This window comes from Puniceibacterium sp. IMCC21224 (genome assembly GCF_001038505.1).
GTDB lineage: Bacteria > Pseudomonadota > Alphaproteobacteria > Rhodobacterales > Rhodobacteraceae > Puniceibacterium.
The window spans coordinates 3279200-3334329 of sequence record NZ_LDPY01000001.1; the positions used below are offsets into that span (position 1 = coordinate 3279200).

The following is a 55130-nucleotide window of genomic DNA, read 5'->3' on the forward strand; positions in this document are numbered from 1 at the left end:
CTTGACCGTCTTGGAAACCCGGTTGATTGCGACCAGGCGGTCGGCAAATTCCGGCGTTTGTTCTTCGCGACGTCCGCGACCTCGGTGTTCACGTTCTGCCATTGTGAGGCATCCTTGTCTTAACTGGCGCCGGAGCGCCGAATTGTCCAATCCAGGTGGGTAGCGACCCCCGGATCATCGAAGCGGCATGCCGCCTGCGAATTGCGTGGATGGGGTCACCCCCAACCGTCTGAAAGAAAGGGAGGGTGAGGTTGCCCCCACCCTGCCCGATCAGATCTTGAGACCAGCTTCACGAGCGGCGTCGGCCAGAGCCTTGACCTTGCCGTGAAACAGGAATCCGCCGCGATCAAAATACGCAGCCTCAACCCCGGCCTTCTTGGCGCGCTCGGCAATCGCGGTGCCCACCTTGGCGGCGGCCTCCACGTTGTTCTTGCCCACGATGCCCAGATCCTTCTCAAGCGAGGAGGCCGAGGCGAGCGTGACGCCGTTTACATCGTCGATCAGCTGAACGCTGATGTTCTTGTTCGAGCGGTGAACCGACAGGCGCACGCGCCCTGCATTCACTGCCCGCAGCTTGTTCCGGACGCGCAGACGGCGCTTGAGGAACAGATCTCTTTTACTGTTTGCCATAGCTTCCGTCCTTACTTCTTCTTGCCTTCCTTCTGGAACACATATTCGCCTTTGTACCGGATACCTTTGCCCTTGTAGGGCTCGGGCCGGCGCCAGTCACGAATATTGGCGGCCACTTGACCGACGAGCTGCAAATCGTGACCTTCCACGATGATCTCGGTCGGCTTGGGTGCGGTGACCGTCACTCCAGCAGGGATTTCAAAGTTGACATCGTGGCTGAGGCCAAGGTTCAGTTTCAGGACATTGCCCTGAAGCTGAGCCCGGTAACCCACGCCGCGGATCTCAAGCTCTTTCTTGAAGACGTCGGACACGCCATGCACGGTGTTTGCGACAACAGTGCGGGTCATGCCCCACTGCTGGCGCGCGCGCTTGGATTTGCCGCGCGGTGTAACGGTGATCTCACCCTCACCCACGACCAGCGTCACGTCGTCTGTTGCGGTAAAGCTCTTGGTCCCTTTGGGACCTTTTACTTCAACGGTCTGGCCGGACACCGAGGCTGTGACACCTGCGGGCAGCGGAACCGGTTTTTTGCCAATACGAGACATTGCCAGGGCTCCTTAGAAGACCGTGCAGAGCACTTCGCCGCCAACGTTGGCGCTTCGTGCTGATGCATCCGACATCACACCCTTGGATGTGCTGACAATCGACACGCCCAGGCCCTGACGGACCGTAGGAATGTCACTGACGGCCATGTAGACGCGACGCCCGGGCTTGGAAACCCGTTTGATTTCGCGAATGACAGGGGTGCCGTCAAAGTACTTGAGGCTGATCTCAATGGCCGGGTGGCCATCTTTACCAGTGGTTGCCTCGTAGCCGCGGATGTAACCTTCGTCCGCGAGCACGTCGAGGACCCAGGCGCGCAGCTTGGATGCAGGCGTCATCACCGTGGATTTGCCGCGCATCTGAGAGTTGCGGATCCGGGTGAGCATATCGCCGATAGGATCGTTCATATCATATGCTCCTTACCAGCTTGACTTGACCATGCCGGGCAACTGGCCTTTGGAGCCAAGATCGCGCAGCATGATACGGCTGATTTTCAGCTTGCGGTAATAGGCGTGCGGACGCCCCGTCAGCTGGCAGCGGTTGTGAAGGCGCGTTGCCGAGCTGTTGCGCGGCAGTGCGGCCAGTTTGAGACGCGCCTTGAAGCGGTCCTCAAACGGGATGGATTCGTCGACGGCGAGTGCTTTCAGCGCGGCGCGCTTGGCGGCGTACTTGTCCACCAGCTTCTGGCGCTTCTTCTCGCGTTCGATCATGGATTTCTTTGCCATGTCTCTGGTCCCCTCAGCTGTTGAACGGCATGTTGAAATGCTTCAACAGCGCTTTGGCTTCTGCATCGGTCTCGGAGGTCGTGCAGATCACGATGTCCATACCCCAGTTTTCGTCAACTTTATCAAAGTTGATTTCCGGGAAGACGATGTGTTCCTTGAGGCCGGTGGCATAGTTGCCGCGACCATCAAACGACTTGCCCGACACGCCGCGGAAGTCGCGGATACGGGGCATTGCCACGGTGATCAGACGGTCGAGGAATTCGTACATCCGGTCGCCACGCAGGGTCACTTTGGTCCCCAGCGGCATTTCTTCACGGACACGGAAACCAGCGATCGACTTTTTCGCCTTGGTCACAACAGCCTTCTGTCCGGCGATGGCGGACAGATCGTCCTGCGCCGACTTGGCTTTCTTGGAATCGCGAACGGCCTCGGCACCACAGCCAATGTTCAGGACAATCTTGTCCAGACGCGGGATCTGCATGTCGTTCTTGTAGCCGAACTCTTCCTTCATCTTGGCCTTGATCTCGGACCGGAAGAGCGCCTTGAGACGCGGTGTGTAATTTTCTGCATCAAGCATCGATCACGTCCCCCGTGGTCTTGGCAAAACGCACCTTCTTGTCGCCTTCGATCTTGAAGCCGACGCGGGTTGCTTTGCCGTTAGCATCAACAAGAGACAGGTTCGACAGCTGGATCGGCATCGGCTTGGAGATGCGGCCACCTTGCGAGGTCTGGCTCTGACGGGTGTGACGGATCGCCACGTTCACGCCTTCGACGACAGCCTTGCCCGATTTGGGGTCGACGGTCAGGATGGTGCCCTGAAGGCCCTTGTCCTTGCCGGCAAGGCAGATGACCTTGTCACCTTTGCGGAGTTTAGCAGCCATTACAGCACCTCCGGCGCGAGCGAGATGATCTTCATGAAGTTCTTGGCACGCAACTCGCGAACAACCGGCCCGAAGATACGGGTACCGACCGGCTCACCTGCGTTGTTCAGGATCACGGCGGCGTTGCGGTCGAAACGGATCGCGGTGCCGTCATCACGACGGACTTCTTTGGCGGTGCGTACGACGACGGCCTTACGGACGTCACCTTTCTTTACGCGGCCGCGCGGGATGGCTTCCTTGACCGAGACGACAATGATGTCGCCTACGGATGCGTACTTACGCTTGGAACCACCCAGGACCTTGATGCACTGCACCCGGCGTGCGCCGGAGTTGTCAGCTACATCCAGATTGGTCTGCATCTGGATCATGTGGTTTCTCCTGACCTTTGGGGGGCTTGGCTAGCCTTCTCCCCATGGTTTCGATCAAACCGGAAAGTTGTTCCGGAAATAGAAGATCAGCCCGCCCGCCCCGCAGATCCCGTTTCAGGGACGCCGCAAGACCGGAGGGCTGCGCAACTTATTCTGTCACAACTTCCCAGCGCTTTGTTTTGGATCGTGGCGCGCATTCGATGATGCGAACCATGTCCCCAACCTGAAACTTCTCAGCTTCGTCGTGAGCCCGGTATTTCTTGGACTTACGAATGGTTTTCTGCAGAACCGGGTGCTTAAAGCGCCGCTCGACCGAAACCGTGACGGTCTGGGCGTTGGCAGTGCTGGTCACGGTGCCGGAAAGGATACGTTTGGGCATCTGTCAGGCTCCCTTATTCTGCAGCCGCAGATGCGGCTTTCTGGTTGAGCACGGTTTTGACACGTGCTGCATCGCGACGCACTGCTTTCATGCGCGCGGTATTTTCCATCTGGCCAGTTGCCTGCTGAAACCGCAGGTTAAAGGCCTCTTTCTTGAGTGAGACGAGATCGTCGCGGAGCTGGTCCGGCGTCTTGTCATTCAGTTCCTTGGCGTTCATTTCGCCGTTCCTTTCAACATCACTGGCAGGCCCTGTGCCGATTTGCACGGGTCACCCTGATTCCAGTGGAGTCCATGATGAAGGGGCCATATAGGAGGCGCGGTTCAAGTTGGCAAGCAATTTAACCGCCCCCCGGCCCTTCGGTTCGCTTTGCGCTGAAAAATCGGTGAACTGGGTTCATCTCGAGCCAGCTATGCCGGTCTACATCGTAACGCAGCGCAACTGGATGCTGTGCCTGTGGCCCCTATTCGCCGCTGATTCGCGAGATACGCGGCCTGCGTCAGCCGAACGCGCTTTTGGCGCCACCGGACGCCTGGGTCTTGAAGATCGATGTAATGTCGGCGGCGGGTGGCAGCGGCATCCGCACGGGAACATTTTCCAGACGCGGTGTCAGACAGGGTTTGCCGGTGATGGTACGATCCTGAAGGTCGTCCCAGAACGCCCGCTGGCCCAGAGCATGGATATATGAGCTGGCCCCAAGGATCGGCCAGGCATCGGCACGGGCGACCTCAAAGAACAGGATCTTGCGGGCGCGGTCCGACACATTCGGGGCCGACCCGTGCAGCGTGCGCACGTGATGCACCGACAGTGACCCCGCCTTGCCGGTCAGCGTTACCGCCCTGTCCCGTTCGAACAGCGGATCGTCGGGGTTAATCGCACCACAGAACACGCCCCCCGCCTCATGGCTCAGGATCGGCCCCTTGTGAGTGCCCGGTATGACCAACAACGGACCGTTATCAGGCTCAACATCCTCAAGCAGCAGACCCACGGCCAGCAGATCGTCGTTGGTATGCGGGTAAAAGGCCCAGTCCTGATGCCACTCCACCGCAGCCCCGCCGCCCGGCGCCTTGGTGTTCAGCTTGGATGTAATCAGGTTGATGTCCGGCCCCAAAAGGTCGTTCAGCACCTGCGTCACGCCGGATCGGGTCAGCACCTCGTGGAATACCGGGTCACGTTTGTGCGGCAGCTTGATCCGGGTCAGGCGCGGGCTGTCGGGGCCGTGGCCCCGGTCCAGATCATAGACGTCATCGCTCTGGCTCACGCTGCGCGAGGCGTCGATCAGTGCCGCCGTGACATCCTGCATCCGCTGCAACTGATCCGGGGTCACGGCATCCTTGACCATGACATAGCCGTTTTCGGCGTAGAACGCCTTTTGGACAGACGTCAGCATCAGTCACGTCCCTTTGCTGCCTCGGCCTCCATGTCCAGACCGTTCAGGCGACCGACATGATCGGTGATCATCGGGACATAATCCCCACCATGGCCGCTGGCCTCGACCTGCGCGAAATACTGTTTGGCTGCCGCCGCCATCACCGTCATCAACCCGGCATTGTCCGCCATGGCGTTGACATAGCGCAGATCCTTGGCGGCATTTGCGATGGTGAATTTGTGAATCTCGCGGTCGCGGTCAACCGCGTAGGTCATGAAGGTGTCAAAAAAACCGTTCGTCAGGCGGCTCGACCCGATCACCTGACGGACCTTGGCGGGTGGAATGCCCACGGCGGCACCCAGCACAGTTACCTCGGCATATAGCGACGCATAGCCCATCGAGATAAAGTTCATCAGCAGCTTCATCTTGTGGCCGCTGCCTGTCGGGCCAACATGGGTGATGTTGCCCGCCCAGCAATCCAGCACCGGTTTGATCGCGGCAAAAGTTGCATCGTCGCAGCCGACCATGGCGTCCAGCGTCCCGGCCTCGGCCTCTTTGGGCGTGCGGCCCAGCGGAGCATCGACAAAGGTGCCGCCCTTGGCCGCAAGTTCCTGCGCCAGAACGGCGGTCGAGGTTGGGTCGGCTGTGGTCGTGTCAATCACGATCAACCCTTTGCGCGCCCCCGCCAGAATGCCGTCAGGCCCGCGAAAGGCGCTTTCGACCTGTGGTGAGTTGGACAGGCAAAGATGGATAATATCGCAGGTTTCGGCCATTTCACGCGAGCTGGCCACTTCGGTCGCGCCCAGACGAACCAGATTGTCCACCGGCGTGCGGTTGCGGTTGCCCTTGATCCAAAGGGGATAGCCCTTTTCCATCAAATTTTTAGCCATCCCGTGACCCATAAAGCCCACGCCGATAAAGCCTATTTTCGTCTCGCTCATGTTGCTTCCCCTCAGAGGCTTGCTGTGATGCCGCCATCCACAAAAATGGTCTGGCCGTTGACAAAATTCGACGCGGGCGCCGACAGGAAAACGCAGGCCCCCACCAGTTCTTCGACTTTTCCCCAGCGCCCGGCGGGCGTGCGTTTTTCCAGCCATGCGGAAAACTCGGGGTCCGCGACCAGCGCAGCATTGAGCGGTGTGTCGAAATAACCCGGTGCAATCGCGTTACAGTTCAGCCCGTGCCGCGCCCAGTCCGTGGCCATGCCTTTGGTCAGGTTGGCAATCGCGCCCTTGGACGCGGTGTACGGCGCGATCCCTGGCCGCGCCAGCGCGGTCTGCACCGAAGCGATGTTGATGATCCGGCCCGCGCCGCGATTGATCATGTGCCGCCCGACAGCCTGTCCGACATAGAACGCCGAATTCACATTGGTCCGCATCAGCCGGTCAAAGGCGTCCACGTCAAAATCCTCAAGCGGGCCGCGATGCTGCATCCCGGCGTTGTTCACCAGAATGTCGATGGGCCGCTGCGATTCGTAGCCATCGATCGCGGCGCGCACGGCTGCCGCATCGGTCACATCAAACACCAGCGTGTCGACGGTGGCACCTTCGCTGCGCAGCATCTCGGCGGCCTGTGTCAGCCGGTCACCATCACGCGCATTCAGAATGATGCGCGCGCCAGCCCGCGCCAGCCCGCGTGCCAACGCAAAACCGATCCCCATCGAGGAACCGGTGACAAGGGCCGTACGGCCAGTCAGATCGAACAGGTTCAAAAAACTCTCTCCCTCTTTGCAATCCCCCGCGCGGCATTGACAAAGCCCGCCGGAACCGCCTTGATAAAATGGTATACCATTCTCGTGGTGATGCAAGGACCCCCGAAAGGACCACCATGACCAAAGCGTTATTCGTTCATGCTGCCCGCGATCTGCGACTGGGTGATGTGGCCCCTGACACCCCCGGCCCCGGCCAGGTTGCCATCGCAATGCAGCGTGGCGGCATCTGTGGGTCGGATCTGCATTATTTCAACCACGGCGGTTTCGGCGCGATCCGCCTGCGCGAACCGATGATCCTGGGGCACGAAGTGTCCGGCGTTGTGTCCGGGCTGGGACAGGGGGTTGAGGGGCTGGCTCTTGGCGATCTGGTCGCTGTATCGCCCTCGCGCCCCTGTCGCAGTTGCACCGAATGCCTGCGAGGCCTGCCAAACCATTGCCTGAACATGCGGTTCTACGGCTCTGCCATGCCGTTCCCCCATATCCAGGGCGCCTTTCGCGAAGACCTGATCGCCGATGCCAGTCAGTGCAGCGTCGCCAATGGCCTGACCGCCGCACAGGCCGCCACGGCCGAACCACTGTCAGTCGCGCTGCACGCTGTCAGCCGCGCCGGGGACATGTTGGGCAAGCGGGTGCTTGTCACGGGCTGCGGCCCCATCGGGATCCTCGTGATCCTTGCCGCGCGGCGGGCTGGTGCTGCCGAGATCATCGCCACTGACATTGCGCCGAACGTGCTGGACATCGCCCGGATCGCTGGGGCCGACGTCGTGCTGGACACCGCCGCCGACCCGGATGGGTTGGCGCCCTACAGCACCGGCAAGGGCACACTGGATGTCCTCTTTGAATGCTCCGGTGCACAGGTCGCTCTGGTCGGCGGCATCGCCACGCTGCGGCCGCGTGGCCGGGTGATCCAGTTGGGCCTGTCGGGCGACATGTCGCTGCCGATGATGCAGATCACGGCGCGGGAACTGGCGATCAAGGGATCGTTTCGCTTTCACCAGGCGTTTCCGCTCGCGGTGAGAATGATGCAGCAGGGCCTGATCGACGTCGCCCCGCTGCTGACTCACAGCTTTCCGCTGGCTGACTTTGCCGAGGCCTTTGCCACCGCCAATGACCGCAGTCGCGCGATGAAAGTCCAGTTGGTGTTTGGCGCGTGATCACCTTTGCCTTTGCCGTCCTGTTTCTGATAATCACCCCCGGCCCCGGTGTGCTGTCCACGGCGGGCGTTGGCGCGGGGTATGGGTTTCGCGCCGGGTTTCGCTATCTGACCGGGCTGTTTATCGGCACCAATATCGTCGCCTTTGGCGTGATCACCGGGCTGGCCGCCGTGGTTCTGTCGGTGCCGGTGATCCGCTGGGTGCTGATGGGGGCATCGCTGCTCTATCTTCTGTACCTTGCCGCGCGGATCGCCTTTGCCGGGGCGCGTGTCGCCTTTATTGCCGCCGGTTCCGCGCCCGGCATCGGTGCGGGGCTGTTGCTGCAAGCCATCAACCCCAAGGCCTATGCCGTGAACACCACACTCTTTGCCGGCTTTCCCTATGCGCCCGACAACCTGCTGTTCGAGACCGCGACCAAGCTGCTGATCGCCAACGCCATCTGGATTCCAATCCACCTTGGCTGGCTCTGGGCGGGGGCAAGCCTGCATCGTCTGAACCTGTCGGACAGAGCCCAGCGCCGGATCAACTATGCCATGGCCGCGTCGATGCTGGCGGTGGTCATTCTGGCCCTGATCGCGGGATTGCGCCAATGATGACCCCAGCCGCACAAGAGGCACTGACTGCGCTGCTTGGCACCCGCCTTGTCACCTCGGATGCCGACCGCGCTCAGCATGGCCGCAACGAAACCCACTTCCCCGAGACACCGCCCGACGCAGTGGCCTATCCGCAGACCACCGCCGAGGTCGCGCAGATCATCTCCATTTGCGCCCGGCATGGTTGCCCCGTGACCGCCGTTGGCGCGGCCACGGGGCTTGAGGGGCAGCATCTGCCGGTTCAGGGCGGCATCAGCCTTGATATGGGACAGATGAACCGCGTCCTTGCGGTCAATGCCGAGGATCTGAATGTCGTGGTCCAGCCGGGTCTGACGCGAATTGCACTGAACACGGCGCTGCGCGACACTGGCCTGTTCTTTCCGGTCGATCCGGGCGCCGATGCCTCGCTCGGTGGGATGGCCGCGACGCGCGCCAGTGGCACCACCGCCGTGCGCTATGGCACAATGCGCGACAATGTTCTGGCGCTTGAGGCTGTCATGGCCGACGGCAGCATCATACGCACCGGCACCCGCGCCCGCAAAAGTGCGACCGGCTACGACCTGACCCATCTGCTGGTCGGATCCGAAGGCACGCTGGGCATCATCACCGAACTGACGCTGCGCCTGCAGGGCATCCCCGAAAGCACGGTTGCCGCGACCTGCCGCTTTGCGAGCGTTGAGGATGCGGTGAACTGCGTGATCCTCACCATCCAGTCCGGTCTGCCGATGGCGCGGATCGAACTGCTGGACCATATGATGGTGCGCGGCTTCAACCTCTATTCCAACGCAGGGCTGCCAGAGCAACCGCATCTTTTCCTCGAATTTCACGGCACGCCTGCCAGCACCGCCGAACAGGCCCAAAGCTTTTGTGATATCGCGGATGAATTCGGCGCGACCGGCTGGGCGCAGGCCAGCACAACCGAAGAGCGTACCGCGCTGTGGTCCATGCGGCACAAGGCGCATTACGCCAGCGCCGCGCTGGGTCAGGGCAAACGCATCTGGGCCACCGATGTCTGCGTGCCGATCTCGCAATTGGCGCAGGCGGTTGTGCAGGCGCAAGAGGATGCTGTGCGATTGGGCCTGACCAGCACCATCGTCGGCCATGTGGGCGACGGAAATTTTCACGCCGGTATCAGCGTTGATCCCGATGATCCCGACGAACTGGGCCGGGTACACCAATTCACACACGCGTTGGCCGACACCGCGTTGCGACTGGGCGGCACGGTCAGCGGCGAACATGGCATCGGCCTGGGCAAACAGGACTACATGCAGGCCGAACACGGCCCAGCCCTGCGCTATATGCGGATGATCAAGGCGGCGTTTGACCCGCTGAACATCCTCAACCCCGGCAAGCTGTTGCCGCCAGACGACACGACAGTCACGCACGACGAAAAGGGAGAGACATGAACATTCTGATCATCGGGGGCGGCGGCGTCGTCGGCCAGAAGCTGGCCCATGCGCTGGCTGCCAAAGGCACTCTACGTGGGCAACCCATCGACCGGCTGACACTGGCCGACATCAACGACCCAACACCCGTCACCGCGCCGTTTGAGGTTACGACCGCGCGCTGCGACATCGCCAGCGCCGCCTCGGTCGCCGAAGTTATCACGCAAGATACAGATGTGATCTATTTGCTGGCCGCCATTGTGTCTGCTCACGCAGAAGAGGATTTCGACGCCGGCATGTCGATCAACCTGTTCGGCACATATAACGTGTTCGAGCGCTGCCGCACGCTGGAAACCAATCCTGTCGTGGTCTTTTCCTCGTCCATCGCCATCTATGGCGGAGAGGTGCCGGACCCGCTGGGCGATCACTCCTACCCCAATCCGCAAACCTCATATGGTGGACAAAAGGCCATCGGGGAAATCCTGCTGAACGATTATTCCCGCAAGGGCTATATTGACGGGCGCGGCTTTCGCCTGCCGACCATTTCTGTCCGGCCGGGCAAACCGAACCGCGCCGCGTCCAGCTTTATGTCGTCAATCCTGCGCGAACCGTTGAACGGACAAGAGGCCGTCTGCCCGGTCGATCCGGAATTCCTGCACTATTACCTCAGTCCGCGCAAATGCGTCGAGAACCTGATCAAGGGCGCCGAACTCGACGCTGCTGATCTGGGGCAGAACCGGGTGATGCAGATGCCGGGGCGCACATGGTCCATCGCGCAACTGATCAAGGCGATGACCGCCATGACAGGCCCCGAAGCAGCCAAGCTGATCCGCTGGGATCCGCAACCCGAGATCCGGCGCATCGTATCCGGCTGGAAATGGGACATCCACGCGGACAAGGCCGAACGGCTGGGCCTGAGTGCCGACTCCAGCTTTGAGGATAACATCCGTTACTATCTGGAAGACGACAAACCGTCGGCCTGATGGCCAGAACTCCGGCCCCGGGCATTCGCGGACTGCGTACCGGGTCCGGGGTCAATCACCGGTGGAATAGTAAACCCGCAGACATGGTCGCCCCGGAACAACCGGGGCGACCGGGGTTTAGTTAACCGGCGTCAGCAACGCCGTGCCAGCCAGATGCGCCGCGATATTGTCACGCTGTAGTTTCGCCATCGCGGCGCGAGTTTCGACCGTGCCGGACCCCTGATGCGGTTGCAGTGCCACGTTGTCGAGCTTGAGGAACCTGGGATCGACCTTGGGTTCGCCAACAAAGACGTCCAGCCCCGCCCCCGCAATCGCGCCGCTTTCCAGAGCGTCCAGCAGCGCGCCTTCGTCGATGCAACTGCCGCGTGAGATGTTGATCACCACGCCGCGCGGACCCAGCGCCGCGATCACCTCTTTCGAGACGTAGTTTTCGGTCTCCGGTCCACCGACCAGCGCAACAAACAGGAAATCCACCGCCTGTGCCAGGTCCACCGGATCGGCGTGATAGGTCCAACCGGGTGTCTGCTTTTCGCTGCGGGCGTGGTAATGAATATCCATCTTGAACGCGGCCAGACGGTCGGCAATGTCGCGCCCGATCCGGCCCAGCCCCATGATGCCTGCTGTGCCACCGCTGAGCTTGCGGTTCAGCGGCACGCTGCCGACGCTCTCCCATTTGCCGTCGCGCAGCCACGTCTCGGCCTGCCGCATTTCTCGCCCCTGTTGGAGCCACATGGCAATGGCCAGATCAGCCACATCATCGTTCAGCACGTCCGGTGTGTTGGTGACACGGATACCACGTGCACTGGCGGCGGCGACGTCAATCGCGTCATACCCAACGCCGTAATTGGCGATCAGACCGATGTTCGGCAGCAGATCCATCTCAGCCGCACCAAAGGGGTGATGCCCCTTGTAGGCCACGGCGCGGAAGGCGTCGCGCAAACCTGCGTCGATCCCGGCAATATCGGCCGGTCCGGCGATCAATTGCGCGTCAAAGCTGTCCTTGAGCGGCGGGCGCTCGGCCTCGTTATAGGGACCAATGGCGAGCGTGGCAGTCATGGCGCAACTCCTGTGCAAAAATGGTATACCAGAGTTTTCGCGGCAACGCTGGCCAGAGTCAACCGCGCGTCACCGCCCCTTTGAACGCAGTCAGCGCCGCCGCCAGTTCCGGTCGATCCGCCGCGTGGTCGCTCAGGTCGCGGCCCAATACATGCGCTTCGGCGGCCTGACGAAAGCTGGTGATCCCGGCCGCCGGGCCCTGCGGGTGGCTCATGATGCCGCCGCCAGCGCATATCAGGAAATCGTCATTGCCCAGCGCGTCCGCAGACGGGCCAACCTGCCAGGCGGTCTGCCCCGACGAAAACACCGGCAATGCAGTATGCGGCACGCCATCACTGACCGGGGCCTGCACGGCCCGCGCCGACCCGGCCACAACCGAATCCGGTTCGGTGAACTTGCTTGCCAGACCGTTGACGTGCAGGTGGTCCGCCCCGGCCATGCGCCACAGTTTTTGCAGCGCAGGATAGGCAATGCCAATATCCGGCGAGCGCGACATCAATCCCCAGCCGTTGCGATGGGCATGGATCGGCAAAGGGCTTCGGTCGCGCACCGCCCGCAACCCGGCCAGTCCGACCGAATTCAGCGACACCATCGCGCAGCTTGCTCCTAGCCGTTCGAGCATCTCAAGATGCCGCCACATATCAGTCACCTCATCGGTGATGTTGAACGCATACATTGCTTTGCGCCCGGTGGTTTGTGCCGCACGGTCCAGCGCTCGCATCACCGCCTCTGCGCGATCCGCCAGCGGGCAGCCCGGACCGTTGCCCTGCAATTCATCATCTTTGATAAAGTCGATCCCGGCCAGCGCCAGATCCCCGGCCAGAGTCGCGGTTTCCTCGGCGCTCAGCCCGATGCTGGGTTTAACGATGGTGCCAATCATCGGCCCTTTGGGCACCCCCATCAGGCGACGGGTGCCAGTGATACCGAATTGCGGACCGGGATTGGCGCGCGCTACGCTGTCGGGGATATCAAGCGACACCAACCGGATGCCCGACACCTCGGCCAGCTCAAACAGGTTGCCCGCAACGGTCGCCAGAATGTTGGTCAGCGACGGACCGAAATTCGACACAGGCCAGGACAATGTCACCCGCCCACGTTCGTATTCGGTGCCAGTCAACCGGCAGGGCAAGGACGGGTGATCCGAAACGCCCGTAACCTCTACCAGCTCGACCCGTGCCGAGGACCGATCACGCAGCGCGTCCGTTTCGGTTGCCAGCCGTACAAAGGTGCCGGTCGATTGTTCCCCTGCGATGACCGCAGCCGCATGGGCCACACCCAGCGGGCTTTCAATATCATACGTCGCCTGCAAGCGTGTCATCGCGCGCCACCTCCGTCCAGTACCCAGCCAAAATAATCTATGCTGCCCATCTGCCCGCCCTTGAGCGCCAGCGCCAGTCCGTCCATCGACCCCCTGGCATGGGCACGACAGATCGCGGCGCCCGGAATTGTCGGCGCCAGCGCGGTCAGCGCGTCAATCCCCAGCACCTGGCACACATGGCCAGAAGTATCGCCGCCTGATACCACAGCGCGATCCAGCCCGCCGCGCTCGATCAGTGCCCCTAGGATGCGGCCCAGTGCCCGCCCGATGCGTTCGTTCACGGCAGTCAGCCGATCGCCCGCCGCGGCGCGCAGCCGCGCCACCGCCGGATCGTCCGGTCCCGCTGCGGTATAGATCAGGGGCACTTGCCCCCTATCCAACGCGTCCAGCCCGGCGGCGATGGTCGCACCTTCAGCCGCCAAGAGCCCGTCGCCGCAGGCCGCTGTGGCGTCCAGTGTGATTCCTTCAAATCCATTGGCGCAGGCCCAGGCGATCTGATCCGCTGCAACCGGAGACACCGACCCCGACACCACGGCCATGCCACGTGCGCGTCCGATCCCCGGCACGGGACTCTCGGGCGGCAACAGACCCTGCGCGCGGAAATACGCCACCAGCGCATAGGCCGTGCCCTGCGATCCCACGACAAAGCGGTTGGTCTCGCGATGCTCCCATAGCAGCCGCCCGGCGGCGACCTGATCTGCTGCGCTCATCTGATCTATCGTCACGCCCTGCCCCGGCACCAGCGCGGCTGCGGCCAATTTCGCATCGGCGAGTCTCTCAAGATCCAAACAGGTCAGAGCCATACCGGTCTGCGCCGCCAAATGGCGGGCGACATCCGCTTCGCCCATCGGCGTCACGGGATGACGCGCCATAACCGGGTGACGGTCCAGACGGAACACACCTGCATCGGTTCCGGCGAACAACTGCCCGAACGCCTGATACCGCCGCATCTGTGGCGCAGCGACCAGCACGGGAACCGCTCCGCCGAATCGGGCGGCACCAATCTCCATCGCCCGCCCGATTGATCCGATATGAGGCGCGGAATCGAGGGTCGAGCAGACCTTGTACTGCACCAACCCGGCACCCGTCGCCGCCAGCGTGTCAAAAAGTGGCGGCAGATGCTGATCCATCCACGCCGGCGAATAGGTCCGCGCCAGTGATGCGATGCCGATCCCGCGCACCCCCGGAAACGCCGCCAGCCTTTCGGCATCCGGCGGGCTCAGGAACAACACCGATGGCAACCCGGCAAAGGCCAGCGCCTCCATCACCGCCGCCGCGCCGGTGAAATCATCCCCAAGCCAGGCCAGGATCGGCGATTCCCCCGGCGCGCCCTGCCCAAATATTTCTGTCTGCACTTGACCCATTCCGCGTTATCTCATCATACCAGTTGGGACCATCCAGATCCCGAGACCCCGATGCCCAACCATGACAGCCCCGATCCCATACCCCGGCGCAAGCTGTCGGACGCCGTGTTTGACCGACTGCACGCGATGATCCGCAGCGGCGAACTGCTGCCCGAAGATCCGCTGCCGTCTGAACGCGCCCTGATGGACCGCTATGGCGTGGGCCGACCGGCGGTCCGCGAGGCGCTCCAGGCGCTGCATACCATGGGGCTGATCACTGTCAGCCACGGCGAACGCAGCCGGGTTAAACGACTCACCCCCCAAAGCGCGGTGCATCAGCTTGACGGCATCGCGCAAACGCTGCTGTCGGTCGCGCCAGAAAACCTTGACCACCTCAAGGACGCGCGCAAGATGTTCGAAACCGGCCTTGTCCGCGTCGCCACCGCGCGGTGTACTGCGGCGGATATTGACGCCTTGCGGCAGATGATCACAGATCAAAGCGCCGCGCGCGATAACCCCACCGCGTTCATCGCGGCCGATATCGCGTTTCATGCGCGGATCATCGCCATTGCAGGCAATCCCGTCGTCTCGGCAGTGGCGGATGCCATGCTCAAATGGATTTTTCAGCATCACAGCGCCCTCTTACGCTGGTCCGGGCACGAAGATGTCACCCTGACAGAACATGGACAGATCGTCGATGCCATGGCCGCAGGCAACGGCGGCGACGCCGCCCGCCTGATGGGCGTGCATTTGGACCGCTCGGCCCATATGACCGAAGTGCCCGCGAACCCCAACGATGTCCAGTAGGTCCTGCGGCTAAGTGATGCGCTGAATGCTGGCGGCAATCTCGTCCGGTTCAAAGACCCGTTTCCAATCGTCGCGCATCAGGGCCGGTTTGCCAAAGGTGATTGCCTTGTTGCAGGCATCCGAGAACACGCCGTCAATTTCCTTGAAAATCACCGCGCCAAGAATGTTCATATGCCCCAGCAGGAAATCCCGCGCTGCCTCTTGCGGCACACCGCGGGCGACCACCTCGTCCATCGCCTCTCGCATCACATCCAGCAACGAGGCGCAGACAGTCTCGGACAGGCCCGGTTCCAGCAGCGCCATCTGTTCCACGGTGACACGATGGCTGCGCGCGACCGGCGCATAGATCGCGCGACCGACCTTTTCACCGATGGCGTAGTGTTCGTCTGGGCCTTGCATCAATGCGTTCACGATGCCCTGTTGTGCCGCGATACCGCCAAAATAATCCTTGCGCCCGGCCTCGGTCATCTCATTGTTGTAGATCGGCGGATGGCAGGGATGGCTGACAAAATAAGTCACATCGGCGCGCTCTGGCAGATGACCGGCAAACGGCCCCGCCGCGTCGAGGCAAATCACCATCGCGCCGCTGGGCACCTTGTCGATGATTGCCGCCGCCACGGCGCGGATTGCCGTATCCGGTACCGCCAACAGCACGACATCGGCGCCGTTCAGGGCGTCGTCGACCGGCACGCAATCCACACCGACTGCCGCTTTCAGCCGCGCGCGCCCGGCTTCTGATATTTCGACATGCGCCACCTCAAAATCGCTCTCCAGCAGGTTGGTTGCGCTGCGCACGCCCATTTTACCCCCAGCCCCCATGAGTGCCAGTTTCATCCCCGTCTCCTCCCGATTCCGCTATCAATTCAACTGGTATGATGACATGATATCTGTGCCACGAAGTCAAGCCCACCCGGCGCGGCGGTCCAGACGCGGGTTGGCTTGGACAAACCCGAACGGCTGCTTAGGATGCGGCGGTACGCTCCAAAACTGAGGTCACAACCATGCCACCCTATGAGATCATCGAACCGGTGTTTCAGGACTACATTCTGGGCAATGCCCAACTGAAACAACTGGCCACCGGCTTTGACTGGGTCGAGGGGCCGGTCTGGTTCGGCGACGCAGGCTGTCTGCTGTTTTCCGATATTCCAAACGACACAATCCATCGGTGGACGCCGAATGCCGGTCTGTCGACGTATCGCGCGCCGTCACATTTTGCCAACGGCCATACCCGCGACCGGGCCGGTCGGCTGGTCAGCTGCGAGCATGGCACACGGCGGGTAACGCGAACCGAATATGACGGCACGATCACCGTTCTGGCTGACAGATATCAAGGTAAGCGGTTGAATTCACCCAATGATGTTGTGGTCAAATCCGATGGCAGCGTCTGGTTCACCGACCCGCATTACGGCATCGTTTCGAATTACGAAGGGCATCAGGCCGAAGAAGAGCTGCCCTGCAACGTCTACCGTATCGACCCGATCACCGCGACGATTGAGGCGGTCCTGACTGATTTCGACTGCCCCAACGGGCTGGCGTTTTCACCTGACGAAACCGTACTGTATGTGGCGGACACCGGGCGTAAATTCGACCGCCCGCGCACGCAGCATATCCGCGCCTTTGCGGTTGCGCCCGACGGGACACTGTCCGGCGGCGCGGTATTTCACAAGATCGCGCCCGGCGCGGCAGACGGCTTTCGGGTGGACACGGACGGCAACCTCTGGTCCTCAGCGGCGGATGGCGTGCATTGCCTGTCGCCCGCCGGCGTGCCGCTGGGCAAGATTCTGGTGCCCGAGCTGGTGTCAAACCTGTGCTTTGGCGGGCGTGGCAAACATGTGATGTTCATCACGGCCACCACCAGCGTTTATTCCATCGCGCTGATCCGGGCGGGCGTATAAACGCCCGGCCCCTTGTAAATCAGAACATCGGATCGGGGCGGAACCAACCATCAGGAAACCTCTGAGCAGGCCGTGACGTTCTGATCCGACAGCCAGTGCGTCACAAGATCCGCGATCTCGTCAGAATTGGCGTCCATCATCGGCATGTGCGAATTGCCCCGAATGCCCATCTTTGGCAGGTCGAAATGTTCCGCCACCCCGCCCAGCGCCCTCAGCCGGTCTGACTGCGCGATGGCGCCCGCCTTGTAGGTTTGCCACGCTGGATGATCTTCGCAATTGTCACCCCAGACATACAGATGCGGGACGCGGGACGCTGCGGCACACCCAGCGGCGTCCAGCGTTGGGGCCCCCGCGGGCTCTAGCAGCACAATCGCCGCGATTCGGTGCGGCATCTGCGCCGCGACGCGCTGCGCGAACCATCCACCCTGCGAATGCGCAACGATCACCACGCGATCAAACCGTTCGACAAGCGCCGCGTAGGCCACGACGGAACTGGCGGCGTTGGTTGTCCAGCGCGGCACAAACTGGGCGCAGAGCTGATCAAACTGGTCCAAAGGAAACTGTTGCCCGGCAAAGGCGCGCCGGGCCGCAGGATCCGCCGAGAACCCATCGGATGGACCCATACGGAACAGATACCAGGCATCCTCGGCCGTGCGGAACAATGGCGCGCTGTCGTAGATCTGCGGATAGGGCGACCACGAGGATCGTCCCCGTTCAACGGCATCCGACACCACCACGTCATAGCCGCGACGCAGAAAGATCGACGACCAGCCGGGCCTGTCGTCCGGCGTCGTCTCCCATGTCACTCCGGTCATCGCGCCGCCGTGCCAGAACAGCACCGGCACGTCTGATTGCGGCTGCTCCAGCATGAATTGCTGCGCATAAAGCTGACCACTGACGTAATGTCCGTTCAGATCCACCATACGCGGCGGCGAATCCGGCGACACGCGGAACTCTTGCCGGGGCTGGCCGGTCAGTTCGACACTTTTTCCTCCGACGTGAAACGATCGGATCCCACGCAACGAAATCGGCTGAACCGTCATTTCAGCACCTCCGGGCTGTCCACAGCGGCGATATCCTCGGGGGCGAGCGCGATCAGACGCACCCGGACCGTACCGCCGGTTGCCTGTTGCAGCGCGTCGTGTAGCTGTTGCGCGGCGGCCTGTCGGATATACCCGTTTCGCGCAATCGAGGCGCGGTGCTGTACTTCACACAGCACATCGCACCCCTGGGGCGTCGCCAGAGCAGCCGACAGAACCACCTGGATCAGCTCGACTCTGGCATCCAGCGCCTGTTTCAGGATCGCGGTGACGGTTTCGGTGATGTCGCCTGCCTGCGCAGTGACCTGCGCAACCAGTTCCGGGGCAACGGTGATATGGGCAATAGGCATAGCGTTCCCCTAGTTTTTGCCAAAGACAAGGTCCGGCAGCCAGGTCGAGACTGCGGGCACAAAGGTGATAAAGACGAGCAGGCACAGCATCAGCAGGATGTAGGGGGTCACGCCCCGGATCACCTTGTCGATGCCGGTATTGGCCACCGACTTCAGCACAAAGAGGTTAAGGCCGACCGGCGGCGTCAGCAGCGCGATCTCCATGTTGACCACAAGGATGACGCCAAAGTGGATCGGGTTGATCCCCAGTTGCAGCAGCGCAGGCACCACCAGCGGCACGAAAATCAGAATGACCGAGATCACTTCGAGGAACATGCCCAGCACGAACATGATGACATTCGCTGCAATCAGGAATTCCCATGGGCTAAGGTCCATGGTGTCGATGAAATTCACCAGCGCCCGCGTCACACCTGCCCCGGTCAGCCAGTGGGCAAAAGTCAGCGCCGCCAGCACGATAAAGATGATCACTCCGGTTTGACGCACACCATCGGCCAAAATCGACAACACGTCGCGCAGCCGGATTTCACGATAAAAGGTCAGCGACACGATCAGCGCAACGATGGCTGACAGGCCCGCCGCCTCGGAAATCGTGACAAGGCCGGAATAGATGCCACCAAGGATAATGATCGGCACCAGCAGCGCAGGCAGCGCGTTCAGGTTGGCGTGGATGAACTGATCGCGGTCCATCGCCTCTTCCACCGGAAGATCATAGCGCACCGCGTAGTAGCGAACGTAGACCATCAAAAGCGCGGCCTGCAACAGCCCCGGAACCACACCAGCCAGAAACAGCCGCGGGACAGATTCATCAACGATGATACCGTAGATCAGCATGGCAAGAGAGGGCGGGATCAGGATACCGAGCGTGCCCCCGGCGCCGATTGTACCGGTGGCAAAGGTGATCGGGTACCCGCGCTCTTTCATCGCCGGAATCAGCACCGCCCCGATCGCCAGCGCCGTCGCGACCGAAGAGCCCGAGATTGCCGCAAAAACAGCGGTCGCCAGAATGCAGACAATGCCCAGCGCGCCACGTGTCCGACCAACCCAGGCCGAGGCCATGTCGATCAGCGCCTTGGCCACACCGCCGCGCTGCATAAAGGTCGCCGCGATGACAAACAGCGGCACAGCGACCAGCGTATAGGAATTCAGGTGGTTGGCATATTGTTGCCCAAGTGACACCAGCGGTGCGCCTTCGACCACCCAGGTCAGTACGGCAAGGCCCGACAGAACCAGATAGATCGGCACCCCGATCAGCAACAGCAGAAAGAACAGGATCAGCACAATCGTCAACAGCATCGGATCAGCCCTCCTGTCCGGTAATCAGCAGTACAAGCTGCCAGAGATATGTTGCGGAACACAGCGCAAACCCCACCGGAATTGCGGCGTAATACCCCCACATTGGAAAGCGGATCGAACTGTCAGATCGCTCGCCCAGCATCAGCGCGAAATCCACCATCAGCCATCCCGCATAGGCGATGAATCCGGCGATCACGACACCAAAGAGGCAGGTAAACACCCGCAGCACCCAGCGGGTCCGCGGTGGCAGCGCCTCGACCAGCATGTCAACGCTGACATGCATCTGATCGCGGATCAGCCGACTTGCCCCCAGCATCACCGCCCAACCAACCAGGTAGACGGTGACCTCGGCCCCCCAGTCGGGCAGCAGAGTCGGTGCCAAATAGCGCAGGATGGATTCGCTGACTGTCAACAATGCAGCGGCAAGAGCAAGGAGACCGGTCGCCCCGGTCTCCAACCCGATGAGGATCTGTTTCATCGTCAATCCGCTGGATCAGCCGTCGATGGCCGACGACAGCATGTCAATGAACCCGCCGTCGATGCCAAGTTCATCGATCAGCGCGGGTTGTGCGGCCAGCAGCTGCTGGCGCATCGCATCCAGATCTTCGGCACTGGGATCTGAGGTAACGATGCCGTGCTCGGCGTTGACGTCGCGCGCCTTGGCCTGCCGGTCCGCAGCAAAGTCGCGCTGACCATCGACCATCGCATCCCATGTGTCGATCAGCAGCGCCTGAAGATCCTCGGGCAGCGCGTCCAGACTGCGCTGATTGATCAGCGGCACATATTGCACGATGGCCTGACGGTCCTCCATTGCATAGGCGACACCTGCGTCCCACAGCTTGGCCGAGGCCACGGATTCCTGCGTGGCCCAAAGCGACGAGATCGTGCCGGTCTGCAACGCCTGCGGCACGTCGGGCCACGAAATCTGCACCGGGACCGACCCCATGGTTTCATAGCGCTGCACCGTCGCCGGACCACCCGGCACCCGCACCTTCAACCCCGCCAGATCGCCCGGCGTTTTCAGCGCCACTTCGGTCGAAAAGACTGTGCCAAAGCCCAGATCAATCGGACGGCCCAGCACCTTGACACCCAGCTTGTCCTCGATCCGTTTGTGCAGATCGTCGCCGACCGGGCCATCGACCACAGCATAAATCTGATCACGTCCAAGGCCATAGAACATCGGCAATTGCTCAAAATCGCTTTCGGGGACAAAGCGTGAAATCAGCTGGTATTGCGGGATGGCGATGTCGATGGCGCCCTGCGCCACGGCGGCGGCTGCCTCGCTGTCCTTGTACTTGGCGGCAGCTTCAAAGATCTCAAGCTCAAGCCGACCGTCGGACGTCTCGTCAATCGCCTTGGCAAAATCCTTGAGCCAGACGTTGCGCACGTGCTGCGGGCTGGTGTCCAGCGTCACCGACAAGGTGTAATCTGCGGCAAACCCTGCGCTGGCGGTCAGTGCCGCCGCAATTGCGGTTGCGACGATAAATCCGGTTCTGATCATGGTGTCCTCCCTAAATATTGTCGGACCCTGATAACGGCCTCTGGCACAAAAATCTTATATGGATTAACTATTCCGACATAATTAAATTCATATGGCAAAATGGCGCAGCTCGTTCATCAGTTTGACCTTGGTCGATTACAGGCCTTTATGACCGTCGCCGAAGAGGGGTCGATCACCGCTGCCGCCGTTAGGCTGGGAGTAGCGCAGCCAGCGTTGTCAGCGTCGGTCCGACGACTCGAGGCGGACCTTAGACTCGACCTCTTTGAACGGCTGCCGCGCGGTGTTGCGCTGACCGCCGCAGGGCGACGCCTCCTGCCACAGGTCTACGAGGTGTTTGGCATCCTGAGGGCGCTGCACAACGAGCTGACGGACCTGGTCAGCGAACCCTCTGGCGAGGTCTCGATCGGCCTGCCGCCGTCGGCAGCGGTCGTGCTGGCCCAGCCATTGCTGCGCGGATTGTCGTCCCGGTTCCCTAGGGTGTCACTGCGGCTGGTCGAGGCGATGTCAGGCTATCTCTATGACTGGGTCGAGGCGGGCGAGTTGGATATCGCGCTGACCTTTAACGGCGTCGACACCGACACCATAATTTCACGCCCGCTGCTGCGCGAAGAGATGATGCTGATCGGCGAAGCCGGTCAGATGCGCACCATCCCTGATCCTTTTCCGATTGCCCGCATCGCCGAACTGCCGCTGATCGTCACATCGGCCCGCCACACCCTGCGCAGTCTGCTGGAACGGCAGGTTGACGCGCTGGGGCTAAAACTGAACATCCGGTTCGAGATCGACGCCGGCCAGCAATTGGTCCGCATGGTCAGCGCAGGCGAAGGATTTGGCGTCTTTGCCCAAAGCGCCTTTGCGCCGGAACTGGTCGCCGGACAGGTACGCGCGGTACCGCTCGACCCGCGCTACCAACGCACGGTCTGCATGAGCTATCACCGCCGCAACAAGGCGGATACCGTCCATAGCCAGGTCCGCGACGAACTCGAACGCTTGACGCTTGATCTGCATGGATCTGGGGAATGGCCCGTCGGTTGAAACACGGCGCGGTAGGTTAGCCAGCCTCACGACAGTTGCATAAAACACAACTATCGCTGCAAACCTAACAGTTTACGCATCTGTTTTCTGTACCTATCGTCCGACGTACACTTTTGGGAGGAGTAGATATGACATACCTTGTGACGCGGGCGATCGTTCCGGCATTTATGGCCGCCTCGCTGGTCGGTGCGCCGGTGCAGGCGGGCAAGGCCGACGACACGCTGCGCGTGGCCATGGCCGAAGAAATTCTGAACCTCGACTATAATTACACGACCAAGCGCGAATACATCATCCTTGCGCAAATGACGGACACGACGCTGTTCGATCTGGACCCGGTGACGCAGGAATTCCACCCCGCCGTCGCGACAGGGCATGAGTTCGTGGACGAAACCACGCTCGACATCACATTGCGCGATGATGTGCAGTTTCACGACGGCAGCCTGCTGACGGCTGAGGACGTGGCTTATACCTACAACTGGATCAATCGCGACGACAGTGAATCGAACGCGCAGGGCGTGGTCAGCCGCTGGCTCGACAATGCCGAGGTGACGGGCCCGAACACCGTTCGCTTTCACCTGAAGTCGGTCTACCCGCTGCTGCTGCGCGACATGGCGCAGCGGATCATGTTGCGCAAGGCCGGTGCCTATGACGTGGACGGCGAGATTGACCGCGATGCGATGGCGCAGGCGCTGATCTCGACCGGCCCGTACAAGGTTGCCAGCTTTGAACCCGGTCAGGAGCTGGTGCTTGAGCGGTTCGACGGATATTTTGGCGAAAAGCCAGCCATCGAAAAGATCATCGTGCGCAATATTCCCGACATCGGCACCCAACAGGCCGAGATGATGTCGGGCGGAATCGACTGGATGTTCAAGGTGCCGCTGGATCTGGCCAACAGCCTTGGCGCGACGCCAATGGCCACACATCTGAGTGGACCGGACCTGCGCATCGCCTTTGCCGTGCTGGATGCGGCCGGGCACACTGGCGCCGATGGTCCACTGACCAAGGTCAAGGTGCGTCAGGCGATCAACCACGCCCTGAACAAAGCCGAAATGGCCGAGTACCTGATCGGCGGCTCTGCCGAGGCGATCCACACCGCCTGCCATCCGGCGCAGTTCGGCTGTGACACCAGCGTGCAGGATTATCCCTACGATCCCGAAGCGGCCAAGGCGCTGCTGGCCGAGGCAGGTTACGGCGACGGCTTCCCGCTCGAGCTCTGGGCCTACCGCGACAAATCCGTGGCCGAAGCGGTATCGGCGGATCTGACGGCCATCGGCATCGATGTGAACCTGCGCTACGTCAAACTGGAATCGCTTAATCAGGCTCGCGCGGCCCGCGATATCCCCGCCTATATCGGCACTTGGGGTTCGGGCGGCACGGCGGACACCGCAGCCATTGCACGCATCCATTTCTCGATGGAGAGTGACCGCAACATGTCCGGCGATCAGGCTCTGGCGGACGAGGTGCTGGCGGCAGAACAGACCAATGATCAGGAAAAGCGCGCCGAGATTTACTCAAGTGCCCTTGGTACTATCGCTGATCAGGCCTACTGGGCGCCACTGTTCACCTATTCGGCAAACTACCTCGTGTCGCCGGATCTGGAATTCCCACTGGATCCCGACGGCCTGCCCCGTCTGCAAAACGCCAGCTGGAAATAAGCGGCGCGGCCCCGCAGCCATTGCGCAGCGGGGCCATTCCGGGCCAGGGGATGCTGTCCCCCCGCCCCACAGAACACAAGGTCTGAGCTATGTTGAAATACATCCTGCTGCGCGCTCTTCTGGCGCTGGCCGTCGCCTTTACCGTATCGCTCGCGGCGTTTCTGCTGCTGAATGTCGCCACGGACCCCGCCCAGGCCATAGCGGGCGAGGATGCTACCCAGGACGTGGTCGAAACGATCCGCGCCCGTTATGGCCTGAACGACCCGCTGCCCGTGCGCTATGCGAACTGGCTTGGCGGCGTGTTGCAGGGCGATTTTGGCGAAAGCTACTATTGGCACAAACCCGTGGCCGAACTGGTGGCCGAACGCGCAGGCGTCACCATCGCGCTCGCCCTGTCCGCCCTTGGCGTCACCATCGCGATCGCCATTCCACTGGGTGCACTGGCGGCGCTGAACCCGAATTCGTGGATCGACCGAATGGCGCTGGGTGTTGCCGTGTCGGCGCAGGCGGTGCCGAACTTCTGGCTGGGTCTGATCATGATCATTCTCTTTGCGGTGATGATCCCGATCTTTCCGGTGTCGGGCGACGACACATGGCTGCATTTCGTATTGCCGGCCTTTGTGCTTGGCTCCTCATCTGTGCCTGCCGTGATGCGCCTGACCCGCACCGGATTGATCGAGGTGATGGGCGCTGATTACATCCGCACCGCCCGCTCCAAGGGGTTTCGCAGCGGGGCACTGTTGCGCCGTCACGCGCTGCGCAACGCGCTGCTGCCGGTGATTTCGGTTCTGGCCGTACAACTGGGCCAGAAATTCGGCGGATCAGTCATCACCGAGAGCATCTTTGCCATCAACGGCCTTGGCCGACTGGCACTGGAATCCATCCTCGGGGCCGATATCCCGACGGTTCAGATGCTCATCTTTGTTTTCGCCATCGTCTTTGTAGCGATGAACCTGTTGGCCGACATCCTGAATGCGGCTCTGGACCCGAGGATCCGTATCGGATGACCGACGCACCTACATTCACCGTCGCGGCGACCGACGAGGCCGCCCCCTTTACCCCGCGCCAGCTGATGCGCCGCCGTGCGCGCAGCCATACCGGATTTCTGATCGGTGCCGGGCTGATCGTCACGCTGGCCCTGATCGCGATCTTTGCGCCGCTGCTGGCCCCGCATGACCCGTTTGTGCAATCGCTAAGCAGCCGGATGCTGCCCCCGGTCTGGACTGAGGGCGGCACCTGGGATCACATGCTGGGCACGGATCAGAACGGGCGGGACTATCTCAGCCGCCTGATCTATGGCGCGCGGGTGTCAATCTCGATCGGTCTTGGCGCGGCCACCATCGGCCTGCTGATCGGTGTCACCCTTGGTGTTGTCGCCGGCTATTTCGGCGGCTGGGTCGATCACGCCGTCAGCTTTCTTCTGACGGCTCAACTCGCCCTGCCGGGCCTTCTGCTCGCCATGGCACTGGTGTTCATCATCGGCCCGTCGATCTGGGTGGTAATCGGTATCATCGGTGTGTTGCACTGGACCTATTACCTTGTCGTCACCCGCTCGGCGACGCAGCGCATCCGAAGCCTTGATTTCGTCGCTGCCGCACAGGCATCCGGCGCAACCCCGCGTCAGGTCATCTGGCACGAGATCCTGCCAAATCTGGTCAGCCAGATCATCGTGATCTTCACGTTTGAGCTGGGCATCGCAATCCTGGCCGAAGCGTCACTATCGTTCCTTGGCGTCGGCATTCAACCACCCACACCCAGCTGGGGCCTGATGATCGCCGAAGGCAAACAGGCGATGTTCTACCGCCCGTGGCTGGTGGTTCTGCCCGGCCTCTGCCTGTTCACCCTTGTGATTGGGGCCAACCTGATGGGCGACGGCCTGCGCGACATCACCGCACCGGAGGGCCGCAGCTGATGCCCAAATTCCTTGATATCCAGAACCTTTCGGTTTCCCTGCCCCTTCCCGCCGGTCGCCTGCACGCGGTGCGCGACGTCTCGATCAGCCTTGATCGGGGCGAGGCGCTTGGCATCGTCGGAGAAAGTGGATCGGGCAAGAGTATGTCCGCGCTTGCACTGATGCGCCTGCTGCCGCGAGGTGCTGAAACCAAGGGCAGTCTGCACCTTGATGGCACTGACCTTGGCGTGCTCGACGACAACGCCTTTTCGCGGCAATTCCTTGGCCACCGGATCGCGATGATCTTTCAGGAGCCGATGACCTCGCTCAACCCGGTCTACACCATCGGGCGGCAAATGACCGAAGCGGCGGTGCAGTTCGGTGGCCAAAGCCCGCGCGCGGCCCAAAAGCGCGCGCTTGGCCTGCTCGACCGGGTCGGCATTCCCGATCCCGTCGCGCGATTGTCGCAATACCCGCACCAACTGTCAGGCGGTCAGCGACAGCGGGTGATGATCGCCATGTCCCTGATGCTGGAGCCTGAGTTGCTGATCGCGGATGAGCCGACAACCGCGCTGGATGTCACGGTACAGGCGCAGATCCTCGACCTGCTGGCCGGCCTGCGGCGCGAAATGGGCATGGCGATGATCCTGATCACTCACGACCTTGCCGTCGTGGCCGAACAGACCGACCGCGTCGCGGTGATGTATGGCGGCGAGATGATCGAGGAAGGCACGGCGCAGGCCGTCATGGCTGACCCTGCGCATCCCTACACGCAGGCGCTGTTGGGGGCGATACCGCGCATGGATGGTCCCCCCCGACGACTGGGCGCGATCCCCGGAACCGTGCCGTCGCTGCTAAGCCCACCGACGGGCTGCATCTTTGCCCCACGATGCAGCTATGTGCGCGCAGAATGTGTTGCCGCACGGCCACCACGCCTTGGCACCGCAGCGCATACCCGCCGCTGCATCCTGAGTGACGGCGAACGTCCCGCCCCTGTGCCCGCCGCCCCCATACGCGCTGATCACGTCAAAGCCGCCAATGAGGACGCGATGATCGAAGCCCGCGACATCATTCAGGTCTATTCCTCGCGCAAAGGGCTGTTCGGCGCCAAGCACCAAATCACCGCCGTCGATGGCGTCAGCCTGACACTCAGGCGCGGCGAAACGCTGGCGCTGGTCGGGGAAAGCGGTTCGGGTAAATCCACCCTTGCGCGGATCATGTTGGGCCTGTCGCTGCCGACGTCGGGAACGGTCACCATGCTGGGCCGCCCGGTCGCGGACCTTTCGCCGTTGGAACGTGCGGCCCTTGTGCAGCCGATCTTTCAGGACCCGTATTCCTCGCTCAACCCGCGCCGTACACTGGCCGAGATTATCTCGCGGCCGCTGACGCTGCGCGGCACGGACGACGCAGCAACCCGCGACACCAAGACCCGCGAGGCGATGGAGATGGTTCGCCTGCCAACGCGGCTGCTGTATTCCTATCCGTCGCAACTGTCCGGCGGTCAGCGCCAGCGTGTCGCCATCGCCCGCGCCCTTGTCACCCGGCCACAGGCGCTGGTCTGTGACGAACCGACCTCGGCGCTGGATGTATCGGTGCAGGCGCAGATCCTGAACCTGCTGACCGACCTGCAGGCCGAACTTGGGCTTAGCTGCCTTGTCATCACCCATGACATGGCGGTGGTGCATCAGGTTGCCGACCGGGTCGCAGTGATGCTGAACGGCAAGCTGGTTGAACAGGGCACCTGCGACGCCGTTCTGCGCCACCCGTCCAGCGAATATACCGCGCAGCTTTTGGCTGCGGCACCACAGTTCCGCCCCGAGCAGATGACCAGAACACCCGCGCAGGAGGCGACGCGATGAACCTGACCCCGGACACGCTTTTTGCCCGCGATACGCTTTGGCAATCATGGCTTGATGTCGAGGCGGCGCTGGCGCGGGCGCAGGCCGAATTGGGCATGATCCCCGATTGGGCCGCCGCCGACATCATCGCCGCAGCCACGCTCGACACGATTGGACGCGATGCGATGGAGGCCGATGTGCGCCGCACGATGGCGCCCATCCTGTCGCTGACCCGACTACTGGGCGCTGCAGCGGGCGAGGCCGGGAATTATGTCCACTGGGGGGCAACAACGCAAAACGTGATGCAGACCGGGCGATTGCTGCTGTTGCGAAAGGCAGACACCGCGATCCGCGCCAACCTTGGCCGCGCGGTGAGCCGCATGGGCGATTTGGCCCAGACCCACGCCAGCACCCTGATGGCCGGGCGCACCAACCGCCAACACGCGCTGCCAATCACGCTGGGCTTCAAGATTGCCGGCTGGATCGAAGAGATGGACCGCGCCGAGGCCCGCCTGACCGACGCCGCCGGGCGCATGTTCGCCCTGCCCTTTGGTGGCGCAGTCGGCGCGATGCATGCCTTTGGCAGCCAAGGTCGCGCGCTGAACCGCAAGCTGGCCGACGATCTGGGCCTGCGCGAACTGCTGGTGCCGGGACGCGCGGTGAATGATCTGTTCGCGGAATACGTGGTGCAACTTGCGATGCTTGCCATGACGGTAGAACGGACCATGTCCGAGGCCTATGCGCTTATGACCGAAGAAATTGGCGAGATGAGCGAGCAGCTGGACAAGGGCACCGTCGGATCGTCGACCATGCCGCAGAAAATCAACCCGAAATACGTGGTGCGTACCATCGCTCAGGCGGTCGAACTGCGCGCCCTTGCCGCTCCGGCAATGGAGGCCGGGCGCAGCAGTCACGAAGGCGATGCCTCGGCCAACCAATTGCTGTCGTCAGTGCTGGATCGTGCTGTACCACTGGCCTGGCGGATGAGCGAAAGCTTTGCCGACACGTTGGTCCGCCTTACCCCCAGCCCCGCCCGTATGGCCGCGAACCTCGCCCGCAGTCAGGGCGCGATTGTCGCCGAGAACCTGATGATGGTGCTGGCCCCCGTCGTGGGGCGTGGATCTGCCCACGATATCGTGCACCACGTGCTGGAAACCGGCGGCGCGCAGGCGCTGAGAACCGCCCCCGAAATCGCCGCCCATCTGTCCTACGAAGCGATTGCTGCGGCTCTTGATCCGGCCCAATACACCGGCGACAGCAAGGTCATCGCCCATGAGGCCGCGACGCTTGCGATCAGCCTCGCTGCGCGGCTGGGCAGCGCGTAGACCCGTGCGCTAGATCAGCTCTAGAAAGTCATGCGCCTGCGCCTCGCGCAGGCGCAGCGCCTCAATATGATCACTGATCGCATCCAGAAACTTTTCCGCCAACGGGGCATAGGGGCCGCGCGGATGCAAACTGGCATACGTGATCCAGTGCTCGCCTTCGACCGGGCGCAGCACCAGACCACCGCCCGAAACCGGCGGCGCACAGACCCTGTCGATCAGCGTCAGGCCAAGGCCCGCGCGCACCATCTCGACCGTCACCACGGTCGATCCGGTCTCAAACGCGATCGTAAATGGCTGCCCCGCCAGACCCATCAATTCGTCCAGCCGGTTCCGCCAACGCTGCCCCGGTGAAAGCGTGACAAACGTCTGCCCGGCAAGATCCTGAACCCGGATCACCTCATGTGTCGCCAATGGATGGTGTTCAGGCATCAGCACACACAGCTTTGATCGCAAAAACGGCACAACCTGCAAATCAATGATCGCATTTTCGACCGGCAATGAAATCAGGCCAAGGTTGTAGCCGCGCACCGACACCTTGCTTTCGATGTCAAACCGGCTTTCGACGCTGACCGTACATTGCAGCGACCGCGTTTCTGCCGCGAGCCGCCCCAAAGCCGGCACAGCCAGCCCGTTGGCCAGCGGTGCTGCTGTGACCACCGACAACCAGCCCTGCGCCCGGCCGCGCACATCGGCCGCAACGCGCGGTATCTCATCAATCCCGATCAACGTGTTGGCAACCTGCCGAAAGAACAACTGCCCCTCTTCTGTCAGTTCCAGCCGCCGTCGGGTCCGCGAAAACAATGTCAGACCGATATCGCTCTCGAGCTGCGATAGCAGCCGACTGGCGGCTGACGCGGAAATGTTCAGCCGTGCGGACGCTTCGGAAAGGGCACCGGTCAGGACGATTTGCCGGAATAACTGCAAAGCGCGAAGGTTCATCCTAGCACGCCCCGCCCCATAGAACCGGGGCGACGTGCCACAGATCGCAGCGGCGCTGCCGGTCTGCCGTTTGCAGTGTCACGGCGATCAACCTGACGGTCATTTCACTCTCCCTCCGCGATGATCAGGACTGAGCCGCCGCGACCGAAAATTCCGAGCAACCCTATTTTGGAGCCACTGGATCGGGTCAGTGCTCAGACAAACTGCTCCTGAATCAATCGCTCTTCCAATCCGTGGCCCGGATCAAACATAACCCGGTGCTTGATATCAGGTTCGGATCGGATATCGACCTGCACAACGTCGCGCACCGCGCGTGCGTCCGCTTCGGCCATGACCGGGCGCTTGGACGGGTCAAGCACCTCAATCCGGACTTCTGCGGTTTTGGGCAGCAACGCGCCGCGCCAGCGTCGCGGTCGAAAGGCTGACATCGCGGTCAGGGCCAGTACATCAGATCCGATCGGCAAAATCGGCCCGTGCGCCGAATAGTTGTAGGCCGTCGATCCGGCCGGCGTCGCCACCAGCGCGCCATCGCAGACCAGCTCGGACATCCGCAGCCGACCGTCGACGCTGATCCGCAACCGTGCCGCCTGTGGACCGGCCCGCAGCAACGACACTTCGTTGATGGCAAGTGCCTCGTGGATCGTCCCATCCGCGGTGATCGCGCGCATCGACAGCGGGTTGATCACCGTCTCTTCGGCCGCGCGCAACCGCTCTTCCAATCCCTGACCCGAATATTCGTTCATCAGAAAACCGACGGTCCCGCGGTTCATCCCATAGACCGGAGCCGCCAGATTCTGCGTCCGGTGCAGCGTCGCCAGCATAAAGCCGTCGCCGCCCAGCGCCACGATCACATCCGCGCCTTGTTCAGCGTGATCGCCATATTGCCGCGTCAGCGCCTCCCGGGCCGCCTGTGCTATTGGTGCCTCGCTTGCGGCAAAGGCTATTCTCAGCGACATCTTGTCTTCCCCGGTTATGTGTTTCCGAAACAAGCACAAGTTCCCGTCAGGCACCAGCAATGCCGTGCACATTGGCCAACAAGTCGCTTTACGTGCTTTTCGCGCGCCCCGTGTTCCGATAGGAAACGCGCATCTTACGGACCACCCAGCAACCCAAGAGGGAGGCACTGCCCATGAACGCCCCACACCGCGACACCGGTTTTTTCACCGAATCCCTGGCTCAGCGCGATCCGGAACTCTTTGGCACCATCACCAGTGAGCTTGGTCGCCAGCGCGACGAGATCGAACTGATCGCATCGGAAAACATTGTTTCGGCCGCTGTGCTCGAAGCGCAGGGTTCGGTTCTGACCAACAAATATGCCGAAGGGTATCCGGGCCGGCGCTATTACGGTGGCTGTCAGTTCGTCGACATGGCCGAAGAGCTGGCCATTTCCCGCGCGTGCCAACTGTTTGGCTGCGCGTTCGCCAACGTTCAGCCGAATTCCGGCTCGCAGGCGAACCAGGGTGTGTTTCAGGCGCTTTTGACGCCGGGCGACACCATCCTGGGGATGTCGCTGGATGCCGGCGGCCACCTGACCCACGGTGCGCGCCCCAACCAGTCGGGCAAATGGTTCAACGCCATTCAGTACGGCGTGCGCCGCGACACGCTGGACATTGACTATGACCAGATTGCCGCCCTCGCAGCCGAGCATAAGCCAAAGATGATTATCGCTGGCGGCTCGGCCATCCCGCGCAAGATCGACTTTGCCAAAATGCGCGAGATTGCTGACTCAGTGGGTGCCTACCTGCTGGCTGACGTGGCACATTTTGCCGGCCTGATCGCGGCAGGCGAATATCCTGATCCATTTCCGCATGTCCATGTTGCCACCACGACCACGCACAAGACCCTGCGCGGTCCGCGTGGCGGCATGATTCTGACCAACGACGAGGCGATCGCCAAAAAGATCAACTCGGCGATTTTCCCCGGCATTCAGGGCGGCCCTCTGATGCATGTGATCGCGGCCAAGGCGGTCGCCTTTGGCGAAGCCCTGCGCCCCGAGTTCAAGACCTACATCAAGCAGGTCATCGCCAATGCGCAGGCGCTGGCGGATCAGCTGCACAAGGGGGGGTTGGAAACTGTGACCCACGGGACCGATAGCCATATCGTGCTGGTTGACCTGCGCCCCAAAGGCGTCAAGGGCAACGCCACAGACAAGGCTTTGGGCCGGGCGCACATCACCTGCAACAAGAACGGCGTACCGTTTGACGACGAGAAACCGACTGTGACCAGCGGCATCCGGCTCGGCTCGCCCGCCGGGACGACGCGTGGTTTTGGTGAGCTTGAGTTCCGCGAGATCGGTGACTGGATCAACGAGATCGTTGATGGTCTTGCGGCCAACAGCGAGGACGGAAACCGCGCGGTTGAGGACAAGGTCAAGGCAGAGGTCGCGACGCTTTGCGACCGCTTCCCGCTGTACCCGAACCTCTGATCGGGTGCTGATCCGGACCGCCCGTGCGGTTCTGGTCAGGCCTCGGTATATCAGGCCCCGGAATCACGGCCAAGTGACGCAAAACGGGGTCGCCAGATGGCGACCCCGTTTCATGTCGTGTATCGTCTGAATTATAGACCGTTGATGAAGTGATCCACTTCCTCTTTGGCCTGTTCTTTCGACTTGCCGTATTTGGCCTGGATCTTCCCTTCGAGCACTTCGCGGTTGCCGTTAATTTCGGCCACTTCATCGTCTGTCAGATCGCCCCACTTGGCTTTGACATTACCGCTGAGCTGCTTCCAGTTGCCTTCGATTTGATCCCAGTTCATGTGATATTCCTTTCATGGTTGGTTGCATTTGATTGAGACGTGCGGCTGCGTCCAGGACATCCCGGGCATAGCCATAACTTCTGAGCGGCCGGAACCGCACCCCGTCCCCGTAGATCCGGGTGGCGAGGACAGAGGCGGCACCCACCGCATCTGGTCATTCTTTGATTGCCCTGCCCCGCCGCCGCCGGAGCGGCCGTTGTCAGGGCTTGCCGGGTTGAAACAGCGGCACAGTCGATATCGCCATCTTGGCCGAACCGTTCTGCACATCGCGAGCGTGCGAAATGTAGATCAGCGTCTGGTTCGCTTCATCGAAAATCCGCTTTACACTTAGCGACTTCCAGATGATCGACCGGCGTTCCGAGAACACGCTTTCGCCTTCGTCCGAACGATCAATATCACCCAGCTCGATTGGCCCTGTCTGCCGACAGGCAATAGACGAATTTGACGGATCTTCGAACCAGTTGCCTTTTTGCAGCCTGTCGATCAGACCGCGTTCGAAATAGGCGACATGGCAGGTGACACCCGCAACTTCGGGGTCAGCAAAGGCTTCGATGATGATGTCATTGCCCAGCCAGTCCACATCGACATTTCCGACCTCCTCGGCCTGAGCGGCTCCGCTAGATGCAAACAGCGCCATCAGGCACGTGATAACGGAACCTGCGGCTCTGCGACCGCCTGATTTCATCGTAGACCAAAGAACGAAAGAATGGCCAATACGACAACGATCAGTCCGACGATATAGATAACCCGGTTCATGGTATGTCCTCGCTTTTGCGTTTTGCTATATGTGGGCCTGCGCCCCGGCAGCTGAACTGCCTGTCTGGAGAATGAACGCAGCAAATCGCAAAACGTTCCCGTCTTTGATTACGCCAGCAGTGCAATGCTATGGCCGCGTCCTGTGGTGACGGCTTCGCTGGTCTCCGTTTTCATGGCATTCAGGCGGCAGCGGCAGCACGCCAAACGCGCGACCTTACAGAAAACCGCGCGCGATCAGCAGGGCCAGCAAACCGCCCGCCGCGAGCAAAAGGTTGAACGCAAGCGTTCCCAGAACACTCAGGATTCGCCCTTTGCGCCGATCAGCGACGTCGACGCGCTTTAACTGCGCCTCGGCGCGGGCAAAGGCCGCTGCAACCGCCCGAGGGTCGGCCCTGTGGGCGAGCTTGGGGTTGCCAGCCATCCGCGCCGCCTCGGCCACCAGGCCTGCGTCGCGCCGGACCGATCCCGGCAATCCGCGCCCCACCCGTGCCAGACGCTGGGACAGATCGCCCTCGCGCGCTCCAAAGCGTTCGGCCAGCAGCGCCTCGAGTCGCTTTGCCTGGCGTTGGACATCCTTCACTTCGATCATCGTCGCACGATACCCCGCCGCTGCGGCAGACAAAAGATGCAATCCCCAGCGCCAGAACCGCCAAACCGTGGCGCCATCAATGCAAAAGCCAGTTCCATTGAAACAAAAAGCCGCACAGCAGAGCGGCGCCACTTTTCTCTCGCACCGGGGCGCAGTAGACCTGATGTCATGCTGAATACAATCACCCATGGCTCTGCCACCGATCAGCTGCCGCTGGTCATCGTTCACGGGCTCTATGGCTCTGCCCGCAATTGGGGGGTGATCGCCAAACGCCTGTCAGAGGACCGGCTGGTGGTGGCCGTTGACCTGCGCAATCACGGTGACAGCCCATGGACCGACAGCCACAGCTACCCCGATATGGCGGCGGATCTGGCTGGGGTCGTTGCGACGATTGGCGGTCGCGCGAATGTTGTTGGGCATTCGATGGGTGGCAAGGCCGCGATGATGCTGGCGCTAGGCTATCCCGACACGGTAGACCGCCTGATCGTGGCCGATATTGCGCCGGTACGCTACAGCCACAGTCAGGTGCAATTCATCCACGCAATGCGGTCGGTCGATCTGAAAAGGGTCGAGAAACGCTCGGACGCGCTGGCGCAACTGGCGCTGACGGTGCCTGATCCGACCCTACAAAGCTTTTTCACCCAGTCTCTGGACCTCAAGGACAAGCGTTGGAAGCTGAACCTCGACACGCTTGAGGCCGAGATGCCCAAGGTGCTGGGCTTTCCCGAGGTATCCGCCACCTTCGACAGGCCAACACTGTTTCTGTCGGGCGGCGACTCGGATTACGTGACGCCGGAATATCGTCCCCAGATCCGGGGGATGTTCCCCACGGCGCGCTTTGCCCGCATTCCCGGCGCCGGTCACTGGCTGCACGCCGAAAAACCCCGCGAATTCGAAGCAGCGGTGCGCGCCTTTCTGGCGCTGCCCGGCTGACATCGCGGGCCAGCTTCGGATTTTCGAAATCGGCGAACCGCTCTTGGCAAATGCGATCCGCGCCCCCTTGTGCGCGGGCGGTTCTGCGCGCTCATGCTGGTGGCACAAGGAAACAAACCCATGCCGCCACAGACACCAATCACCAACACAGCCGCAACGCCGCAGCGCCGCGCCCTAGCCGTCGAGCACGCGCAACTGACCATCGAGCCAGGGCAATTGCCGCTGCGCCGGGTCGATCACCAGTTCCTGCACCAGATTGCGCATGGTCCGCGCCACGTCGCGCGGCACCCGATCAGCCCAATCGGTATGGGCAAACAGCGATATGGTGCGCGAAAACGGCTTGAACGGCAGCACATGGGCCTCGATCTCATCGTGGAACCGACCGGCCCGCATGTATCCCAGCGGTGTGGTCACACCCCAGCCAACACCGCGCGCCACCAGCGTCATCAGCGACAGATGTGTGCCAATCTCAAACCGTTCGGCAAAGACCAGTTTCTGACGCGCCAGATGCGCCTCGACCTGTCGCCCGATCAGCTGTTCACGGTCGTGGCGCAGCAGCGGAAGGCGATGCATCACCTCTTCCAGCGAACCGGCCTCAGCTACAGATCCGCGCGGACAGACCAGCATGAACGGGTCGCGCACCAGCGGATATTCGATCACGCCGTCCATGACCTGTCCACTGCTGGCCGCCACGGCGATATGCAGCTTGCGCGCCTGCATCGCAGCGCTGATTTCGTGGCTGGGGGCGCTGATCAGTTTGAACCGGCAACGCGTCAGGTTTTCGGCCAGAATGGTGACCAGACGCGGTGTCAGATCATTGTCGAAATCGTCGATCATTCCCAGGTTCAGCGTGCTCAGATGTGTGAGATCCATCACCGTCAGTTCGTTCTGCGCCAGTCGCAGTTGACTGAGCACCACTTGCGCGCGGACCAGAAACGACCGGCCTGCGGGGGTCAACATCATCGGGCGCCGCCCGTGATCGATCAGGTCCGCGTGCAGTGCGGTTTCAAGGTTGCGCATCTGCTGGCTGACGGCGGGCTGGCTCAGCCCCAGGTTTTCGGCGGCCTGCGCGACCGAACCGGTAGCAGCCAGTGCCTCAAACACTTCAAGTCCCCGCAATGTGACCCCTTTCATCAGCATACCAGGTCCCCTGTGCGCCACCATAGTTTCATCTTTTGTGAAACGATCACTCGCCCAACCACTGGCCTAACCACTGGCCTAACGTCAAGCAATACCCGCCTAGCCACCCCCGCCCCGCCACCCTTGCGATCAATTCGCCTGCTCCGGAGTCACTCATGCCGCTGACACTGAAAACCGCCCCCGGCCTGCCACCGAACAGCAGCCGTGACACAACCGACACCGTGCAAATCATGCTTGCCCGCATCGCGACGCAGGGCGAGGTCGCGGTCGCGGAATACGCCGCAACACTGGATGGCTGGACCGGCCCAATGATCGTCCCACAAAGCGAACTGGAGGCCGCAGCTGACAAAGTGGCCCCAGCGCTGCGCAACGCCATCACCTATGCGCACGCCAACATTCGTGCCTTTGCCCTGGCCCAGCGCGCCAGCGTCACCGATTTTGAAACCGAACTGCGCCCGGGCCTGATCGCAGGTCAGCGACAATTGCCTGTCACTTGCGCCGGGGCGTATGTGCCCGGCGGTCGCTATGCCCATATCGCATCAGCCCTGATGACCATCACGACCGCCCGCGCCGCTGGCGTCAGCCATGTCATCGCGTGCTCTCCGCCACACCAAGGCGGCATACCGCCCGCGATTCTGTATGCGATGCATCTGGCCGGTGCGGACAGGGTGCTGAACCTTGGCGGGGTGCAGGGCATTGCAGCCATGGCGCAGGGCCTCTTTGGTTTGCGCGCCGCCGACATCTTGGTCGGTCCCGGCAATGCCTACGTCGCCGAGGCCAAGCGGCAGATATTCGGCCCAACCGGCATCGACATGATCGCGGGCCCCACCGACAGCATGGTCGTCGCCGATGCCACCGCCGACCCGGCACTGGTCGCGCTTGATCTGGCGGGACAGGCGGAACACGGCGCCACCTCGCCGGTCTGGCTGGTCACAGATCACGCACCACTGGCCCGGCAGGTGCTGGCCTTGATGCCTGCTACGCTGGCCCGTCTGCCCGAACCCAACCGCACGGCCGCCGCCGCCGCCTGGGACGCATTGGGCGAGGTCATCCTGTGTTCCAGCCGCGAAGAGATGGCCCAGACCGCCGACACCTACGCCCCCGAACATCTGCACGTGCAGGCGGCTGATCTGGATTGGTGGCTCAAACGCCTCTCGGCCTATGGCTCGCTGTTTTTGGGGGCCGAAACCACAGTGGCCTTTGGCGACAAGGCGGCAGGTCCCAACCACGTGCTGCCCACCGGTCGCGCGGCGCGCTACACTGGCGGTCTGTCGGTTCACAAGTTCCTGAAGACAGTGACCTGGCAACGCGTCACAGCACAGGCCTTGCCCGACCTTGCCACCGCCACCGCCACAATATCACGCGCCGAAGGCATGGAAGGTCACGCCTTGACTGCCGATGCCCGGCTTGACACGTTCCTGAACACGCCCCTCCGGGCGGCAATGACCAAAGGATAATCTATGAACCTCGCCCGCTTTCCCCGCGCCCGTCTGGCCCATTTGCCCACACCACTGGAATTCATGCCACGCCTGACAGCAGCATTGAACGGCCCCGATATCTGGATCAAGCGCGACGACTGCACCGGGTTATCAACGGGCGGCAACAAGACCCGCAAGCTGGAATTCCTGATGGCCGAAGCTCAGGACATGGGTGCGGACATTGTCCTAACCCAAGGCGCCACCCAGTCGAACCATGCCCGCCAGACTGCGGCCGCAGCGGCCAAGCTGGGTATGGACTGCCACATCCTGCTCGAAGACCGCACCGGCTATAATCACGAGAACTACCGCTACAACGGCAACGTGCTACTGGATGTACTGCACGGCGCGTCAATCGAACACCGTGGCCCGAACCTCGACATGAATGCCGAGATGGAGGCCGTGGCCGACAAGATGCGCAGCGACGGCCGCAAACCCTACACTATCCCTGGCGGCGGATCGAACGCCACCGGCGCACTGGGGTACGTCAACTGCGCATTTGAGATGCTGGGCCAGTTCATCGACACCGGCCTGCGGGTCGATCACATCGTCCATGCCACCGGATCCGCAGGCACACAGGCCGGACTGATCACCGGCCTCAAGGCCACCAACGCGCAGATCCCCCTGCTCGGCATCGGCGTTCGTGCGCCCAAAGCCAAACAAGAGGAAAATGTCTATAACCTCGCCGTCAAAACCGCCGAAAAGCTCGGCTGCCCCGGCGTTGTCCAACCCGAAGACGTGATCGCCAACACAGATTATGTTGGCCCTGGCTACGGCATGCCGGGCGCCGACACGCTGGCCGCCATCGACCTCTTTGCCCGGACCGAGGCGATCCTGCTCGACCCGGTCTACTCCGCCAAAGGCGGTGCGGGTCTGATCGACCTGATCACCAAGGGCCACTTCAAGAAAGGCGAAACGGTGGTCTTTATCCACACCGGCGGCGCTATCGGCCTGACCGGCTATACCCACGAATTCGACGTGGCCTCAAAGGCATGAACCGGGTCGGCATCCTCGGCGGCATGGGACCACAGGCGACGATCCTGCTGATGCAGAAACTGATCGACGCCGTGCCCGCCACCGACGATGCCGACCACATCCCGCTCATCGTACACCAGAACCCACAGGTGCCGTCGCGGATCGCCGCGCTGATCGACGGCACCGGCCCCGACCCCACGCCCGTGCTGATCCGCATGGCGCAGGATCTGGCAGCGGCAGGCGCGACCGCGCTCGCTATGCCATGCAACACCGCGCACCACTATGCCCCCGCACTGCGCGCAGCGACGCCGCTACAGCTGCTCGACATGCTGACAGCCACGGCCCGGACCCTGCGCACGGTCGGCACGATTGGCATCCTCGCCTCGCCCGCCACCCGTCTCACCGACGTATTCGCGGGCTACTTCCCGGACCAAACATTGCTGTATGCACAGGATGACGCGCCCATGCTGTCGATGATCCGCGCAATCAAAGCGGGCGGCACCCCGTCCAGCATCCTCGACGCAATGACGTCTCAGGCGCTGGCTCTCCTCGATCAGGGCGCTGATCACCTGCTGGTTGCCTGCACCGAACTGTCGCTGACCGCGCCGCTTCTGCCCGCCACGATCCCACGCACCGACAGCCTAGATTGCCTCACCCAAGCGATCCTCGACCACGCCAAAGATGCATAACGCCCCGCGCTTCTTCTCTTCAAAAATACGCAGCCTTCCACACTCGCGACCCTGACGGTCAGTAGCCCCGGCAACTCGCCTCGGCCTGCGTGGAATAGCTCTTGTACCGCTTCCAAAACAGCTCATGAGAGCCGCGATCCGACTGGCGGACCTCCTGCGCCTTGTGCGGATCCTTGTAAAAGCTCACCGCCATCTTCTGATCCGAACGGCTCAGCTCGCGATTGGCGACGGTCTGAATACAGCCGCACAACTGCGAATTGCGCGCCTTGCGATCACTGGCCAGACAGGCCTTGCTGATCGGCCCCGAGGCAAAGCGCGTCACCTGCCCGCTATAAGACCGCTTCGCGCCGCCACCACAGCCCGCCACCAGCGCCAAAACCACCATCATTCCGACAATCCGCATCGACCTGTCCCCGCTCTGCCCGTATTGAACGCCACCTGCCCGAGGGGTTCCACCCCTCTGATCCACGCGGCCCTTGCCTGACAGCATCCTACCCCATGCAACCCCAAAGGTTCAATTCACGTTTATTCCAGCCAGATGCCCCCTTACAGCAAGGCTCAAACCGCAAGCGACGGACAACGCGCCCACCTTTCGGCGGGCTAAGAGAAAAGCCCGATCAAACCATCCGACACCTTGTAAAGGAACTGCGCGAACTTTGCGGCCTTGTAGCCAGTCGATCCATCCGCCCGCTGCACCACATCATCAATCGTCTCGCGCATTTTAAGCAAGCGATGCGCCAGCTTGGCAGTATCTCCTCTCGGAGGCGTGTCAGCCTCTGTCACGTGGCGTGCGCTGCGTTCAAGTGCCTCAGCCAGCTCAGGATCAACCATATCTGGCACTTCGTCCGGCACGGCATCCAAAAGCACGCGCAACTCGGGCGAAAGATGCTTTGGCGTTTCCAAGGCGTCATAAAGCGCGCAGCGTTCTTTTGCCTTTGCGTCAAACCCGCAAATTTCTTCTTTGCCTGCCCACAGCGTGTTGGCCAGCAAATTGTAGGACGAAAGATCCGGGTATGTGTAATCGCCAATCTTGAACAACAGGCTTTGGCGCGCATCCGCGAATGCCAGCGCAACCGCGCTCGCGTTGGTCCGCTTTCTGGGGGCAAACGCATCGTCTCTCAGGATTTCGGCCTCAAGGCTGTCATCGCGAAGCCCGTTGCCACGCCCTTCGCGGATAGCCCGGGACAATGCGACCGACACACGCTCAACACAGAACTCTAGCGCATCGCTGGTGGTGACTTCGGCACGTTCTAGGCGGTAAACGCCGCTGTCATCGTCATAGACAACAGTTTCACTGATCGCTGTTTTCAGAATGACGCGCTGGCGCTGGATCGACTTTATCTTGGCCGCAACCGCCTTTGGCCCCGCGTTCCACACCTCATCCTCGATCAGCGCGACTTGCAATTGCAAATCCCAATTCATGGGGTCGCCGTGCAACATGCTGCGATACCAGTCCCGCCAGAACACCCATACCCCGTCTGGGTCAGGAAGGGCCGAAAACCGGTCCCATTTCGAAACGATCTTTTGCACCGGTTCGACATCCGTCCAAAGGACCTGATTGAACACACCCAGAGATCCAATCCGCTGACCCTGTTCAGCGTCCTGATAGATGGCGGAGCGGGCAGCGGCAGCGGCGTCGTCGACGGCGTCGGCGGAGGCGGAGGCGGCGGCAGCGGCAGCAGCAGAGGCTGTGGCGAAGGTTGTGGCAGCGTCGGCAGCGGCGGAGGCTGTGGCGAAGGCGGCGGAGGTGGAGGCGGGGGTTGAGACGGGGGTGGGAACGACGGCGATAGCGAAGGCGGCGGAGACTGTGGCGGCAGCGGTCTCAACCCGTTTCATATCCGGGGTCGGGCATGTGCTCGCAACCCCGGATATGAGCGTCGCCCGCAGGCAAGACAAAACCGAGTCTTTTCCGTCCCAACTCTCGGACTTTTGATCGACCACGGCCATAACTGCTGGCAGGCTACGCAGGCTGGACCGCGCGGCGATCATCCGGCTCATCCGCATGTCCTGGTTCTTCAGCCAATTTGCCAGCTGTTCCCGATCTTCGATCTTCTCAAATTCAGCCACGCGTTGATGCCACCTTGACCAAGTCCCAAAACCCTTACATATCCCGAAACATGACCCAGCTCAGCCATATCCGCAACTTCTCTATCGTCGCCCATATCGACCACGGGAAATCCACCCTGGCCGACCGGCTGATTCAGTCCACAAACACCGTCACCGCGCGGGAGATGAAGGAACAGCTTCTCGACTCGATGGATATCGAGCGCGAGCGCGGCATCACGATCAAGGCGAACACCGTCCGCATCGAATACAAGGCCGAAGATGGGGAGGTGTATATCCTCAACCTGATCGACACCCCGGGCCATGTCGACTTTGCCTACGAGGTCTCCCGCTCCATGCGCGCGGTCGAGGGTTCCTTGCTGGTGGTTGACGCGACGCAGGGCGTCGAGGCGCAGACGCTGGCCAATGTCTATACAGCCATCGACGCCGATCACGAGATCGTCCCGGTCCTGAACAAGATCGACCTGCCCGCGTCCGAACCCGAACGGGTCAAGGAACAGATCGAGGATGTGATCGGCATCGACGCCTCCGAGGCGCTGATGATTTCGGCCAAGACCGGGGTCGGTATCCCTGCCGTGCTCGAAGCGATCGTCAAACGCCTGCCGCCCCCGCACGAAGGCGATGCAACCAAACCGCTGCGCGCGATGCTGGTCGACAGCAAATACGACCCCTATCTGGGCGTTGTGGTCATTGTGCGCGTCATCGACGGTGTGCTGAAAAAAGGCCAGCGTATCAAGATGATGAAGACCGGCGGCACCTATGATATTGACCGCATCGGCGTCTATCGTCCCGCGATGCAGGAGGTCAAGGAACTCGGCCCCGGCGAGATTGGCTATATCACCGCGCAGATCAAACAAGTCCGCGACACCCGCGTCGGTGACACCATAACAACCGAGAAAAAGGGCTGCGAGACGCCCCTGCCCGGCTTTAAACCGTCGATCCCGGTGGTGTTCTGCGGCCTGTTCCCGGTGGACGCCAATGACTTTGAGGATATGCGCGACGCTATCGAAAAGCTGACCCTGAACGACGCGTCATTCTCGTCGGAAATGGAAACCTCTGCCGCGCTGGGCTTTGGCTTTCGCTGCGGGTTCCTGGGTCTGCTGCATCTCGAAGTCGTGCGCGACCGGCTTGAGCGGGAATATGACATCGACCTGATCACCACCGCGCCGTCGGTGATCTACAAGATCCACTTGCGCGACGGGTCCGAGATCGAACTGCATAACCCCGCCGACATGCCCGACCCGTCCACCATCGACCATATCGAAGAGCCGCGGATCAAGGCGTCGATCCTTGTACCCGACGACTATCTGGGTGACGTGCTGAAACTGTGCCAGGACCGGCGCGGCGAACAGCTTGACCTGACCTATGTCGGCTCACGCGCGATGGTGGTCTATGACCTGCCGTTGAACGAGGTGGTGTTCGACTTTTACGACCGGCTGAAATCGGTGACCAAAGGCTATGCGTCGTTCGATTACCAGATCATCGGCTACCGCGAGGATAATCTGGTCAAGATGCAGATCCTTGTGAACGATGAACCTGTCGACGCCCTGTCCACCATGGTCCACCGCGACCGGGCCGAAATGCGCGGCCGCGCCATGTGTGAAAAGCTCAAGGATCTGATCCCGCGCCATATGTTCAAGATCCCGATCCAGGCGGCCATCGGCGGCAAGGTGATCGCGCGCGAAACTCTGGCAGCGATGCGCAAGGACGTGACGGCCAAGTGCTATGGCGGCGACGCAACCCGCAAGAAGAAACTGCTGGAAAAGCAGAAGGCGGGCAAGAAGCGGATGCGCCAGTTCGGAAAGGTGGATATCCCGCAGGAAGCGTTTATTTCCGCCCTGAAGATGGATGGCTAAACCCGGTCAGACTTTGTTTGTGGCGGCCAGGGTGCGGGTTCGATCCACGATCTGAATCGTGCGGACGCCCAGAATGACCGCAACCGTTGCGATAACTTACGGCTGCGCACGAAAATTGGCATAGTTGCTGACAGCCCCCGCGAAAGTGGGCACCTTCGCAAAAGCTGGCTTTAAATATTCGGGTCTGCGCCTGCTCTAAATGGCGTGGTCGCCGGACCTTGCGCAGCGCATACCTGACGGGGAGTATCGGCATCTTGCGTGTCATTTTATACCACGCCAAGAATTGCGTCCGCTGATAGACGGCATAAAGACATCAGCGCACGCTTGCTACTCAGAATTGGTGCTGCTGAACTCCACGCATCATACGGGGCGTTCGTCTGGCAACGACAAGACCACAAATGCCTTGGACAGCGCGAAAATCTGAGCAGCCCGCCAGCTCCTCCACAGCGCATTGCCCCTGACGCGCGCCTTCGTTATCAGGGTGCCAATCATCTACCCACAAATCCACGAAGGAGGCTCTGATGGCAGCCTATCAATATGTCTACCACATGGATGGCGTCTCAAAGGCCTATCCGGGTGGAAAAAAATGCTTTGAAAATATCAAACTGAACTTCCTGCCCGGTGTAAAAATCGGTGTCGTTGGCGTCAACGGTTCGGGTAAATCGACCCTGATGAAGATCATGGCCGGCCAGGACAAGGACTTTACCGGTGAGGCCTGGGCCGCCGAAGGCGCCCGCGTCGGCTATTTGCCACAGGAACCCGAACTGGACCCCGCGCTGGACGTGCGTGGAAATGTCATGCTGGGTGTTGCCGAGAAAAAGGCCAAGCTCGATAAATATAACGAATTGGCGATGAATTACTCCGAAGAGACCGCCGACGAGATGGCCGCGCTTCAGGATGTCATCGACGCAGAAAACTTGTGGGATCTGGATAGCCAGATCGACATCGCGCTTGAGGCGCTGCGCTGCCCGGCGGACGATTCCGATGTAACCACCCTGTCCGGTGGGGAAAAACGCCGGGTGGCGCTGTGCCGCCTGCTGCTCGAAGCGCCGGATATGCTGCTGCTCGATGAGCCGACCAACCACCTGGACGCCGAAACCATCGCCTGGCTGCAAAACCACCTGATCGCCTACAAGGGCACGATCCTGATCGTCACCCACGACCGCTACTTCCTCGATTCCATCACCTCGTGGATTCTCGAACTCGAACGCGGCCGCGGCATCCCCTATGAGGGCAACTACTCTGCCTGGCTGGATCAAAAGGCCAAGCGCCTGCTGCAAGAAGCGCGTGAAGACAAGGCCAAGCAGAAAACGCTTGAGCGCGAATTGGAATGGATTCGTCAGGGCGCCAAGGCGCGTCAGGCCAAATCCAAGGCGCGTATTTCGTCTTATGAGAAGATGGCCGACCAGTCGGTGCGCGAACGCGTCGGCAAGGCCCAGATCGTCATCCCACACGGGCCACGTCTGGGTGCCAAGGTGATCGAGGTCGAGGGCCTGAAAAAGGCGATGGGCGACAAACTGTTGATCGAGGAGTTGACATTCTCGCTGCCGCCAGGCGGCATCGTCGGCGTCATCGGGCCCAACGGCGCCGGCAAATCGACACTGTTCCAAATGCTCACCGGCCACGAAGACCCCGATCAGGGCAGCGTCAGCCTGGGCGACACCGTCAAGCTGTCGTATGTCGACCAGTCCCGCGACGATCTAGATCCAGACAACAACGTCTGGGAGGCAATTTCCGGCGGTGCCGAACTGATCACGCTGGGCGATGCCGAGATCAACTCCCGCGCTTATTGCGGCGCCTTCAACTTTAAGGGTTCGGATCAGCAGAAAAAGGTTGGCCTGCTTTCGGGCGGCGAACGCAACCGTGTTCACATGGCCCGTCTGCTCAAGGAGGGCGGCAACGTCCTGTTGCTGGATGAACCGACCAACGACCTTGACGTCGAAACCTTGCGAGCGCTCGAAGATGCGCTGGTGAATTTCGCCGGTTGCGCTGTCGTGATCTCGCACGATCGCTTTTTCCTCGACCGGATCTGCACACATATCCTGGCGTTCGAAGGTGACGCCCATGTGGAATGGTTCGAAGGCAATTTCGAAGATTACGAGGAAGACAAGAAACGTCGCCTTGGCGCTGACGCGCTGGAACCCAAGCGGGTCAAGTTCAAGAAGTTCTCTCGCTAAAACGCTGCGGGGGCGGTTACATCCGCCCCCGACCGAGATTCACGGCTAACGCGCAAAAATCGCCACCGGCTGGTCGACTGCGATACGGGCGCGCCCATTTCCAATACGCACAGCTTCGGTAGCAATTGCCTGATCAGTCAGGGCCAGACAGGCTGTGGCGAGATGTCCCGCCACAGCCCCTTGGCTCTTGCTGATCAGGCGATATCGAACCGGTCGAGGTTCATCACCTTGGTCCAGGCATCAACGAACTTTTGCACAAAGGCTTCGCCAGCGTCTTCGGTCGCGTAAACCTCGGCGATGGCGCGCAGTTGCGAGTTCGAGCCAAAGACCAAATCAGCGCGGGTGCCAGTCCATTTGACGGCGCCGGTCTTGCGGTCGACCGCCTCATAAATGCCGTCAGCCGCCGGTTTCCAGACGATTCCCATATCGAGCAGATTGACAAAGAAGTCGTTGCTCAGCGTATCGGTCACGTCGGTAAACACACCATGCCTAGTCGCGCCGGTGTTGATGTTCAGCATCCGCAGGCCACCAACGAGAACCGTCAATTCCGGCGCACTCAGCGTAAGCAATTGCGCACGGTCGACCAGAAGTTCTTCGACCGATACCGAAAGCTCGGTCTTGAGGTAGTTGCGGAACCCGTCCGCCGCCGGCTCAAGAACCTCGAACGCTTCGACATCCGTCTGCTCTTGTGACGCGTCTGTACGCCCGGGGGTAAACGGCACCGCTGTCGGGTAGCCTGCGTTGATTGCAGCCTTTTCAACCGCAGCACAGCCACCCAATACAATGATATCCGCAAGCGAAACGCGCTTGGTGCCCGTTTGCGCATCGTTAAAGGTCGATTGCACAGCTTCCAGCGTTTTCAGCACCGGGGCCAGCACGGTCGGCTCGTTCACGGCCCAATCTTTCTGCGGAGCAAGACGCAGGCGCGCGCCATTGGCCCCGCCCCGTTTGTCAGATCCGCGGAAGGTTGAGGCCGAGGCCCAGGCGGTCTTGACCAGTTCCGAAACGGAAAGGCCAGTCGCCAGGATTTGCTCCTTGAGCGATGCAGCATCTGCCGCGTCGATCAGCGCGTGATCGGCAGCCGGAACCGGATCCTGCCACAGCAGCTCTTCGGTCGGCACTTCGTCCCCGAGATACCGCACCACTGGTCCCATGTCGCGGTGGGTCAGCTTAAACCATGCACGCGCAAAGGCATCGGCGAACTCGGCCGGATTTTCGTGGAACCGACGCGAAATCTTTTCGTAGGCCGGGTCCATCCGCAGCGCCATATCAGCGGTCGACATCATGATCGGCACCGTGCCGTTGCCATCAACCTGTGGCGCACGGTCGCTGTCCTTAAGCTCTTTGGCCTGCCACTGGTTGGCCCCGGCCGGGCTCTTGGTCAGTTCCCAATCATACCCGAATAAAACCCCAAAATAGCTCATATCCCATTTTGTCGGTGTTGGCGTCCATGGTCCTTCCAGACCACTGGTTATCGCATCAACGCCGCTGCCCGACGCATGAGTGCTAAGCCAGCCAAAACCCTGTGCTTCAATCGGTGCCGCTTCTGGTTCGGGCCCAAGCAGGCTCGCGTCGCCATTGCCGTGCGTCTTGCCAAAGGTGTGACCACCGGCGACCAGCGCCACGGTTTCCTCGTCGTTCATAGCCATACGGGCAAAGGTATCGCGAATATCAAACGCCGAGGCTAGCGGGTCGGGATTGCCATCCGGCCCTTCGGGGTTGACGTAGATCAGACCCATCTGCACCGCGGCCAGCGGATTTTCCAGCGCCCGGTCTTCAGCGTAGCGGCTGTTCGCCTTGTCACTCGTGGCGAGCCATTCGTCCTCGCGGCCCCAATAGATGTCCTCTTCGGGTTCCCACACATCGACGCGGCCCCCGCCAAAGCCAAAAGTCTTGAAGCCCATGGTTTCCAGCGCGACGTTGCCCGTCAGGACCAGCAGATCCGCCCACGAAATCTTGTTGCCGTATTTCTGTTTGATCGGCCACAACAGGCGTCGGGCCTTGTCGAGGTTGCCGTTGTCCGGCCAGGAATTAAGCGGCGCAAACCGCTGCGATCCCGATGACGCGCCGCCGCGGCCATCCGCCGTACGGTAGGTGCCCGCCGAATGCCAGGCCATGCGGATAAAGAACGGACCGTAGTGGCCATAATCCGCCGGCCACCAATCCTGCGAATCTGTCATCAACGCCTCAAGATCCGCCTTGAGCCCGGGCAGATCGAGTTTCTTGAACTCTTCGGCATAGTCAAAATCAGCGCCCAACGGGTCCGAGACAGATGCGTTCTGATGCAGAATTTTCAGATTTAGCTGGTTCGGCCACCAATCACGGTTCCCACGTCCCTTTGATGCGCCGTGCATCACCGGACATTTTCCGCCGCTTCCAAAATCATTTCCATCCATTTTTCTCTCCGATCATGGTCTGTGTGTCTGAGCATGTGCCGTTCAAAAGAGTACCGTATTCGTATGACACCCATTCAGGCGTCGCCGTGCAGATCTTGCCGACCTTGCACCAGCTGCGTTCCATGCAACGAATCAACCGCCCTGCCGTGAACTGCCGACTGCAAGTGTCAGAATCAGCCTGAAACGTCTTTGGCGCCTTGGCAGGGTCACATTGGTTTGTCGGGCACTCTTGAACCGCGATGCCCTGACCTATCAAACATCTCTCATTAGTTTAAGTTGTATTTTCTGATAGCTGTGATAAGTTTATTTTATAATGAACCTGACCCTCAAACATCTCCGATATTTCGAAGCTTTGGCCCGTCACGGACATTTCGGCCGTGCCGCGGACACCTGCGCCATTTCACAACCTGCATTGTCCATGCAGATCAAAGAGCTCGAAGAGCAGTTGGACACGCGGTTGTTCGAACGCAACGCCCGCCAAGTCCGCCTGACCCACTTTGGTGAGGCATTTGCCCTGCGCGTCCGCGACATCCTTCGGTCGGTGGATGAATTGGGTGACATGGCCCGCGCTGCCAAAGGTCGGCTGGTTGGCCGCCTGCGCATCGGCATGATTCCCACCGTCGCACCCTATCTGCTGCCGTCGATCATCGGGTCTCTGCACCAGATGCAGCCTGGCCTGGATGTGCAGATGCGTGAAACCCAGACCAAACGATTGATCCAGGAATTGGCCGATGGTCGGCTCGACAGCGCGATTGTCGCCTTGCCGATCTCTGAACCCTCATTGACCGAAGTTGCTCTTTTTTCAGAGGATTTTGTGCTCGTGCGTCCCAGCGCCGATGCAGACAAGCCGGTGCCGTGCGCCGACACCCTGCGCGAGATGAAATTGCTGCTGCTCGAAGAGGGACATTGTTTTCGTGATCAGGCGCTGTCCTTTTGCAATATACAGTCCAAGCAGCCAATGGATGGACTCGAAGGCAGTTCGCTGTCGACGCTTGTGCAGATGGTTGGTGTCGGGATTGGCGTCACCTTGTTGCCAGAAATGGCCGTGCCGGTCGAAATTCGGTCCGCCAATGTGTCGGTCGCGCGATTTGCCGGGCTTCAGCCATCCCGCACCATCGGAATGATCTGGCGCAAGAGCAGCCCACTGGCCAGCCAACTCTTGCAGATCGCGGACTTGGTGCGTCAGGCCGCACTAGACATGCGTGCGGGCACAGATACGGCAACCCCACCGCCGCGCGCCAAAGGGTAACCCCCGTCGCGACCGCAGAACCATCCGAACGCCCGAAGGGACTGTTGCTTGTCCGCTCCCAGAGCGCCTGCTAGGCAGGGCGCGTGCCAGAGGAGCAGGCAAATGCGCGCAGCCATCGGAACCAGTGATTATCACATCGGCGGTGAGACCTTTATCAATCGCCATATCGACCTGCTCTTTGGCGGCGATACGGTGGTGCTGTGCGGTCGGTTCAACGGCGAAAATCCCTACGACAAGGCGGTGTTCGAACGCCGCACCACATTGAGCGGCATGGATCTGCTCACCGCCCCGTTCTGGACGCTGTGGAATCGCGCCCGCCATGGCACCTCACGGCTGCCTTTTGGTCAATCCAAACACGATCTGGCCACCTTTCTGCGCGATCAGCGGGTCGAGGTGATCCTGGCAGAATTCGGCACGCAAGCACTGGCTTTGGCGCCACTGGCCAACGCACTCAACATTCCGATCTTCAGCTATTATCGTGGAACTGATGCCTCCAAGGCATTGCGATCACGTCGGATTCAGCGTGCCTACCGCTTGATGATGCCACGCCTGTCGGGCGTGTTCTCGGTATCGCAATTCTTGCTCGACAATCTCGCCCGCTGTGGCGTGCGCCATGACAATGCCCATGTGATCCCCTCTGGCGTGAATGTGCGCCGGTTTACGCCTACCGAAAAGACCCCGCTCAGCTTTCTCGCTGTGGGTCGGTTTGTCGAAAAGAAAGCACCGTTGATCACCCTGCGCGCCTTTGCCCAGGCGACCAAGGGCAGCCAAGCAAGGCTCGATTTCATCGGCGACGGCCCGCTTCTGGACCCGGCGCGGGCCTTGGCACAGCAATTGGGTGTGACGGACCGCGTGCGCTTTCACGGTGCGAAGAAACATGAATTTGTGCGTGAAACCCTACGGAAAACGCAGTATTTTCTACAACATTCGGTCACCGCAAAAGATGGCAACACCGAGGGCCTGCCCACCGCGATTCAAGAGGCGATGGCCTGCGGTTGCATCACCATTTCAACCCGTCACGCTGGTATTCCCGAGGCAATCGACGAAGACGTGACCGGGTTTCTGGTGGACGAGCATGATTACAATGGCTTTGTCCGCGCGATCGGTGCCGGATTGGCTGTTGCTGACCCTGTCGCGATGTCGCAGCGCGCACGTACAGTCGCTGAGACCCGGTTCGACAACGACATACTTCTGACGAGACTTGAGGACCAGATCCGCGCCACGCTCGGGCGCTGACCCGCCAGGGTCAAGTATCTCGCCCAAGGCTATATATATAAAACAAAATCCGGCGTGAGCACCGGTAATCGGTCTTGTTCGCAGCACAACGCTAATCGGCATGAACAGCGCCGTTGTGTATATCTCTGTGGGTTGATCGTGTATATGAAACTTTTAAGCGCACAGATGGGCATCCATCTACTGTCTCAGCGCTTAACGTCTATTGTTGTGTCCCGTTCCAGGTCACTAATTCGCGGATGCGGTTGGTCTTTTGCTCGGTGAGATCCTCGAAAACCCAGATACGCCAAGCTTCGGGAATCATACCGTTCATGCGTGCAGTTTCGGTGCATGTGTAGGCGGTCGGCGCAGCGGTGCCGCCACCTTCCGATCCCATGAAGAGATCGTTTTCCTGCTGACTTGAATGCCATTCCCGAGCATTACGCGGCCCGTACGTCCCCTCGCGTCGTGCATTTTCGACAATGGGTAGACATTCCTGTAAATACCACACCAAGGCCCAGAACCAAGAGACAGTCACTCGCGACGCGGCCGACCCAGTATCCATTCGCTTAGAGCCGTGGAAAGCCCGGTGCTTGGCTTGCCCGGAGGCCGTGTAAACGACCCGTGGCAAGCGCCGTTGGGGAACAGGCGGGCATGGGATACGGCTTGAAGGGCTGCGGCTTGTACTGGGTCAATCAGGGTGCATGGTACGTCGCCAGCTATGTCGCGGGCCAGCCCGGCAATCGGAGCCCCGGCAAGAATCAGGACATCTGCCTTTGCTGCAGCCCGCAAGCAGGTGTCGATCAGCGGGGCGCGCAAGTCGTCCGCCACGTCAGAGATGTTTTTCATGGTCTCTGTAGGTGTCCAGATCCCGCCGAACCTGCCCTCGAGTCCCGCAAGCCGGACCTGCTCGTGATACCAGGGGGCCAAGGTTTGGCTGAAGGTGACAAAGGCGAAATTCTGGCCAAGTGACAGCGCCATGAGCATCGAGGATTCGGTCATGCCCATCACGGGACAGTCGAACAATTCGCGAGCAGCAAGAAGGCCCGGATCGCCAAAGGCAGCGATGATCGCCGCGTCATACTCTCCTTGCCGTTCGGCCAGTGTTTGAAGTACGTCGGCGCCCGCGATCTGCGCCTCGGCCCGGGAGGAAATATAAGGGAATCCGGTCGCAGCCGTGGTGGGAATAAGGGTCGCATCCTGTGGCAGAACAGCCGAAACCGACGCGGCGAGGCGCTGTGTCAGTGCGTTGGTGGTGTTGGGGTTAATCAACAAAAGTCGCATCAATAGCCTAACCTTTCCGGCAGCCAGGTCACAACGCCCGGCACCAACATGCAAAGCAGCAGCACCGCGTACATCGCCGCGATAAAGGGCCAGCTTTCGCGCACCAATTCGCCCATTTTCACGCCCGTGATGCCGCAGACCACAAACAAGACCACCCCGACAGGCGGCGTCAGCATTCCGATCACAAGGTTCAGCACGAACAGAAAACCGAAGTGTAGCGGATCAATGCCGTATTGCAGCGCGATCGGGTGAAACAGCGGCACCAGCATGATGTAGGCCGCGTTGGATTCGAGAAACATGCCAACGACCAGCAGCATGACCGCGATCAGGCAAAGAAAGACAAACGGATCGTCGGTGACACCTTGCAGCAACGCAGCCAGCTTGAACGGTAGCATGTCGATGGTGAACAGGAACGTCACGGTCGAGGCAAAGGCGATCATCGCGCCAACCAGGGCCGCGGTCTTTGCCGCCGTCAAAAGCACTTCGGGCAGATCCGACAGCTTTAACTTGCGTGTCACAAAGAAGCCCAGGAACAGCGCGTAGCAAACTCCAATCGCCGCACCCTCGGTCGGGGTAAAGGCACCCATGACGATGCCGCCGATGACAAGGACAGGCATCAGGAAGACAACAAAGGACCGTCGGATTTCACGCAGGATGTTGCGCAGGGTGACGGGGCTGCCAGTGAGCGGATAATTCCGCGTCCACGCGATCAGCCAGCACAGCACCATGAAGGTCAGAAACAGGATCAGACCGGGGATCACACCGGCCATGAACAACCCCCCGACAGAAACCGACGATCCTGCCATAAAGGCATAGACGATCATCGCGCCCGAGGGTGGAATGATCGGGCCGAGGTTGGCGGCGGCGGCAACGATGCCGGTCGAAAACCCAAGCCCGTATTGCTTTCGAAGCGAGGGAACCAGCGTCGATGACAGTGCCGAGGCATCAGCAACCGCAGCCCCCGAAACCGAGGCTAGTCCAGCGCCCGAAATGATCGCCACCTGTGCAAGGCCGCCCCGCATCCGCCCGATAAAGGCATTGGCGAAATCGACGAGGCGGTCCATGATCCCGCCCTTTAGCATCAGTTCGCCCGCGACCATGAACAACGGGATCGACATCAGCGGAAAGGAATTAACCGCATTCATCAACCGCGGCGGCAGAATCAGCAGGTCGAACCCCGCCATCCACAGCCCGGCCAGCGCCGAAACGCCAAGGGAAAACGCCAAGGGCATCCCCAGGAAAGCGAGCAGGAGGAAGGTAATGATAACAAAGAGGCTCATGCCTTGGCCTCCGGTTGTGACGGAAACACCGCCATGTGGGCCAGGTGCAGTGCGGAATGCAGCGCGCCAAGGATGACCGGAAAGAAAAACACGCTCGACGTGATGTTGATCGCGCCCAGTCGTTCGGACCATGTGGCAAGCGCCACGATAATCGAGGTCCAGAAGACGACAAACATCATCGCCGCCGCCAAGGCATTCATCACGCGGGCCACCAGTTTGCGCAGTGCCGGGGGAAAACGGTTCACCAGAAGTTCGATGCCCACATGGGTTCCGTCGCGGATGCCCAGTGGAATGGCAAGGAAAATGGTCCAGACAAACGCAATGCGCGACACTTCGTCGGCCCAATCGAAAGAGCCGTTGAAGACATAGCGCATGACGACCTGACCCGACACGACGGCGACCATCGCCGCCGCCCCCAGCATCACCAGATAACGCGCGCCAGTGTCGGCGCGCGTCAGGATCGAGGTCACAAGGCGATCCGCAAACATGGGATCACATGCCGAGCTTGGCAATCTCTGCATCCAGCAGAGTAACCAGTTCCGGGTCGAGGCGCGACTTGGTGTCTGCCGCGACGCCAGAGGTCTTTTCGCGCAGCGCGGCAGCCAGTTCGCCGGAAACCTCAGTATAAGTCATGCCCTTTTCAACCAGCTGTCCAAGGCCGGCGGCGTCTTGTTCAGCCGCCAGAGTGCGCTGATAGGCAATTGCGGTATCCATAGCGTCGCGCACCATTGCCTGCGTATCGGCATCTAGGCCATCGAACCATTTCTTGTTCGACACAACCGAGATGAAGTCAAAGAAATGCCCAGTGTTCGAGACGTATTTCTGCACCTCGGCGTAACCCGCCACGTTGATGATCGCAAACGGGTTTTCCTGGCCGTCGATCACGCCCTGCTCCAGCGCGGAATACAGTTCCTTGACGTCCATCGCCACCGGGTTGGCACCAAGGGCACGGAAGGTGGAAAGGTGGGTTTCGTTCGGTTGCAGGCGGATTTTCAGGCCTTCGGTGTCTTCGATATTTACGATCGGGCGGACGTTGTTGGTCAGTTGACGAAAGCCCAGCTCCATATATCCCATCGAGGTCATGCCTTCGGCAGCCATCTTTTCGTCAAGGGCAAGGCCAACAGGGCCATCGACAACGGCAAAGGCAGTTTCACGGTTGGGAAACTGGAACGGCAGACCAATAACCTCAAGTTCGGGCACGGTGCGGGTCAGGTATGCCGTACCAACCCACATCAGTTCGATTGCGCCGATCTTGACCGCCTGCACGTTTTCGGCGGCACCGCCCAGCTGCTGCGCCGGAAAGATGTTCACGTCAATCTCGCCGTTCGACAGGCGCTCGAGCTCTTCCTCGAACTTCACCATGGCGAGCGAGGACGAATGTTCGGTGGCAAAGTTACCTGCGACGCGGATCACGTCCTTGGCCTGCGCCGAAGCGGCAATCAGGGCAATCGCAGAGGTGGTGAGCAGGGTCTTGAAGAGGGTCATGTCAGTTTACTCCAATGTTTCTGTTGGGATGAAGGGGTATGGTTCGATAATCTTGACTGTGGGCCCATAGGCCCGGGCGGTTCTGGCGCGGATCACCGAGGCGATCTCGGCCAGAGTGGTGGTGTGTTCTTCGATCGGCGTGGCACCAAGACGGCGGTCAAAAGTGGCAAACAGCGACGGCAGGTCAGCCACCCGGTGCAGCGCAATGATGAATGGATGGCCAAAACGCGCACGATAATCAGCGTTCAGCTGTCTGAGCCGAGCCATATCTTCGGGCGCGACGTCCAAAAGGCCCAGACGGCCCTGTTCGCTTTGCGAATCCTCTGTCATCGAACCTTCCAGCGCTTCGCGTCCAGCAAGCTCTGGGTGCACCTTGAACATCTCAAGCCTTTGGGACGCGTCTGCAGCCAAAATCTTTTCGACCAGCGCCTCGGCCAAGGCTTCGTCGCTGTCAAACGGGCGCGCATCGACGGTGGCCTCGCCGACCCAGTCAGACCGCTCGACCAGCGGTGCGATCATCGCGACAGCTTCGGCGCGAGGGGCCTTGTTCAAGAAATCGAGCGGGTGAGTCATTGGATTGCGGTCTCGGGTCAGTGGAACGTTCCCCAAGAATAACTACAGCCTTCCGTTGCAATCCATAACATTATGGGAAATCATTCATTCTAAATATTAGAATGGATATATCATGGCACTGCACCTGACGCCGCGCGGATTGCACTATATCGAGGCAGTGGCGGAACATGGTTCGATCCAGGCCGCATCGCGCGCCATCGGCATCGCCGCCTCTGCCATAGACCGCCAGATCAAATTG

General features: G+C 61.1%; 59 protein-coding genes (2 of these 59 running past the window's edge). 22 read left to right on the forward strand and 37 right to left on the reverse strand.

Features of this window, described 5'->3' with window-relative positions:
- From rpsE to IMCC21224_RS15285, 13 genes are all read right to left on the reverse strand, one after another.
- Positions 1-102, reverse strand: the 5' portion of a protein-coding gene (gene rpsE / locus IMCC21224_RS15225) for a 30S ribosomal protein S5 (protein ID WP_047996057.1). It extends 474 nt beyond the left edge of the window; 102 of the gene's 576 nt are visible here — the first part of the coding sequence; its start codon is at positions 100-102; the stop codon falls past the left edge of the window.
- A gap of 168 nt (positions 103-270) precedes the next feature.
- The gene (rplR, locus tag IMCC21224_RS15230; protein WP_047996058.1) at positions 271-630 is read right to left on the reverse strand and encodes a 50S ribosomal protein L18; all 360 of its coding nucleotides are present in this window, start codon (positions 628-630) and stop codon (positions 271-273) included.
- Positions 631-641: 11 nt separating this feature from the next.
- Positions 642-1175: a 50S ribosomal protein L6 gene (gene rplF, locus IMCC21224_RS15235; RefSeq protein ID WP_047996059.1), complete on the reverse strand. Its 534-nt coding sequence runs from the start codon at positions 1173-1175 to the stop codon at positions 642-644.
- A gap of 12 nt (positions 1176-1187) precedes the next feature.
- The gene (rpsH, locus tag IMCC21224_RS15240) at positions 1188-1580 is read right to left on the reverse strand and encodes a 30S ribosomal protein S8 (RefSeq protein ID WP_047996060.1); all 393 of its coding nucleotides are present in this window, start codon (positions 1578-1580) and stop codon (positions 1188-1190) included.
- Between the two features lie 12 nt (positions 1581-1592).
- Positions 1593-1898: a 30S ribosomal protein S14 gene (gene rpsN / locus IMCC21224_RS15245; RefSeq protein ID WP_047996061.1), complete on the reverse strand. Its 306-nt coding sequence runs from the start codon at positions 1896-1898 to the stop codon at positions 1593-1595.
- Between the two features lie 13 nt (positions 1899-1911).
- A complete protein-coding gene (gene rplE, locus IMCC21224_RS15250) occupies positions 1912-2475 on the reverse strand; it encodes a 50S ribosomal protein L5 (protein WP_047996062.1) in 564 nt (187 codons plus the stop codon).
- Positions 2468-2779 (reverse strand): 50S ribosomal protein L24, encoded by a 312-nt coding sequence (gene rplX, locus IMCC21224_RS15255; RefSeq protein ID WP_047996063.1) that lies wholly within the window; start codon positions 2777-2779, stop codon positions 2468-2470. Before rplX ends, rplE begins: the two co-directional genes overlap by 8 nt.
- Positions 2779-3147 (reverse strand): 50S ribosomal protein L14, encoded by a 369-nt coding sequence (gene rplN, locus IMCC21224_RS15260; RefSeq protein ID WP_047996064.1) that lies wholly within the window; start codon positions 3145-3147, stop codon positions 2779-2781. The genes rplX and rplN overlap by 1 nt, the downstream gene beginning before the upstream one ends.
- Positions 3148-3295: 148 nt before the next feature.
- The gene (gene rpsQ, locus IMCC21224_RS15265) at positions 3296-3526 is read right to left on the reverse strand and encodes a 30S ribosomal protein S17 (protein ID WP_047996065.1); all 231 of its coding nucleotides are present in this window, start codon (positions 3524-3526) and stop codon (positions 3296-3298) included.
- A 13-nt stretch (positions 3527-3539) separates the two neighbouring features.
- A complete protein-coding gene (gene rpmC / locus IMCC21224_RS15270) occupies positions 3540-3743 on the reverse strand; it encodes a 50S ribosomal protein L29 (protein ID WP_047996066.1) in 204 nt (67 codons plus the stop codon).
- Positions 3744-4023: 280 nt separating this feature from the next.
- Positions 4024-4914 carry a phytanoyl-CoA dioxygenase family protein gene (locus IMCC21224_RS15275; RefSeq protein WP_047996067.1) on the reverse strand — a complete coding sequence of 297 codons (891 nt, stop codon included), beginning with the start codon at positions 4912-4914 and terminating at the stop codon, positions 4024-4026.
- The gene (locus IMCC21224_RS15280; RefSeq protein ID WP_047996068.1) at positions 4914-5834 is read right to left on the reverse strand and encodes an NAD(P)-dependent oxidoreductase; all 921 of its coding nucleotides are present in this window, start codon (positions 5832-5834) and stop codon (positions 4914-4916) included. The genes IMCC21224_RS15275 and IMCC21224_RS15280 overlap by 1 nt, the downstream gene beginning before the upstream one ends.
- Before the next feature lie 11 nt (positions 5835-5845).
- Positions 5846-6604 (reverse strand): SDR family oxidoreductase, encoded by a 759-nt coding sequence (locus IMCC21224_RS15285; protein ID WP_082135236.1) that lies wholly within the window; start codon positions 6602-6604, stop codon positions 5846-5848.
- A 116-nt stretch (positions 6605-6720) separates the two neighbouring features.
- On the opposite strand from IMCC21224_RS15285, the gene IMCC21224_RS15290 reads away from it, so the two are divergent.
- From IMCC21224_RS15290 to denD, 4 genes are read left to right on the forward strand one after another with little or no spacing between them, the layout of a single operon-like run.
- A complete protein-coding gene (locus IMCC21224_RS15290; RefSeq protein ID WP_047996069.1) occupies positions 6721-7758 on the forward strand; it encodes an L-idonate 5-dehydrogenase in 1038 nt (345 codons plus the stop codon).
- Complete coding sequence (locus IMCC21224_RS15295; protein ID WP_047996070.1) at positions 7755-8351, forward strand: LysE family translocator; 597 nt, start codon at positions 7755-7757, stop codon at positions 8349-8351. The genes IMCC21224_RS15290 and IMCC21224_RS15295 overlap by 4 nt, the downstream gene beginning before the upstream one ends.
- Positions 8348-9757 (forward strand): FAD-binding oxidoreductase, encoded by a 1410-nt coding sequence (locus IMCC21224_RS15300; RefSeq protein ID WP_369796030.1) that lies wholly within the window; start codon positions 8348-8350, stop codon positions 9755-9757. Before IMCC21224_RS15295 ends, IMCC21224_RS15300 begins: the two co-directional genes overlap by 4 nt.
- A complete protein-coding gene (denD, locus tag IMCC21224_RS15305; protein ID WP_047996071.1) occupies positions 9754-10719 on the forward strand; it encodes a D-erythronate dehydrogenase in 966 nt (321 codons plus the stop codon). Before IMCC21224_RS15300 ends, denD begins: the two co-directional genes overlap by 4 nt.
- Positions 10720-10836: 117 nt before the next feature.
- On the opposite strand, the gene IMCC21224_RS15310 is transcribed toward denD, so the two are convergent.
- The 3 genes from IMCC21224_RS15310 to IMCC21224_RS15320 are packed head-to-tail and all read right to left on the reverse strand — an operon-like array spanning position 10837 to position 14448.
- Positions 10837-11775: a 2-hydroxyacid dehydrogenase gene (locus tag IMCC21224_RS15310; protein ID WP_047996072.1), complete on the reverse strand. Its 939-nt coding sequence runs from the start codon at positions 11773-11775 to the stop codon at positions 10837-10839.
- Between the two features lie 58 nt (positions 11776-11833).
- Positions 11834-13093 (reverse strand): ribulose-bisphosphate carboxylase large subunit family protein, encoded by a 1260-nt coding sequence (locus tag IMCC21224_RS15315; RefSeq protein WP_047996073.1) that lies wholly within the window; start codon positions 13091-13093, stop codon positions 11834-11836.
- Positions 13090-14448, reverse strand: coding sequence for a four-carbon acid sugar kinase family protein (locus IMCC21224_RS15320; protein WP_231582098.1), 1359 nt, complete (start codon positions 14446-14448; stop codon positions 13090-13092). The genes IMCC21224_RS15315 and IMCC21224_RS15320 overlap by 4 nt, the downstream gene beginning before the upstream one ends.
- A 60-nt stretch (positions 14449-14508) precedes the next feature.
- Between IMCC21224_RS15320 and nanR the strand changes: the two genes are divergently transcribed.
- Positions 14509-15243 carry a transcriptional regulator NanR gene (gene nanR, locus IMCC21224_RS15325; protein ID WP_047996075.1) on the forward strand — a complete coding sequence of 245 codons (735 nt, stop codon included), beginning with the start codon at positions 14509-14511 and terminating at the stop codon, positions 15241-15243.
- A gap of 9 nt (positions 15244-15252) precedes the next feature.
- Here the strand turns inward: nanR and IMCC21224_RS15330 are convergent, their stop codons facing one another.
- Positions 15253-16077 carry a phosphogluconate dehydrogenase C-terminal domain-containing protein gene (locus IMCC21224_RS15330; RefSeq protein ID WP_047996076.1) on the reverse strand — a complete coding sequence of 275 codons (825 nt, stop codon included), beginning with the start codon at positions 16075-16077 and terminating at the stop codon, positions 15253-15255.
- A gap of 167 nt (positions 16078-16244) precedes the next feature.
- Between IMCC21224_RS15330 and IMCC21224_RS15335 the strand changes: the two genes are divergently transcribed.
- Positions 16245-17138, forward strand: a complete 894-nt coding sequence (locus IMCC21224_RS15335; RefSeq protein WP_047996077.1) for an SMP-30/gluconolactonase/LRE family protein — start codon at positions 16245-16247, stop codon at positions 17136-17138.
- Between the two features lie 50 nt (positions 17139-17188).
- Here IMCC21224_RS15335 and IMCC21224_RS15340 read toward each other — a convergent pair whose 3' ends face one another.
- The 5 genes from IMCC21224_RS15340 to dctP are packed head-to-tail and all read right to left on the reverse strand — an operon-like array spanning position 17189 to position 21322.
- Positions 17189-18181, reverse strand: a complete 993-nt coding sequence (locus tag IMCC21224_RS15340; protein ID WP_053078997.1) for an alpha/beta fold hydrolase — start codon at positions 18179-18181, stop codon at positions 17189-17191.
- Positions 18178-18528 (reverse strand): hypothetical protein, encoded by a 351-nt coding sequence (locus IMCC21224_RS15345; RefSeq protein ID WP_047996078.1) that lies wholly within the window; start codon positions 18526-18528, stop codon positions 18178-18180. Before IMCC21224_RS15345 ends, IMCC21224_RS15340 begins: the two co-directional genes overlap by 4 nt.
- A gap of 9 nt (positions 18529-18537) precedes the next feature.
- Positions 18538-19821 carry a TRAP transporter large permease gene (locus IMCC21224_RS15350; RefSeq protein WP_047996079.1) on the reverse strand — a complete coding sequence of 428 codons (1284 nt, stop codon included), beginning with the start codon at positions 19819-19821 and terminating at the stop codon, positions 18538-18540.
- A gap of 4 nt (positions 19822-19825) precedes the next feature.
- Positions 19826-20299, reverse strand: coding sequence for a TRAP transporter small permease (locus tag IMCC21224_RS15355; protein ID WP_047996080.1), 474 nt, complete (start codon positions 20297-20299; stop codon positions 19826-19828).
- Positions 20300-20314: 15 nt separating this feature from the next.
- Positions 20315-21322, reverse strand: coding sequence for a TRAP transporter substrate-binding protein DctP (dctP, locus tag IMCC21224_RS15360; protein WP_047996081.1), 1008 nt, complete (start codon positions 21320-21322; stop codon positions 20315-20317).
- Positions 21323-21421: 99 nt separating this feature from the next.
- On the opposite strand from dctP, the gene IMCC21224_RS15365 reads away from it, so the two are divergent.
- The 6 genes from IMCC21224_RS15365 (at position 21422) to IMCC21224_RS15390 (ending at position 29066) form a co-directional block, all read left to right on the forward strand.
- Positions 21422-22357 (forward strand): LysR family transcriptional regulator, encoded by a 936-nt coding sequence (locus IMCC21224_RS15365; protein ID WP_047996082.1) that lies wholly within the window; start codon positions 21422-21424, stop codon positions 22355-22357.
- 128 nt (positions 22358-22485) lie between these two features.
- On the forward strand, positions 22486-24012 hold the full coding sequence (locus tag IMCC21224_RS15370; RefSeq protein ID WP_047996083.1) for an ABC transporter substrate-binding protein: 1527 nt from the start codon (positions 22486-22488) through the stop codon (positions 24010-24012).
- A gap of 89 nt (positions 24013-24101) precedes the next feature.
- Positions 24102-25019 (forward strand): ABC transporter permease, encoded by a 918-nt coding sequence (locus IMCC21224_RS15375; RefSeq protein ID WP_047996084.1) that lies wholly within the window; start codon positions 24102-24104, stop codon positions 25017-25019.
- On the forward strand, positions 25016-25924 hold the full coding sequence (locus tag IMCC21224_RS15380; RefSeq protein WP_047996085.1) for an ABC transporter permease: 909 nt from the start codon (positions 25016-25018) through the stop codon (positions 25922-25924). Before IMCC21224_RS15375 ends, IMCC21224_RS15380 begins: the two co-directional genes overlap by 4 nt.
- Positions 25924-27762, forward strand: coding sequence for an ABC transporter ATP-binding protein (locus IMCC21224_RS15385; protein ID WP_047996086.1), 1839 nt, complete (start codon positions 25924-25926; stop codon positions 27760-27762). Before IMCC21224_RS15380 ends, IMCC21224_RS15385 begins: the two co-directional genes overlap by 1 nt.
- Positions 27759-29066, forward strand: a complete 1308-nt coding sequence (locus IMCC21224_RS15390; protein ID WP_047996087.1) for a lyase family protein — start codon at positions 27759-27761, stop codon at positions 29064-29066. The genes IMCC21224_RS15385 and IMCC21224_RS15390 overlap by 4 nt, the downstream gene beginning before the upstream one ends.
- Positions 29067-29075: 9 nt before the next feature.
- On the opposite strand, the gene IMCC21224_RS15395 is transcribed toward IMCC21224_RS15390, so the two are convergent.
- Positions 29076-30005 carry a LysR family transcriptional regulator gene (locus IMCC21224_RS15395; RefSeq protein WP_047996088.1) on the reverse strand — a complete coding sequence of 310 codons (930 nt, stop codon included), beginning with the start codon at positions 30003-30005 and terminating at the stop codon, positions 29076-29078.
- 194 nt (positions 30006-30199) lie between these two features.
- A complete protein-coding gene (locus IMCC21224_RS15400; RefSeq protein WP_047997180.1) occupies positions 30200-30961 on the reverse strand; it encodes an NAD kinase in 762 nt (253 codons plus the stop codon).
- Between the two features lie 173 nt (positions 30962-31134).
- Here IMCC21224_RS15400 and glyA point away from each other — a divergent pair, with 173 nt between their 5' ends.
- Positions 31135-32430, forward strand: a complete 1296-nt coding sequence (gene glyA / locus IMCC21224_RS15405) for a serine hydroxymethyltransferase (RefSeq protein WP_047996089.1) — start codon at positions 31135-31137, stop codon at positions 32428-32430.
- Between the two features lie 131 nt (positions 32431-32561).
- Here the strand turns inward: glyA and IMCC21224_RS15410 are convergent, their stop codons facing one another.
- The 3 genes from IMCC21224_RS15410 to IMCC21224_RS26575 all read right to left on the reverse strand — a co-directional run bounded on the left by IMCC21224_RS15410 (position 32562) and on the right by IMCC21224_RS26575 (position 34137).
- Positions 32562-32759, reverse strand: coding sequence for a CsbD family protein (locus IMCC21224_RS15410; RefSeq protein WP_047996090.1), 198 nt, complete (start codon positions 32757-32759; stop codon positions 32562-32564).
- A gap of 199 nt (positions 32760-32958) precedes the next feature.
- Positions 32959-33396 (reverse strand): CreA family protein, encoded by a 438-nt coding sequence (locus tag IMCC21224_RS15415; protein ID WP_156178297.1) that lies wholly within the window; start codon positions 33394-33396, stop codon positions 32959-32961.
- A 333-nt stretch (positions 33397-33729) separates the two neighbouring features.
- The gene (locus IMCC21224_RS26575) at positions 33730-34137 is read right to left on the reverse strand and encodes a hypothetical protein (protein ID WP_231582099.1); all 408 of its coding nucleotides are present in this window, start codon (positions 34135-34137) and stop codon (positions 33730-33732) included.
- A gap of 135 nt (positions 34138-34272) precedes the next feature.
- On the opposite strand from IMCC21224_RS26575, the gene IMCC21224_RS15425 reads away from it, so the two are divergent.
- Complete coding sequence (locus tag IMCC21224_RS15425) at positions 34273-35037, forward strand: alpha/beta fold hydrolase (RefSeq protein ID WP_047996092.1); 765 nt, start codon at positions 34273-34275, stop codon at positions 35035-35037.
- 174 nt (positions 35038-35211) lie between these two features.
- Here the strand turns inward: IMCC21224_RS15425 and IMCC21224_RS15430 are convergent, their stop codons facing one another.
- Complete coding sequence (locus IMCC21224_RS15430) at positions 35212-36177, reverse strand: LysR family transcriptional regulator (RefSeq protein WP_047996093.1); 966 nt, start codon at positions 36175-36177, stop codon at positions 35212-35214.
- Between the two features lie 155 nt (positions 36178-36332).
- Here IMCC21224_RS15430 and hisD point away from each other — a divergent pair, with 155 nt between their 5' ends.
- Genes hisD through IMCC21224_RS15445 form a run of 3 tightly spaced genes read left to right on the forward strand, consistent with a single transcriptional unit; the run spans position 36333 to position 39316 of the window.
- Entirely contained in the window at positions 36333-37634 is a 1302-nt protein-coding gene (gene hisD / locus IMCC21224_RS15435) for a histidinol dehydrogenase (protein WP_047996094.1), read from the forward strand.
- 3 nt (positions 37635-37637) lie between these two features.
- Entirely contained in the window at positions 37638-38648 is a 1011-nt protein-coding gene (locus IMCC21224_RS15440) for a D-cysteine desulfhydrase (RefSeq protein ID WP_047996095.1), read from the forward strand.
- Entirely contained in the window at positions 38645-39316 is a 672-nt protein-coding gene (locus tag IMCC21224_RS15445) for an aspartate/glutamate racemase family protein (protein WP_047996096.1), read from the forward strand. Before IMCC21224_RS15440 ends, IMCC21224_RS15445 begins: the two co-directional genes overlap by 4 nt.
- A gap of 58 nt (positions 39317-39374) precedes the next feature.
- Here IMCC21224_RS15445 and IMCC21224_RS15450 read toward each other — a convergent pair whose 3' ends face one another.
- On the reverse strand, positions 39375-39719 hold the full coding sequence (locus IMCC21224_RS15450) for a hypothetical protein (RefSeq protein WP_047996097.1): 345 nt from the start codon (positions 39717-39719) through the stop codon (positions 39375-39377).
- 197 nt (positions 39720-39916) lie between these two features.
- Positions 39917-41383: a hypothetical protein gene (locus IMCC21224_RS27890; RefSeq protein WP_047996098.1), complete on the reverse strand. Its 1467-nt coding sequence runs from the start codon at positions 41381-41383 to the stop codon at positions 39917-39919.
- A 50-nt stretch (positions 41384-41433) separates the two neighbouring features.
- Between IMCC21224_RS27890 and lepA the strand changes: the two genes are divergently transcribed.
- Both lepA and ettA read left to right on the forward strand, forming a co-directional pair.
- On the forward strand, positions 41434-43236 hold the full coding sequence (gene lepA, locus IMCC21224_RS15460) for a translation elongation factor 4 (RefSeq protein ID WP_047996099.1): 1803 nt from the start codon (positions 41434-41436) through the stop codon (positions 43234-43236).
- 521 nt (positions 43237-43757) lie between these two features.
- A complete protein-coding gene (gene ettA, locus IMCC21224_RS15465) occupies positions 43758-45413 on the forward strand; it encodes an energy-dependent translational throttle protein EttA (RefSeq protein ID WP_047996100.1) in 1656 nt (551 codons plus the stop codon).
- A gap of 194 nt (positions 45414-45607) precedes the next feature.
- On the opposite strand, the gene katG is transcribed toward ettA, so the two are convergent.
- Positions 45608-47809: a catalase/peroxidase HPI gene (katG, locus tag IMCC21224_RS15470; RefSeq protein WP_047996101.1), complete on the reverse strand. Its 2202-nt coding sequence runs from the start codon at positions 47807-47809 to the stop codon at positions 45608-45610.
- A 310-nt stretch (positions 47810-48119) separates the two neighbouring features.
- On the opposite strand from katG, the gene IMCC21224_RS15475 reads away from it, so the two are divergent.
- Both IMCC21224_RS15475 and IMCC21224_RS15480 read left to right on the forward strand, forming a co-directional pair.
- Positions 48120-49058: a hydrogen peroxide-inducible genes activator gene (locus tag IMCC21224_RS15475; protein ID WP_047996102.1), complete on the forward strand. Its 939-nt coding sequence runs from the start codon at positions 48120-48122 to the stop codon at positions 49056-49058.
- A gap of 102 nt (positions 49059-49160) precedes the next feature.
- The gene (locus IMCC21224_RS15480) at positions 49161-50294 is read left to right on the forward strand and encodes a glycosyltransferase (RefSeq protein WP_047996103.1); all 1134 of its coding nucleotides are present in this window, start codon (positions 49161-49163) and stop codon (positions 50292-50294) included.
- A gap of 199 nt (positions 50295-50493) precedes the next feature.
- On the opposite strand, the gene IMCC21224_RS27895 is transcribed toward IMCC21224_RS15480, so the two are convergent.
- The 6 genes from IMCC21224_RS27895 to uraD all read right to left on the reverse strand — a co-directional run bounded on the left by IMCC21224_RS27895 (position 50494) and on the right by uraD (position 54892).
- Complete coding sequence (locus IMCC21224_RS27895) at positions 50494-50667, reverse strand: hypothetical protein (protein ID WP_156178303.1); 174 nt, start codon at positions 50665-50667, stop codon at positions 50494-50496.
- A 137-nt stretch (positions 50668-50804) separates the two neighbouring features.
- Positions 50805-51554 (reverse strand): aspartate/glutamate racemase family protein, encoded by a 750-nt coding sequence (locus IMCC21224_RS15490; RefSeq protein WP_047996104.1) that lies wholly within the window; start codon positions 51552-51554, stop codon positions 50805-50807.
- The gene (locus IMCC21224_RS15495) at positions 51554-52834 is read right to left on the reverse strand and encodes a TRAP transporter large permease (protein WP_047996105.1); all 1281 of its coding nucleotides are present in this window, start codon (positions 52832-52834) and stop codon (positions 51554-51556) included. The genes IMCC21224_RS15490 and IMCC21224_RS15495 overlap by 1 nt, the downstream gene beginning before the upstream one ends.
- The gene (locus tag IMCC21224_RS15500) at positions 52831-53322 is read right to left on the reverse strand and encodes a TRAP transporter small permease (protein ID WP_053078999.1); all 492 of its coding nucleotides are present in this window, start codon (positions 53320-53322) and stop codon (positions 52831-52833) included. The genes IMCC21224_RS15495 and IMCC21224_RS15500 overlap by 4 nt, the downstream gene beginning before the upstream one ends.
- Positions 53323-53326: 4 nt before the next feature.
- Positions 53327-54319 (reverse strand): TRAP transporter substrate-binding protein, encoded by a 993-nt coding sequence (locus IMCC21224_RS15505; protein WP_047996107.1) that lies wholly within the window; start codon positions 54317-54319, stop codon positions 53327-53329.
- Between the two features lie 6 nt (positions 54320-54325).
- Positions 54326-54892, reverse strand: coding sequence for a 2-oxo-4-hydroxy-4-carboxy-5-ureidoimidazoline decarboxylase (gene uraD / locus IMCC21224_RS15510; RefSeq protein WP_053079000.1), 567 nt, complete (start codon positions 54890-54892; stop codon positions 54326-54328).
- Positions 54893-55004: 112 nt separating this feature from the next.
- Here uraD and IMCC21224_RS15515 point away from each other — a divergent pair, with 112 nt between their 5' ends.
- Positions 55005-55130: the beginning of a LysR family transcriptional regulator gene (locus IMCC21224_RS15515; RefSeq protein WP_047996108.1), read on the forward strand. Its footprint extends 825 nt past the window's final position; only the first 126 of its 951 coding nucleotides appear in the window; the start codon lies at positions 55005-55007; its stop codon lies beyond the right edge, outside the window.

Excerpts from the sequence above, each read along its gene's own strand:
- IMCC21224_RS15345 (WP_047996078.1), bottom strand. The coding sequence starts at position 18,528 with ATGCCTATTGCCCATATCACCGTTGCCCCGGAACTGGTTGCGCAGGTC.
- rpsH (WP_047996060.1), bottom strand. The coding sequence starts at position 1,580 with ATGAACGATCCTATCGGCGATATGCTCACCCGGATCCGCAACTCTCAG.
- IMCC21224_RS15480 (WP_047996103.1), top strand. The coding sequence starts at position 49,161 with ATGCGCGCAGCCATCGGAACCAGTGATTATCACATCGGCGGTGAGACC.
- IMCC21224_RS27895 (WP_156178303.1), bottom strand. The coding sequence starts at position 50,667 with ATGGGATCGGAAGGTGGCGGCACCGCTGCGCCGACCGCCTACACATGC.
- IMCC21224_RS15290 (WP_047996069.1), top strand. The coding sequence starts at position 6,721 with ATGACCAAAGCGTTATTCGTTCATGCTGCCCGCGATCTGCGACTGGGT.
- rplR (WP_047996058.1), bottom strand. The coding sequence starts at position 630 with ATGGCAAACAGTAAAAGAGATCTGTTCCTCAAGCGCCGTCTGCGCGTC.
- IMCC21224_RS15395 (WP_047996088.1), bottom strand. The coding sequence starts at position 30,005 with ATGAACCTTCGCGCTTTGCAGTTATTCCGGCAAATCGTCCTGACCGGT.
- rpmC (WP_047996066.1), bottom strand. The coding sequence starts at position 3,743 with ATGAACGCCAAGGAACTGAATGACAAGACGCCGGACCAGCTCCGCGAC.
- IMCC21224_RS15310 (WP_047996072.1), bottom strand. The coding sequence starts at position 11,775 with ATGACTGCCACGCTCGCCATTGGTCCCTATAACGAGGCCGAGCGCCCG.
- rplX (WP_047996063.1), bottom strand. The coding sequence starts at position 2,779 with ATGGCTGCTAAACTCCGCAAAGGTGACAAGGTCATCTGCCTTGCCGGC.
- IMCC21224_RS15425 (WP_047996092.1), top strand. The coding sequence starts at position 34,273 with ATGCTGAATACAATCACCCATGGCTCTGCCACCGATCAGCTGCCGCTG.
- dctP (WP_047996081.1), bottom strand. The coding sequence starts at position 21,322 with ATGATCAGAACCGGATTTATCGTCGCAACCGCAATTGCGGCGGCACTG.
- IMCC21224_RS15415 (WP_156178297.1), bottom strand. The coding sequence starts at position 33,396 with ATGGCGCTGTTTGCATCTAGCGGAGCCGCTCAGGCCGAGGAGGTCGGA.
- IMCC21224_RS15335 (WP_047996077.1), top strand. The coding sequence starts at position 16,245 with ATGCCACCCTATGAGATCATCGAACCGGTGTTTCAGGACTACATTCTG.
- IMCC21224_RS15365 (WP_047996082.1), top strand. The coding sequence starts at position 21,422 with ATGGCGCAGCTCGTTCATCAGTTTGACCTTGGTCGATTACAGGCCTTT.
- IMCC21224_RS15450 (WP_047996097.1), bottom strand. The coding sequence starts at position 39,719 with ATGCGGATTGTCGGAATGATGGTGGTTTTGGCGCTGGTGGCGGGCTGT.
- IMCC21224_RS15505 (WP_047996107.1), bottom strand. The coding sequence starts at position 54,319 with ATGACCCTCTTCAAGACCCTGCTCACCACCTCTGCGATTGCCCTGATT.
- rplN (WP_047996064.1), bottom strand. The coding sequence starts at position 3,147 with ATGATCCAGATGCAGACCAATCTGGATGTAGCTGACAACTCCGGCGCA.
- denD (WP_047996071.1), top strand. The coding sequence starts at position 9,754 with ATGAACATTCTGATCATCGGGGGCGGCGGCGTCGTCGGCCAGAAGCTG.
- IMCC21224_RS15385 (WP_047996086.1), top strand. The coding sequence starts at position 25,924 with ATGCCCAAATTCCTTGATATCCAGAACCTTTCGGTTTCCCTGCCCCTT.
- IMCC21224_RS15370 (WP_047996083.1), top strand. The coding sequence starts at position 22,486 with ATGACATACCTTGTGACGCGGGCGATCGTTCCGGCATTTATGGCCGCC.
- uraD (WP_053079000.1), bottom strand. The coding sequence starts at position 54,892 with ATGACTCACCCGCTCGATTTCTTGAACAAGGCCCCTCGCGCCGAAGCT.
- IMCC21224_RS15490 (WP_047996104.1), bottom strand. The coding sequence starts at position 51,554 with ATGCGACTTTTGTTGATTAACCCCAACACCACCAACGCACTGACACAG.
- rplF (WP_047996059.1), bottom strand. The coding sequence starts at position 1,175 with ATGTCTCGTATTGGCAAAAAACCGGTTCCGCTGCCCGCAGGTGTCACA.
- IMCC21224_RS15315 (WP_047996073.1), bottom strand. The coding sequence starts at position 13,093 with ATGACACGCTTGCAGGCGACGTATGATATTGAAAGCCCGCTGGGTGTG.
- rplE (WP_047996062.1), bottom strand. The coding sequence starts at position 2,475 with ATGCTTGATGCAGAAAATTACACACCGCGTCTCAAGGCGCTCTTCCGG.
- IMCC21224_RS15430 (WP_047996093.1), bottom strand. The coding sequence starts at position 36,177 with ATGCTGATGAAAGGGGTCACATTGCGGGGACTTGAAGTGTTTGAGGCA.
- IMCC21224_RS15275 (WP_047996067.1), bottom strand. The coding sequence starts at position 4,914 with ATGCTGACGTCTGTCCAAAAGGCGTTCTACGCCGAAAACGGCTATGTC.
- IMCC21224_RS15300 (WP_369796030.1), top strand. The coding sequence starts at position 8,348 with ATGATGACCCCAGCCGCACAAGAGGCACTGACTGCGCTGCTTGGCACC.
- ettA (WP_047996100.1), top strand. The coding sequence starts at position 43,758 with ATGGCAGCCTATCAATATGTCTACCACATGGATGGCGTCTCAAAGGCC.
- lepA (WP_047996099.1), top strand. The coding sequence starts at position 41,434 with ATGACCCAGCTCAGCCATATCCGCAACTTCTCTATCGTCGCCCATATC.
- IMCC21224_RS15355 (WP_047996080.1), bottom strand. The coding sequence starts at position 20,299 with ATGAAACAGATCCTCATCGGGTTGGAGACCGGGGCGACCGGTCTCCTT.
- IMCC21224_RS15445 (WP_047996096.1), top strand. The coding sequence starts at position 38,645 with ATGAACCGGGTCGGCATCCTCGGCGGCATGGGACCACAGGCGACGATC.
- IMCC21224_RS15380 (WP_047996085.1), top strand. The coding sequence starts at position 25,016 with ATGACCGACGCACCTACATTCACCGTCGCGGCGACCGACGAGGCCGCC.
- IMCC21224_RS15350 (WP_047996079.1), bottom strand. The coding sequence starts at position 19,821 with ATGCTGTTGACGATTGTGCTGATCCTGTTCTTTCTGCTGTTGCTGATC.
- IMCC21224_RS15330 (WP_047996076.1), bottom strand. The coding sequence starts at position 16,077 with ATGAAACTGGCACTCATGGGGGCTGGGGGTAAAATGGGCGTGCGCAGC.
- hisD (WP_047996094.1), top strand. The coding sequence starts at position 36,333 with ATGCCGCTGACACTGAAAACCGCCCCCGGCCTGCCACCGAACAGCAGC.
- IMCC21224_RS15410 (WP_047996090.1), bottom strand. The coding sequence starts at position 32,759 with ATGAACTGGGATCAAATCGAAGGCAACTGGAAGCAGCTCAGCGGTAAT.
- IMCC21224_RS15375 (WP_047996084.1), top strand. The coding sequence starts at position 24,102 with ATGTTGAAATACATCCTGCTGCGCGCTCTTCTGGCGCTGGCCGTCGCC.
- katG (WP_047996101.1), bottom strand. The coding sequence starts at position 47,809 with ATGGATGGAAATGATTTTGGAAGCGGCGGAAAATGTCCGGTGATGCAC.
- glyA (WP_047996089.1), top strand. The coding sequence starts at position 31,135 with ATGAACGCCCCACACCGCGACACCGGTTTTTTCACCGAATCCCTGGCT.
- rpsQ (WP_047996065.1), bottom strand. The coding sequence starts at position 3,526 with ATGCCCAAACGTATCCTTTCCGGCACCGTGACCAGCACTGCCAACGCC.
- nanR (WP_047996075.1), top strand. The coding sequence starts at position 14,509 with ATGCCCAACCATGACAGCCCCGATCCCATACCCCGGCGCAAGCTGTCG.
- rpsN (WP_047996061.1), bottom strand. The coding sequence starts at position 1,898 with ATGGCAAAGAAATCCATGATCGAACGCGAGAAGAAGCGCCAGAAGCTG.
- IMCC21224_RS15280 (WP_047996068.1), bottom strand. The coding sequence starts at position 5,834 with ATGAGCGAGACGAAAATAGGCTTTATCGGCGTGGGCTTTATGGGTCAC.
- IMCC21224_RS15390 (WP_047996087.1), top strand. The coding sequence starts at position 27,759 with ATGAACCTGACCCCGGACACGCTTTTTGCCCGCGATACGCTTTGGCAA.
- IMCC21224_RS15400 (WP_047997180.1), bottom strand. The coding sequence starts at position 30,961 with ATGTCGCTGAGAATAGCCTTTGCCGCAAGCGAGGCACCAATAGCACAG.
- IMCC21224_RS15340 (WP_053078997.1), bottom strand. The coding sequence starts at position 18,181 with ATGACGGTTCAGCCGATTTCGTTGCGTGGGATCCGATCGTTTCACGTC.
- IMCC21224_RS15440 (WP_047996095.1), top strand. The coding sequence starts at position 37,638 with ATGAACCTCGCCCGCTTTCCCCGCGCCCGTCTGGCCCATTTGCCCACA.
- IMCC21224_RS15495 (WP_047996105.1), bottom strand. The coding sequence starts at position 52,834 with ATGAGCCTCTTTGTTATCATTACCTTCCTCCTGCTCGCTTTCCTGGGG.
- IMCC21224_RS15500 (WP_053078999.1), bottom strand. The coding sequence starts at position 53,322 with ATGTTTGCGGATCGCCTTGTGACCTCGATCCTGACGCGCGCCGACACT.